This window comes from Pseudoalteromonas aliena SW19 (assembly GCF_014905615.1).
GTDB classification, from domain to species: domain Bacteria; phylum Pseudomonadota; class Gammaproteobacteria; order Enterobacterales; family Alteromonadaceae; genus Pseudoalteromonas; species Pseudoalteromonas aliena.
In genome coordinates this window covers 1-57671 of the sequence record NZ_AQGU01000026.1, presented here as the reverse complement: position 1 = coordinate 57671, position 57671 = coordinate 1, and the positions used below count along the sequence as shown (strand labels likewise).

General features: G+C 40.7%; 50 protein-coding genes and 1 other RNA gene (1 of these 51 running past the window's edge). 33 read left to right on the top strand and 18 right to left on the bottom strand.

Annotated elements, in window-relative coordinates:
• The 3 genes from lon to PALI_RS11530 form a co-directional block, all read left to right on the top strand.
• Window positions 1-766, top strand: the 3' portion of a protein-coding gene (gene lon / locus PALI_RS11540; protein ID WP_077537398.1) for an endopeptidase La. The gene continues 1592 nt to the left of window position 1, outside the view; only the last 766 of its 2358 coding nucleotides appear in the window; its start codon lies off the left edge, out of view; it ends in the stop codon at window positions 764-766.
• A 194-nt stretch (window positions 767-960) separates the two neighbouring features.
• Entirely contained in the window at window positions 961-1251 is a 291-nt protein-coding gene (locus PALI_RS11535; protein WP_157849304.1) for an HU family DNA-binding protein, read from the top strand.
• 171 nt (window positions 1252-1422) lie between these two features.
• Window positions 1423-3324 carry a SurA N-terminal domain-containing protein gene (locus PALI_RS11530; RefSeq protein ID WP_193155950.1) on the top strand — a complete coding sequence of 634 codons (1902 nt, stop codon included), beginning with the start codon at window positions 1423-1425 and terminating at the stop codon, window positions 3322-3324.
• A 360-nt stretch (window positions 3325-3684) separates the two neighbouring features.
• Here the strand turns inward: PALI_RS11530 and PALI_RS11525 are convergent, their stop codons facing one another.
• The 7 genes from PALI_RS11525 to pspF form a co-directional block, all read right to left on the bottom strand.
• On the bottom strand, window positions 3685-4146 hold the full coding sequence (locus tag PALI_RS11525; RefSeq protein ID WP_193156148.1) for a VOC family protein: 462 nt from the start codon (window positions 4144-4146) through the stop codon (window positions 3685-3687).
• Window positions 4147-4431: 285 nt separating this feature from the next.
• Window positions 4432-5193: an ATP-binding cassette domain-containing protein gene (locus PALI_RS11520; RefSeq protein ID WP_077537401.1), complete on the bottom strand. Its 762-nt coding sequence runs from the start codon at window positions 5191-5193 to the stop codon at window positions 4432-4434.
• The gene (locus PALI_RS11515; protein WP_077537402.1) at window positions 5193-6185 is read right to left on the bottom strand and encodes a peptide ABC transporter ATP-binding protein; all 993 of its coding nucleotides are present in this window, start codon (window positions 6183-6185) and stop codon (window positions 5193-5195) included. Before PALI_RS11515 ends, PALI_RS11520 begins: the two co-directional genes overlap by 1 nt.
• The gene (locus PALI_RS11510; protein WP_024612314.1) at window positions 6186-7079 is read right to left on the bottom strand and encodes an ABC transporter permease subunit; all 894 of its coding nucleotides are present in this window, start codon (window positions 7077-7079) and stop codon (window positions 6186-6188) included.
• Window positions 7066-8100 (bottom strand): ABC transporter permease, encoded by a 1035-nt coding sequence (locus PALI_RS11505; protein WP_193155949.1) that lies wholly within the window; start codon window positions 8098-8100, stop codon window positions 7066-7068. The genes PALI_RS11510 and PALI_RS11505 overlap by 14 nt, the downstream gene beginning before the upstream one ends.
• On the bottom strand, window positions 8100-9707 hold the full coding sequence (locus PALI_RS11500) for an ABC transporter substrate-binding protein (protein ID WP_193155948.1): 1608 nt from the start codon (window positions 9705-9707) through the stop codon (window positions 8100-8102). Before PALI_RS11500 ends, PALI_RS11505 begins: the two co-directional genes overlap by 1 nt.
• A 14-nt stretch (window positions 9708-9721) precedes the next feature.
• On the bottom strand, window positions 9722-10786 hold the full coding sequence (pspF, locus tag PALI_RS11495; protein WP_193155947.1) for a phage shock protein operon transcriptional activator: 1065 nt from the start codon (window positions 10784-10786) through the stop codon (window positions 9722-9724).
• A 186-nt stretch (window positions 10787-10972) separates the two neighbouring features.
• On the opposite strand from pspF, the gene pspA reads away from it, so the two are divergent.
• The 8 genes from pspA (at window position 10973) to PALI_RS11455 (ending at window position 17591) form a co-directional block, all read left to right on the top strand.
• Window positions 10973-11632 (top strand): phage shock protein PspA, encoded by a 660-nt coding sequence (gene pspA / locus PALI_RS11490; RefSeq protein WP_077537406.1) that lies wholly within the window; start codon window positions 10973-10975, stop codon window positions 11630-11632.
• A 74-nt stretch (window positions 11633-11706) separates the two neighbouring features.
• Complete coding sequence (gene pspB / locus PALI_RS11485; protein WP_011328706.1) at window positions 11707-11940, top strand: envelope stress response membrane protein PspB; 234 nt, start codon at window positions 11707-11709, stop codon at window positions 11938-11940.
• Complete coding sequence (gene pspC / locus PALI_RS11480; RefSeq protein WP_077537407.1) at window positions 11937-12338, top strand: envelope stress response membrane protein PspC; 402 nt, start codon at window positions 11937-11939, stop codon at window positions 12336-12338. The genes pspB and pspC overlap by 4 nt, the downstream gene beginning before the upstream one ends.
• A 63-nt stretch (window positions 12339-12401) precedes the next feature.
• Window positions 12402-13820 carry a YcjX family GTP-binding protein gene (locus PALI_RS11475; RefSeq protein WP_193155946.1) on the top strand — a complete coding sequence of 473 codons (1419 nt, stop codon included), beginning with the start codon at window positions 12402-12404 and terminating at the stop codon, window positions 13818-13820.
• Window positions 13817-14842: a TIGR01620 family protein gene (locus tag PALI_RS11470; RefSeq protein ID WP_193155945.1), complete on the top strand. Its 1026-nt coding sequence runs from the start codon at window positions 13817-13819 to the stop codon at window positions 14840-14842. The genes PALI_RS11475 and PALI_RS11470 overlap by 4 nt, the downstream gene beginning before the upstream one ends.
• A 149-nt stretch (window positions 14843-14991) precedes the next feature.
• Window positions 14992-16173, top strand: a complete 1182-nt coding sequence (gene megL, locus PALI_RS11465; protein ID WP_193155944.1) for a methionine gamma-lyase — start codon at window positions 14992-14994, stop codon at window positions 16171-16173.
• A 237-nt stretch (window positions 16174-16410) separates the two neighbouring features.
• Complete coding sequence (phhA, locus tag PALI_RS11460) at window positions 16411-17208, top strand: phenylalanine 4-monooxygenase (RefSeq protein WP_077537410.1); 798 nt, start codon at window positions 16411-16413, stop codon at window positions 17206-17208.
• A 38-nt stretch (window positions 17209-17246) separates the two neighbouring features.
• Complete coding sequence (locus tag PALI_RS11455; protein WP_182700777.1) at window positions 17247-17591, top strand: 4a-hydroxytetrahydrobiopterin dehydratase; 345 nt, start codon at window positions 17247-17249, stop codon at window positions 17589-17591.
• A 127-nt stretch (window positions 17592-17718) separates the two neighbouring features.
• Here the strand turns inward: PALI_RS11455 and PALI_RS11450 are convergent, their stop codons facing one another.
• The 4 genes from PALI_RS11450 to map all read right to left on the bottom strand — a co-directional run bounded on the left by PALI_RS11450 (window position 17719) and on the right by map (window position 23254).
• Entirely contained in the window at window positions 17719-18738 is a 1020-nt protein-coding gene (locus PALI_RS11450) for a tetratricopeptide repeat protein (RefSeq protein WP_193155943.1), read from the bottom strand.
• Between the two features lie 194 nt (window positions 18739-18932).
• Window positions 18933-19760 (bottom strand): 2,3,4,5-tetrahydropyridine-2,6-dicarboxylate N-succinyltransferase, encoded by an 828-nt coding sequence (gene dapD, locus PALI_RS11445; RefSeq protein WP_138584315.1) that lies wholly within the window; start codon window positions 19758-19760, stop codon window positions 18933-18935.
• Between the two features lie 9 nt (window positions 19761-19769).
• Window positions 19770-22388: a [protein-PII] uridylyltransferase gene (gene glnD, locus PALI_RS11440; protein WP_193155942.1), complete on the bottom strand. Its 2619-nt coding sequence runs from the start codon at window positions 22386-22388 to the stop codon at window positions 19770-19772.
• Window positions 22389-22468: 80 nt separating this feature from the next.
• Window positions 22469-23254, bottom strand: coding sequence for a type I methionyl aminopeptidase (map, locus tag PALI_RS11435; RefSeq protein WP_193155941.1), 786 nt, complete (start codon window positions 23252-23254; stop codon window positions 22469-22471).
• A gap of 271 nt (window positions 23255-23525) precedes the next feature.
• Between map and rpsB the strand changes: the two genes are divergently transcribed.
• The 13 genes from rpsB (at window position 23526) to lpxA (ending at window position 36616) form a co-directional block, all read left to right on the top strand.
• Window positions 23526-24254: a 30S ribosomal protein S2 gene (gene rpsB, locus PALI_RS11430; RefSeq protein WP_077537416.1), complete on the top strand. Its 729-nt coding sequence runs from the start codon at window positions 23526-23528 to the stop codon at window positions 24252-24254.
• Window positions 24255-24358: 104 nt separating this feature from the next.
• On the top strand, window positions 24359-25210 hold the full coding sequence (gene tsf, locus PALI_RS11425; protein WP_008168613.1) for a translation elongation factor Ts: 852 nt from the start codon (window positions 24359-24361) through the stop codon (window positions 25208-25210).
• A 157-nt stretch (window positions 25211-25367) separates the two neighbouring features.
• Window positions 25368-26117 carry a UMP kinase gene (gene pyrH / locus PALI_RS11420; protein WP_077537417.1) on the top strand — a complete coding sequence of 250 codons (750 nt, stop codon included), beginning with the start codon at window positions 25368-25370 and terminating at the stop codon, window positions 26115-26117.
• A gap of 49 nt (window positions 26118-26166) precedes the next feature.
• The gene (gene frr / locus PALI_RS11415) at window positions 26167-26688 is read left to right on the top strand and encodes a ribosome recycling factor (protein ID WP_404935935.1); all 522 of its coding nucleotides are present in this window, start codon (window positions 26167-26169) and stop codon (window positions 26686-26688) included.
• A 324-nt stretch (window positions 26689-27012) separates the two neighbouring features.
• On the top strand, window positions 27013-27792 hold the full coding sequence (locus tag PALI_RS11410) for an isoprenyl transferase (protein WP_077537419.1): 780 nt from the start codon (window positions 27013-27015) through the stop codon (window positions 27790-27792).
• Between the two features lie 18 nt (window positions 27793-27810).
• Window positions 27811-28677, top strand: a complete 867-nt coding sequence (locus PALI_RS11405) for a phosphatidate cytidylyltransferase (RefSeq protein ID WP_077537420.1) — start codon at window positions 27811-27813, stop codon at window positions 28675-28677.
• Entirely contained in the window at window positions 28674-29879 is a 1206-nt protein-coding gene (ispC, locus tag PALI_RS11400; RefSeq protein WP_193155939.1) for a 1-deoxy-D-xylulose-5-phosphate reductoisomerase, read from the top strand. Before PALI_RS11405 ends, ispC begins: the two co-directional genes overlap by 4 nt.
• 1 nt (window position 29880) lies before the next feature.
• Window positions 29881-31233 (top strand): sigma E protease regulator RseP, encoded by a 1353-nt coding sequence (gene rseP, locus PALI_RS11395; RefSeq protein ID WP_193155938.1) that lies wholly within the window; start codon window positions 29881-29883, stop codon window positions 31231-31233.
• A gap of 98 nt (window positions 31234-31331) precedes the next feature.
• Window positions 31332-33803, top strand: a complete 2472-nt coding sequence (gene bamA, locus PALI_RS11390; RefSeq protein WP_193155937.1) for an outer membrane protein assembly factor BamA — start codon at window positions 31332-31334, stop codon at window positions 33801-33803.
• An 11-nt stretch (window positions 33804-33814) separates the two neighbouring features.
• Window positions 33815-34333, top strand: coding sequence for an OmpH family outer membrane protein (locus PALI_RS11385; RefSeq protein ID WP_077537424.1), 519 nt, complete (start codon window positions 33815-33817; stop codon window positions 34331-34333).
• Window positions 34334-34340: 7 nt separating this feature from the next.
• Entirely contained in the window at window positions 34341-35363 is a 1023-nt protein-coding gene (gene lpxD, locus PALI_RS11380; protein ID WP_193155936.1) for a UDP-3-O-(3-hydroxymyristoyl)glucosamine N-acyltransferase, read from the top strand.
• Window positions 35364-35390: 27 nt separating this feature from the next.
• Window positions 35391-35843 carry a 3-hydroxyacyl-ACP dehydratase FabZ gene (fabZ, locus tag PALI_RS11375; RefSeq protein ID WP_077537426.1) on the top strand — a complete coding sequence of 151 codons (453 nt, stop codon included), beginning with the start codon at window positions 35391-35393 and terminating at the stop codon, window positions 35841-35843.
• A 2-nt stretch (window positions 35844-35845) separates the two neighbouring features.
• Window positions 35846-36616 carry an acyl-ACP--UDP-N-acetylglucosamine O-acyltransferase gene (gene lpxA / locus PALI_RS11370; protein WP_193155935.1) on the top strand — a complete coding sequence of 257 codons (771 nt, stop codon included), beginning with the start codon at window positions 35846-35848 and terminating at the stop codon, window positions 36614-36616.
• A gap of 75 nt (window positions 36617-36691) precedes the next feature.
• On the opposite strand, the gene cydC is transcribed toward lpxA, so the two are convergent.
• The 5 genes from cydC to PALI_RS11345 are packed head-to-tail and all read right to left on the bottom strand — an operon-like array spanning window position 36692 to window position 43109.
• Window positions 36692-38437, bottom strand: coding sequence for a thiol reductant ABC exporter subunit CydC (gene cydC / locus PALI_RS11365; protein WP_193155934.1), 1746 nt, complete (start codon window positions 38435-38437; stop codon window positions 36692-36694).
• Complete coding sequence (cydD, locus tag PALI_RS11360; RefSeq protein ID WP_193156147.1) at window positions 38430-40223, bottom strand: thiol reductant ABC exporter subunit CydD; 1794 nt, start codon at window positions 40221-40223, stop codon at window positions 38430-38432. The genes cydC and cydD overlap by 8 nt, the downstream gene beginning before the upstream one ends.
• Entirely contained in the window at window positions 40213-40377 is a 165-nt protein-coding gene (gene cydX, locus PALI_RS11355; protein WP_138584327.1) for a cytochrome bd-I oxidase subunit CydX, read from the bottom strand. The genes cydD and cydX overlap by 11 nt, the downstream gene beginning before the upstream one ends.
• Before the next feature lie 12 nt (window positions 40378-40389).
• Entirely contained in the window at window positions 40390-41529 is a 1140-nt protein-coding gene (gene cydB, locus PALI_RS11350; RefSeq protein ID WP_319025371.1) for a cytochrome d ubiquinol oxidase subunit II, read from the bottom strand.
• Window positions 41526-43109, bottom strand: coding sequence for a cytochrome ubiquinol oxidase subunit I (locus PALI_RS11345; RefSeq protein ID WP_193155933.1), 1584 nt, complete (start codon window positions 43107-43109; stop codon window positions 41526-41528). The genes cydB and PALI_RS11345 overlap by 4 nt, the downstream gene beginning before the upstream one ends.
• 301 nt (window positions 43110-43410) lie before the next feature.
• On the opposite strand from PALI_RS11345, the gene lpxB reads away from it, so the two are divergent.
• The 6 genes from lpxB (at window position 43411) to PALI_RS11315 (ending at window position 51353) form a co-directional block, all read left to right on the top strand.
• Window positions 43411-44568: a lipid-A-disaccharide synthase gene (lpxB, locus tag PALI_RS11340; protein WP_193155932.1), complete on the top strand. Its 1158-nt coding sequence runs from the start codon at window positions 43411-43413 to the stop codon at window positions 44566-44568.
• Window positions 44558-45160, top strand: coding sequence for a ribonuclease HII (gene rnhB / locus PALI_RS11335; protein WP_193155931.1), 603 nt, complete (start codon window positions 44558-44560; stop codon window positions 45158-45160). The genes lpxB and rnhB overlap by 11 nt, the downstream gene beginning before the upstream one ends.
• 2 nt (window positions 45161-45162) lie before the next feature.
• Window positions 45163-48654, top strand: coding sequence for a DNA polymerase III subunit alpha (gene dnaE / locus PALI_RS11330; protein WP_193155930.1), 3492 nt, complete (start codon window positions 45163-45165; stop codon window positions 48652-48654).
• A 16-nt stretch (window positions 48655-48670) separates the two neighbouring features.
• On the top strand, window positions 48671-49627 hold the full coding sequence (gene accA, locus PALI_RS11325) for an acetyl-CoA carboxylase carboxyl transferase subunit alpha (protein ID WP_077537435.1): 957 nt from the start codon (window positions 48671-48673) through the stop codon (window positions 49625-49627).
• An 82-nt stretch (window positions 49628-49709) separates the two neighbouring features.
• Window positions 49710-51014 (top strand): tRNA lysidine(34) synthetase TilS, encoded by a 1305-nt coding sequence (tilS, locus tag PALI_RS11320; RefSeq protein ID WP_193155929.1) that lies wholly within the window; start codon window positions 49710-49712, stop codon window positions 51012-51014.
• Window positions 51015-51353 (top strand): hypothetical protein, encoded by a 339-nt coding sequence (locus PALI_RS11315; protein ID WP_193155928.1) that lies wholly within the window; start codon window positions 51015-51017, stop codon window positions 51351-51353.
• Between the two features lie 234 nt (window positions 51354-51587).
• Here the strand turns inward: PALI_RS11315 and PALI_RS11310 are convergent, their stop codons facing one another.
• Window positions 51588-52484 (bottom strand): GGDEF domain-containing protein, encoded by an 897-nt coding sequence (locus PALI_RS11310; protein ID WP_077537438.1) that lies wholly within the window; start codon window positions 52482-52484, stop codon window positions 51588-51590.
• Window positions 52485-52617: 133 nt separating this feature from the next.
• Between PALI_RS11310 and PALI_RS11305 the strand changes: the two genes are divergently transcribed.
• Entirely contained in the window at window positions 52618-54591 is a 1974-nt protein-coding gene (locus PALI_RS11305) for a monovalent cation:proton antiporter-2 (CPA2) family protein (protein ID WP_193155927.1), read from the top strand.
• 275 nt (window positions 54592-54866) lie between these two features.
• Here PALI_RS11305 and PALI_RS11300 read toward each other — a convergent pair whose 3' ends face one another.
• Window positions 54867-56012, bottom strand: coding sequence for a patatin-like phospholipase family protein (locus tag PALI_RS11300; RefSeq protein WP_193155926.1), 1146 nt, complete (start codon window positions 56010-56012; stop codon window positions 54867-54869).
• 238 nt (window positions 56013-56250) lie between these two features.
• Between PALI_RS11300 and PALI_RS11295 the strand changes: the two genes are divergently transcribed.
• Together PALI_RS11295 and ffs are read left to right on the top strand one after the other, a co-directional pair.
• A complete protein-coding gene (locus PALI_RS11295) occupies window positions 56251-57144 on the top strand; it encodes a DUF3014 domain-containing protein (protein WP_193155925.1) in 894 nt (297 codons plus the stop codon).
• 138 nt (window positions 57145-57282) lie between these two features.
• An RNA gene (gene ffs / locus PALI_RS11290) (signal recognition particle sRNA small type) lies at window positions 57283-57379 on the top strand.
• Window positions 57380-57671: the final 292 nt, after the last annotated feature.

Here is a 57671-nt window from a genome sequence, read left to right as displayed (position 1 = left end):
TATTCGTTATTACACGCGTGAAGCGGGTGTGCGTAATCTTGAGCGTGAAATTTCGAAATTGTGTCGCAAAGCAGTTAAGAATATTTTAATTGAAAAAGACACTAAAACAGTGACTATCAATCAAGATAACCTAGAAGAGTTTTTAGGTGTACAGCGCTTTGATTACGGTAAAGCGGAGGACGGCGATCGTATTGGCCAAGTAACGGGCCTTGCATGGACTGAAGTGGGTGGTGACTTACTTACTATTGAATGTGCGGCAGTGCCTGGTAAAGGTAAACTGACCTATACCGGCTCCTTAGGCGATGTAATGCAAGAATCGATTCAAGCGGCTATGACGGTCGTGCGTAATCGTGCAGATACATTCCGTATTAATAGCGATTTTTACGAAAAACGTGATATTCACGTGCATGTACCTGAAGGTGCAACACCCAAAGACGGTCCGAGCGCAGGTGCTGCTATGGTGACTGGGTTAGTATCAAGTTTAACAGGCAATCCAGTGCGTGCAGATGTTGCAATGACAGGTGAAATTACGCTACGCGGTGAAGTATTACCTATTGGTGGCTTAAAAGAGAAATTATTGGCAGCTCACCGTGGTGGTATTAAAACCGTTATTATTCCAAAAATTAATGAACGTGATTTAAAAGAGATACCAGACAATGTGCTGGCAGGCTTAGATATTCACCCTGTTACTTGGATTGATGAAGTATTAAAACTAGCTTTAGTGCATCCGGTTGAGAGTTTTTCAGTCGAAACGGCAAAAAAGTAGTAAAAAACGCAAAAAAAGTGCTTTTTAGGGCTTTTCAAATCTAAACGGTATGATAAGTTAAGCACTGGTTTTCAAGCCTAGCCCTTATGGGGCCTAGGCTTAAGAAAAATATAATCATATGAGCATTAAAAGTTTGCTCTAAAATTTCAAAAAAGTGATGTTAGTTTAAAAAACCGTCGCTCTTGATAATAACAATGAAAGAGGATGATATTGTGAATAAATCTCAATTAATCGATCAAATCGCAGCTGATGCTGACATTTCTAAAGCGGCTGCAGGTCGTGCACTAGATTCATTCATCGAATCTGTTTCTGGCGCGTTAAAAGATGGCGATTCAGTTGCACTTGTTGGTTTTGGTACTTTCTCTGTACGTGAACGTGCTGCACGAGCTGGCCGTAACCCACAAACAGGTGAAACTATTCAAATTGCTGCTGCAAACATTCCTGCTTTTAAAGCCGGCAAAGCGCTTAAAGACGCAGTAAACTAATCATCATTTTAAACAGATTAGTTATGGCGAATGTACAAGTACTTAATAATCGCAAATGATGAGTTAAGTAACTTTACCGCCAGTTACTTCAAGTGAAAAAGCGTATCTGGTAAGATACGCTTTTTTTACATGTGACAAGGTAAAATACCTTGATCAAAAAGAGATAAACAAATGCTTGAGAAAATCAGAGAAGGTTCGCAAGGACCTGTAGCCAAAATAATTTTAGGCGCGGTGATTTTATCTTTTGCCTTAGCAGGGATAGGCAGTTACCTTGGTCAAACCACGGAACAACCCGTTGCTGAAGTAAATGGAGTTAAAATTAGCCAAACCGACTTTAATCGCGCGTATCAAAATGAGCGCAGCCGACTAGAGCAACAATTTGGTGAATACTTTGCACAAATATCTGCAGATCCAACTTACATGGCGAGAATTCGTCAAGGTGTCATTGACCGTTTAGTACAACAAGAACTGCAAACACAGCTAGCGGCAGAATTGGGTCTTCGCGTAAGCGATGCAAGTATTCGAAAAACAATTTTAGAGTTACCGTACTTTCAAGTAGGCGAGCAGTTTAATAACGACCGTTACTTACAAGTTATTCGTCAAATGAATTTTCAACCAGATGCATTTCGTGAATATCTACGTAAAGATATGACTCGTAGCCAGCTTGTATCAGCAGTCGCAGGTACTGACTTTGCACTAGACAGTGAGCTTAAAAGTGCAATTGCCCTACAACAGCAAACGCGTAGCATTGACTACTTAGTTGTAAACAAAGAAGCATTAGCGGCTGATATCGTAATAACTGATGAGCAAGTATCTGACTACTATGAGCTAAATGCATCGCAGTTTTTGTCGCCAGAGCTTATCTCGGTAAATTATATTGAGCTTAAAGCTGAAGATATCACTGTTGAGTCGGTTACTGAGGATGATGTAAAAGCATACTATGAACAAAATAGAGCACAGTATGTAGAGCCTGAAAAGCGCCGCGTTTCACACATCTTAATTGATAACAGCGAAGATGACGATACAGCAAAGGAAAAAGCGGATACGCTTTTAGCACAGTTAAAAGAAGGTGCAGATTTTGCTGAGCTTGCACAATCATCATCGGATGACATTGTCAGTGCAGAACTTGGCGGAGATCTTGAATGGATCGAACGCGACGTAATGGATCCTGCTTTTGAAGATGCTACATTCGCTCTTAAAAATAAAGGTGAGTTTTCAGATGTTGTTGTTTCAGAGTTTGGTTATCACATAATCAAGTTAACTGATATTCAGACACAACAGGTAAAAGCCTATGATGATGTTAAAGCTGATTTACGTGCAGAACTTGAACAAGCTGAAAAAGTTGACGCATTTTACGAAAAGCAAACAGAAATGGGTGCGCTTGCGTTTGAAATTTCAGACCGTTTAGATGATGCTGCTGAGGCAGCTGGTTTAGAGATTAAATCAACATCACTTTTAGCACTTAATGCATTACCAGAGCCATTAAATAATGCGTCGGTTATAACCGCGTTATCGTCAGTTGATTTACTTGAAGATAAAGTAAACTCTGAGGTTATAGAGCTTGGTAATGAGCATGCCATTGTTGTTCGTGTTAATGAACACAAACCTGCTACGACTAAACCATTAAGCGAAGTAAGTGAGCAAATTAAAACCCGCTTAGTTAACGAACAGTCATCAACACTGGCTAAAAGTAAAGCACGTAGCTTATTTGCAGAAGTGCAAGCAGGTAAGGGCTTAAATGATGTAGCGAGCGAGCAAAGTTTAACTGTTCGCCAAGAAGCGCAGTTAACACGTCAAAGCTACACGGTATCACCTGCGATTGTGACTCAAGCTTTTAAAATGGCTCACCCAGTAGATTCTGCAGTGGTAGACGTTGTTGATTTAAATAACGGTGATGCAGCGATTGTCGCGCTTAAGTCGGTAACTGATGCACAAGTTGCAGCTGATATTGATCCACAAGCCAAGCAAAGCATTACTATGGCGCAAGCAAATAAAAACTACATGGTATTTATTGAAGCGCTTAAAGCGAATGCTGAGCTTAACTTACCAACGGTTACACAATCTGTTGAGTAATTAACTTTAGCTCATAAAGAAAGGCGCTTTTAAAGCGCCTTTTTTATTGTCTTGAATAAAGTTGGTATTAATTACTTCTGGCAATAAACTCAATCCGATTGCCGCTAGGGCGTGTTGACCTTTGTGGATTGAAATTTGTTCAATCTAGGGGCGATTTAATCGCGGCGCGAGGTTTGTAACCTAGTGGGCTAAGTAAAAATCGAGCAACAAAGAGTTAATCGTCCCTAGAAAGAACCCAAAGGGCAGCGCATGTTTGGCATCTATGCTGCGTTATCGCCTATTTATGGGGAATAACCACACTGCATAGGCTCTGCCTTGCCTAAATACCAAACAGTCTGCTGCAAAATCAATCACGAAAGGTCAACACGCCCTAGGCTCTCTTATCATCATATGCTGCGTTGGGCTATTGCCTAAATTCTCTGGTGCAAATTCAATTTTAATATTATTTTGCGTTTTTAAATGATCGTGTAGCTGCGCTAACTTTTCAATACTCTCAACACTGAGTGCTAAGTGGTGTAACCCCACATTTTCTGCTCGATTAAACTCCACACGTTTTTCATCATTTTTAACTCGCCACAATGTAATAGTTATTTTATTGTTTGATAAAAAATAAGCGGGATAGGTTGAATCACTTCCTAGCGTTTTAAAACCAAGTACATCTGCAAAGAATGCTTTTGAAGCATCTAGGTTTGATACGGTTAAACCTAGATGATCGACGCCGCCAACCCAATTTTTAACGTCTTTTGGTGTATCAGCAATAACAGAAGCGGATAGCAGGAGTAGGGGAGAAAGACTAAGTAACCTGAACTCTGGATAATAAATCTATCTCAAGCAGCTATTTTTAGCGCTGACTGCGTTGAATTTACTTGCAATAGGCCCGCTATTGACGCGCAAATTCGCCTTGTTTTCACTGAAAATCTCTGGCTAGAGAAAATAAATTTAAATATCACCATTATTCAATGCGTTAGTTAATCCCTTAACCAGAGTTCAGGTTAAGTAATAACGTTTTTTTAAACATGATACCTCTTGTTAATTAAATGCAGTTAACAATAAGACCTATCTAAATACGGTTATCTCACAAAAAAGGTATAAATCTATAAGCTGCTTTTAGCAGCTCAGTAAACGCTGCGTTACTTTTGACTGCGGGTTTTGAAAAACGACTTCGGTGGCACCGTATTCGACTACTTCGCCTTTGTCGAGCACCACAACGTGGTCGCTAATATGGCGCACTAAACTCAAGTGATGGGTGATCATGATATATGTCAGTCCTGTATCACGTTGTAACTTTAGTAGTAAATTAACTATCTGCGCACGTATAGAAGGGTCTAATGATGATACTGCTTCGTCGAGTACAACAACCTTGGGATCCAAAATTAATGCACGAGCGAGTGCTACACGCTGTAATTGACCTACGCTAAACATATGCGGATAGTAATGTTGATGATCTCTTAATAATCCAACTTTAGACAGTGTGGTATTTATTTTTTCGATGCGCAGCGCCTTATCAAACTCAGTATTATATAAAAGGCAGTCATCAAGCATATCGCCAATGGTTAATCCTGGATTTAGTGACGCCCCTGAGTCTTGAAAAATCATTCGAATATGACGACATTGATCATCGCGAATGCCATTGTCCTCAATAATATTACCTTCTAGTAAAATTTGTCCGCTATCAGCATGATCAGCGCCGGCGAGTAACTTAGCTAGCGTACTTTTACCAGCGCCCGTTTCACCAATTACAGCAAGAGTTTCACCTTTACCTATACAAAACGAAATATTTTTGAGTACTTCAAATTTCTTTCGATTAAATAAGCCAGCCCGTACATTAAATGTTTTAGATAAAGCTTGTACTTTTAATACCGGTTGCATTATCTCATGTCCTTAATAAGTGGAAAGTGACACGCATAACTGTGGCCATTGTGCTTGGTAAGTGGGGGGGTAACAACACATGCTTTTTGTGCTTGTGGACAGCGTGGTCCTAGTCGACAACCTATAGGTAAATGCTGCAACGTAGGAATGCTTCCTTTGAGTGCATAAAAAGGCTCTTTATGAGAGAGGCCTTGCTCGTAATCCGGTAAGCTTTTTAATAAAGCTTGTGTATAAGGGTGGCGAGGCTGGCTAAAAATTTTGTGAGTAGGTCCCGCTTCGACCATTTGTCCGCAATATAAAACATGAATACCATGCGACCAATGTGCAATTTCTTCGAGCTCATGAGAAATCATTAAAATAGACATATTTTTTAATTGATTTAAGCTTTTTAATAACCTAAATACTTGTGCACGCGTGGTACTTTCAAGCGCCGTTGTTGGCTCATCTGCAATAAGCAGCTTTGGCGTTCTGGCTATGGCCATCGCAATCATTACTTTTTGGCACACGCCTTCTGAGAGCTCATGTGGGTAACTATCGAGTACGGCTTCATGATTTTTAATGCCAACTTTATGGATAAGTGCCTTTACCCTATCTTTTCGCTCGCGATTGCGCTTTAAGAAAAATCCTTTGCTTGCGACTTCCGGTAATGTTTCAGCTATTTGATCGAATATTTTTGCGGTTGGATCAAGACTGCGACTTGGATCTTGGTAAATCATCGCAATATCTTGGCTCACTGTTTTACGACGTTGTTCGGGTGTTAAGCGCATTAAATCAACACCCCGCCAGTGAATTCTATCTGCGGTGATGTCCCAGCGTTCGTTTAAAACACCGACAATGGCTTTTGCTATTAAGCTCTTGCCAGAGCCAGACTCACCTACAAGTGCGTGTACCTCACCTTCTTTTAAACTAAAGCTGACTCTGTCTACGGCTCTAATTACCGTTTCCGAGGTGCGTAGCTCAATAGTTAGGTTTCGAACATCTAGTAATTGCATTTAATCAGCCTTACGTTCTTTTAACACCTGTCGCAGTCCGTCGCCCACCAAATTGGTTGATAGTACCGCTAAAAATAATAATACGCCTGGTAACGCAACAGTCCAAGGCGCTAAATAAATCAGGCCAAGGTTTTCGGCTAAAATTGCACCCCACTCTGTGGTGGGAGGTTGAGCGCCTAATTTTAAAAAGCCCAGTGCTGAAATATCTAATATTGCGGTCGATAGCGCCATGGTAAAAATAACTACAATATGTTCGTAAATATTGGGAAATATACCGCGCGATATTATATGCCAGTTAGATGCACCATCAAGCTTAAAAGCAGTAATGTAATCTTTATTTAATTCATCAACAATGAGGCTTTTTATTGAATGAATAAATTGCGGTAGCAGAGCTAAAATAATAGCCCACACAGTGTTCATTAGACCAGGCCCAAGTACCGCAATAATAATAATCGCTAATAATAAAGAAGGAATAGACAGTGTTATATCAAGTAAATGATTTAAAAAACTTGATCGTAGCCCACGGCTAATGCCAGCAAAAGTGCCCACCAGAACACCGATAATAGTAGTAAGGAGCGCCGCTACAACCGACAGTCCGAACGTATAAGTTGCGCCATTCATTAAGCGCGAAAGTACATCTCTACCTAAATCATCGGTACCTAAAATAAAACGTACATCGCCCATTTCGCGCCATGACGGTGGAATAAGCAGTGCATCACTATGCTGTTGGTTTACGCCATAAGGCGCTAAAAATGGTGCGCTGGCGGCAAGCAAAGCAAAGGCTAAAAATATCCACAAACCAACTAATGCAGGGTGGTTATTTTTAAACTTTCGCCAAAATCGCGCCAGTGGCGATGTATTCGACTCTTCAGAAAATAAATTAAACTTTGCCATGGGCTTGGTTCCGTGAAATTGGGTCGAATAGGGTGTAAGTAAGTTCGGTAATAATAGTGGCTAAAATAACAAACAACGACACGGCCATTAACCCACCTTGAATCGCGGGAAAGTCGCGCTGATAAATACTATCGATTAACCAACGACCAACACCAGGCCATGAGAATATAACCTCTGTTATCATGGCAAGTGTGATAAGCGTACTAAACTGCAAACCAATTTGTTTAATGACCGGCAGCAATGCATTACGCAGTGCATGGTGCATTATAAGTTGTCTGCGATTAAGCCCTTTTGCTCTGGCTGTTTTTATAAAGTTTTGGTCCATTACCTTGAGCATTGATTCCCGTGTAAAACGTATCAAAACGGTGGTTGGATACATAGCGAGTACAATAGTTGGCAATGTTAAATGGCGCAGAGCATCTAAAAATGCCATTCCTCGATAAGGAAAGTTGCCTAATGCAATATCAATTAAAATAAAGCCAGTTACCGATGGGATTTCGTAAAGTAAGCCCATTCTCCCGGACATAGGAAACCAACCTAGTTTTAATGAAAATACCATAATGAGTAACAGAGCTAACCAAAAAACAGGCATTGAATACCCAACAATGGCGCTAGAGTTAATGAGCTTATCTGGCCAACGCTTATAATAAACAGAAGCTAAAATACCAACGGGTACGCCTACTATAACCGATACAATAAGTGCATAAATACTCAGCTCTAATGTAGCGGGTAATAAAGCAATAATATGCGTAAATACATTTTGCCCAGAGGCAAACGACACGCCCCAATCACCTTGTAAAATGCGTCCTAAAAAGGCGATATATTGCATAAAGTAATTACGGTTATACAAGTATTTATCTTCAAGTGCACTGTGCTGAGCAAAGTTATTACTCGGTATGCCACTTAAGTTACTGAGTGGATCTCCAGGAAATAAATAAGCAAGTGAGAAGGTAAAAACACTGAGCATAAATACCATAAAGACAAACAAGCCAAAGCGTCGAAAAATATAATCTAGAATCATTATTTTTTCCTTGCATTAGCTAATGAAATAGCACCAAACGGGCCCAATGTTATACCTTCTACATCGGCGCTACTTGCTTGAAAACGCAAGCCATGAGCAAGAGGTAATAGTGGGAGTTCATCTATAATCATGTTTTGTGCTTGTACGTAGTATTTTTTACGTAGATTGAGATCTGTGGTGTCGAGAGCTTGAGTAAGCAGCAAATCAAATTTAGGATTGCACCAATTAGCTGGGTTTTTACCGCTAAAAGTGGCGGAGCAACTTAGTAATGGACTAAAAAAATTATCCGGATCGGGTGTATCTGCGGCCCATCCGAGTAAAACACTGTCGTGGCGATGCTCGCCAATGCGTTGTATAAATGTATTCCATTCGTACTCTACAATACTCACATTAACACCAATTTTGCGTAAATCACTTTGCATAAGCTCAGCCATTTTACGTGCATTAGGGTTATAAATTCGACTTACTGGCATTGCCCAAATATTCATATCAAATCCATTTGGTAAGCCAGCTTCAATCAATAATTTTTTAGCAAGCTCGGGATCAAACGTAGGCATATTTTTTTGTGACTCGAACGCCCATGATGTTGGCGGTAAGATTGATTGTGCACGCGTGCCGTTACCGTAATACACCGCTTGCATTATTTTATCTATGTCTATGGCATGAGCCAGTGCTTGGCGTACCTTTATATTGTCAAATGGAGCACGTTCGGTATTAAAGGCCCAGTAACCCACATTTAAATAGGTTTCTTTTTCAATATTTATATCATCACGCTGGGCTAAAATACTCAGCTGGGCACTGCTTGGATGAGCCGTTACATCACATTCTTTAGTCAATATTTTTGCAATACGTGCAGCCCCATTTGGTGTTATATCGTAAACCAACTGCTCTAGTGCCACATCGTGTTTCCAGTACAGCGGGTTTCTATAAAAACGCACCAGATGATCGCGACGATATTCTTTATAAATATAAGGGCCGGTGCCAACAGGGTATTGATCGAATAAATTGGTTTGCTCATTTGCTTTTAACTTCATTGCATATTCTTGCGAGAGCACAACCGCAAAGTCGGTTGCTATATTGGCTAAAAAGCTACTTTCAGCATTAAATAGCTCAAATCGAACTTGATAGTCAGATACTCTAACAATGTTTTGAATAAGCTGGTCAAGGCCTACGCTCTGAAAATACGGATAATTAGCTTCGCCTACAAAATGGTAAGGATTATAAACATCAAACAGTCGACTAAACGTAAAAATAACGTCATCAGCATTAAAGTCACGAGTGGGAGTAAAGTAAGATGTGGTGTGAAATTTTACGCCCTTGCGTAACGTAAACATGATTGATTTACCATCTTTACTGATTTTCCAGTCGGTAGCTAACTCGCTTTGAAACTCTGCTGTAACAGGGTCAATACTAATTAAGCGGTCGTATAACTGGTTGGCAATTATATCAATAGTGGAACCCGTAGTGGTCACTTGCGGATTAAACGACACAGGATTGGCTTCAGCGCAATAAACTAAGCCTTGGTTTTTTTCTTCGATGACTTCTTCTTTACTATCTATGCAACCAACTAATGTAGCCGCTAGCAAAACAAGTAATAATTTATGCACCCGCATAACCTCTACTATTGTTGATCCAACAAGTTGTATTTTTTAAGATAACCACGTAATTGATGATACGTTAAACCAAGTACTTCTGCAGTTTTCTTTTGATTAAATTGGCTATGCTCGAGCGCTTTATTAATCATATTTATTTCAAAATCGTTTGAGCGCTCTTTGAGACTACACGGAAATTGAATATCAACGGCTATATCAGTGCTCGCTTGAGTAATAGGTGGAGCAATAACAATAGGATCTGCGTTGACGGCTTGAATCGCTAGTGGCGCTTTAACACGCGCTTTTGGCCTAAAAGGGCTGTCAAATGGGTCTAAAATAATCTGGTGAACGGGAATATGTTCACTGCCATGGCGATACAAACTACGCTCAACAACATTTTTAAGCTCACGAATATTACCAGGCCAATCATAGCTAAGGAGTGTGTCGGTCGCGCTGCGAGTAAAGCCGCTAAATAACGCCCATTCTAAATCGCGTGCCATATTCATCGCAAACTGTTCAGCAAGAAGCATAATATCGTCTTGGCGTTCGCGCAGCGGCGGTAGGGTAATTACGTCAAATGCGAGGCGATCGAGTAAATCACTTCTAAATTCACCTTGCTCGGCTAAATAAGGTAGGTCCTCGTTTGTCGCGCACACTAAGCGTGTATCTACTTTTACGGTTTGTTTGCCGCCAACACGTTCAAACTCACCATACTCAATAACACGTAGCAATTTTTCTTGTACCATAGCGGAAGTATTGGCTAGTTCATCTAAAAATAACGTCCCGCTATTTGCGCGTTCAAAACGACCCTCATGACGTTTACTTGCCCCCGTGAACGCACCGCTTTCATGGCCAAATAATTCACTTTCGAGTAGGTTTTCGTTAAGCGCTGCACAGTTGAGCTTTACGTAGTTTTGCTCCCAACGCTTAGATAAAAAATGTAAGCGTGCTGCTATTAGCTCCTTACCTGTGCCGCGTTCACCAATAATAAGCACCGGCTTATCTAAATTAGCTAGCTGCGATACCTGATCTAATACAGATAAAAAGCTATCTGATTGGCCGAGTAAATTATCCTGTTGGCGATATTGGCTCATATTTCCTAACTCTTGGTCATTTTTACTAACAGTTAGTGTATTTCATAATCGGGGAGAACTAAAGAAATTTGTATATATAGTTTAACTTAATGAAAATAAAGTGTATTTTATCTTTTAAAAAGTTGGCAAGTATATTGATACTAGTTATAGCAGACTAACTACGTTTTAATTACAGAGGTAAATGTTATGGGAATTTTTTCACGTTTTGCAGATATTGTTAACTCTAATATCAACGCCATTTTAGATAAAGCAGAAGACCCAGAAAAAATGGTTCGTCTGATTATTCAAGAAATGGAGGATACGCTTGTAGAAGTGCGTTCTACTTCAGCTAAAACACTAGCTGAGAAAAAAGAAATTGTACGTCGTGTAGACACTTTAAAAGCGCAAGTAACCGATTGGCAAGAGAAAGCAGAACTTGCGTTAAGTAAAGATCGCGACGATTTAGCGCGCTCAGCATTACTTGAAAAACAAAAGTCGGCTGATGCCGTTGCTACAGTAACAAGTGAACTTGAACATGTAGAGTCTCACATAGAGAAACTTCAACAAGAAGTAACGACACTACAAGAAAAGCTAGCAGATGCTAAATCTCGTCAAAAAGCCATTATACTTCGTCAACGTTCGGCTGAGTCGCGCCTTGAAGTGAAAAAAGCACTTGATAGCTCAAAAGTAGAAGATGCACTTAATCGCTTTGAACGTTACGAAACTAAAATTGATGGGCTAGAATCTCAAATTGAGTCTTACGATTTAGGTAAAAAGACGTTAGCGGACGAAATTGCTAATCTACAAAAAAATGAAAAAATAGATGATGAGCTCGCCGAACTTAAAAAGAAGCTAGCTGATAAATAATTGCATATAAAAATACATGGGGCCCATGTGCCCCACTGCTTAAAAACATCAAAACGGATTGTTAGGAGAGGGTTATGTTTGATCCAGAGATATTAGTTGCACCATTTATCTTGTTTATGATTTTTGTTGCACCGCTGTGGTTAATTTTACACTACCGTAGCAAAAAACAAGTCAGTCAAGGGTTGAGTGAGCACGAACATCGTCAGTTACTGGAACTTGCACAAAAGGCCGAAAAAATGGCTGACAGAGTAGAAACGTTAGAAGCACTACTTGATCAAGAGTCACCACAATGGAGACGTAAAGTATGAGTACCAAACGCGAATTATTAAGAGACCCACAGCGCGGTAAAATAGCGGGTGTATGTGCGGGATTAAGTGACTACTTTAATATGGAATTATGGTTAGTTCGCATTATATTTGTTAGTGCGGTACTGCTAACGGGTGGTCCATTATTTGTGGTAGCGTATATTGCTGCTTGGTTTATTTTGGATAAAAAAGAGCCAACTACAGCTAATAATACAAGCTCTGCTAAACATGGTGATCCACTAGAAGTAAAATTTAAAGTATGGCAAAAAGGCGAGCCACCGCGCCGTGCTTTGCAAGATTTAAAAGAGCGTTTAACGCGCGTAGATACTCGCCTTCAAGATATGGAGCGCCATGTTACTTCAAGCGAGTTTACGGTGAGCCGTGAAATTAACAAACTTTAAAGGATTTAATAGCACCTTATTTGCAGCGTGATAAATTACGGCAAATTAGGTGCAAGACACTTTATGAGCCAATCATTTGCAAAAAAGACCTTTAAAAGCATTAAAGGCAAAGCACAAAAAGCCCTTCATCGTAGTTTAGATCAGCACGTAAAGCTGGCCGTAACGGGCCTAAGTGGCAGCGGTAAAACAGCGTTTATTACCGCGCTTGTTAAACACTTAACAACCCAAGCGGACGATAAAAATTTACCTTTTTTTGATGTAATGCGTGAGCATCGCCACGTTGCCACTAAAGTTGTGCCACAAGAAGCGTTAAAAGTCCCTACATTTAATTATACCCGCGCGTTAAATTCATTATTACCCAGCGATGGCGATCCCTCATGGCCTGCATCAACCGAGCGTATTAATACACTACGCTTGGCAATAAAGTACCAAAGTAATGCGGGGCTGCGTGGGCACTTTTCGCCGCAATCAACGCTTTATTTAGATATTATTGACTACCCGGGTGAATGGCTCCTTGATTTACCTATGCTTGAGCAAAGCTATTCTCAATGGTGCGAGCAGCAATATCCGTTATTAACTCAGCCTTCGCGCGTAAACGCATCAAGTGATTTTTTAATGGCCGTTGAGCAACTTGACTTAAACGCACCTGTAGATGAAAACGCACTTGCTCATATTGCTCAGCTTTATCAAAGCATGTTGGTAGGGCTTAAAAAAGACACTAAACTTGCCATGCTACAACCTGGGCGAATGCTTATGCCAGGTGATTTACAAGGCGCGCCATTGTTATTGTTTTTTCCGGTATCGGGTGAGATAAATAGTGACGATGTTGTTGCAGGTTCTAATTTAGCGCATTTAATTAAACGCTTTAACGCCTATATTAAAGAAGTTGTAAAACCATTTTATAATGAGCATTTTAGGCACTTTGATCGACAAATTGTACTTGTAGATGTACTTAGTGCATTAAACGAAGGACATGAAACCCTGCAAGAACAAAGCAGTGTAATAAATCAATTACTCGCGCACTTTAATTATGGCGAATCAGGCTTTTTTAAACGTTTATTTAAACCAAACATAGACAAAATATTGTTTGCAGCTAATAAGTCGGACCATATAAGTGCAAAGTACCATAAAGACTTAGCACTGCTACTTGATTCGCTCGTGCATGAGCAAAGTAATCATTTAAAGTTTGATGGCGTACAAATAGAAACCATGGCAATGTCGTCAATTGCAGCCACGCAGCCACGCCAAATTACCGACAAAGGCCAAACGCTTGATTGCATTTATGGCAAATCGTTAAACGAGCCTGATTGGCTTACGTATTTACCACCGCAACCACCCACGCGAATGCTCAATAAACGTGAGTGGCCAGCACAAGGGTTTGAGTTTTTATCATTCTCGCCAATGCCGAGCCCTGATAAACAACTAAAACACATTCGATTAGATCATGTCATGCAGTACCTGCTAGGAGACAAATTAACATGAGTGAGTCAAACCAACAGTTTCAAGCAGGGCGTCGTATAGATACGCAAAGCACTGAGCAAAAGGAGCCCGTTTTAGCACCTGCAAAAATTATTCAGCGCGGGCAAAGTGATTACGAAGAACTTGAAGATGAAGCACTAGAGCCAGCAATAGATTTGGAACCTGTGTATAAAAAGTCAAAGTGGCAAACGCTTAAAGGTGTTTTTGCTATTAGTTTTATAGTACTGGTGCTTTTAGAGTTTGCGTACTCGTTAGTATTTGCTTTCGAGCAGTCAATTATTTTAGGGAGTATTTATTTAACTGCGGTTGTAAGTGGCGTGCTGCTAATAGGGCGCTTATTGTGGCGAGAGTATCGAATGCTGCGCAGTTTAAAGCGTAACCAACTACACCGAGTTGAAGCCGACAGGCTTTTAAACAGCGAGCAAGTAGGTGGTGCACTCCCTTGGCTTGAAAAGCTTAATAAGCATCAGCAACTCGATAATTTTGAAACTTTTAAAAACCAAGTAGCGATGCATCACAGCGACAAAGAAATAATGACGCTGTATGCCAATAGTCTATTAATAACTCAAGATACCAAAGCCAAAAAGCTTATAAATCGTTTTGCGACTGAATCTGCACTGCTAGTTGCTCTAAGCCCACTTGCGCTGGTGGATATGATGGCCGTGCTTTGGCGCGGGACTAAATTAATAGAACAAATTGGTAAAATTTATGGCATTGGTTTTGGCTACGCGAGCCGTATAAAGTTATACCGTATGCTAATAAGGCAGGTGATGTTTGTTGGCAGTGCTGAGCTTGTATCTGACCTTGCAGCTACGGCACTGAGCGCAGAGCTACTAGGTAAACTTTCGGGTCGGGCTGCGCAGGGCGTAAGCGCCGGTATTTTTACTGCGCGTATTGGTTACAAAGCAATGGAGCTTAGTCGCCCATTACCGCGGCTTGAAAATAAGCGCAGCTTGTTAAAAGGCACTGTGCAAAGCATCGGAAGTAAAATTATGGGCCGTAAAAAGGCTGAACCAACACATTAGATTAGCAGTGGCAATATTTGTGTACAAACGTGCGCTGCACGGTTTTTACACAAATAGCCATCTGAGCATCCGGCATGCTTGCTGTTTGTAAGCGCATACGTTTTGATTGTTGAATCGCAAAAACATAATAATCAAAAAATGAGCCTACAATGAGCAAGCATCATATAAACACCCAATGTATTCACGGACCACAAAAAGCAAACGATCCTCACGGCGCACTCACTTCTCCTTTGTATCAAACCTCTACTTTTCATTTTGAAAATGCCGCACAAGGTGCAGCGCGTTTTGCAGGCGACGAACCAGGCTATATTTATACGCGTCTAGGAAACCCTACAACCACAGAGCTTGAGCAGAAAGTTGCCCAACTAGAGGGGTGTGAAGCAGCTGCGGCAACTGCCACGGGTATGGGCGCTGTGTCCGCTTCAGTACTGAGCTTTTTATCGCAGGGAGATCACCTTGTTGCCTCAAGTGCTTTATATGGTTGTACCTTTGCGTTTTTCTCGCACATGTTGCCGCGCTGGGGAATTGAAGTCACCTTTGTTGATATGACCAACGAGGACGAACTACGCGCTGCCATCAAACCTAATTCAAAAATGATATTTGTAGAAACGCCAATCAACCCCACTATGGCGGTTATTGATTTGGCACTCATTGGCGCAGTTGCTAAAGAGCACAGTTTAATTAGTGTGGTCGACAACACCTTTTTAACGCCGTTACTGCAATCGCCTAAAAAATACGGTATCGACATTATAATGCATAGTGCGACCAAGTACTTAAACGGCCACGGAGACGTAGTCGCCGGTATTGTATGTGGATCGCTTGAGCACATAACACACATTAAAATGACGGTACTAAAAGACATTGGTGCAACCATAAGCCCGCACGATGCATGGCTAATTAATCGAGGTCTAAAAACACTCGCCATTAGAATAGAGCGCCATTGTCAAAGCGCACAAACAATAGCCGAATATCTAGACGCGCACCCACAAGTAAGCACCGTATATTACCCAGGGCTTAAATCGCACCCAGGTTATAAGTTTATTGGTAACCAAATGAAAGCCGCTGGTGGTGTTATTGCATTTGAAATAAAAGGCACGCTACAAGATGGCGCACAATTTATTGATAGTATGAAACTTTGTACACTTGCAGTAAGCCTCGGCGACGCTGAAACACTGATTCAGCATCCTGCATCTATGACTCACTCGCCTTATACGCCAGAGGAGCGAGCCGCTGCTGGAATAAGTGATGGGCTGATCAGACTCTCGGTTGGGCTTGAAGATGTTAACGACATTATTAGTGATTTAGACCAAGCTTTTACTAAAATTGGTTAGGCGTATTTAATTGTGTACATGTAAAGGTAAGCTGCAGGCCTTTATTTAAAGGTCTGTATTTTTAATGTGCCAAAGGTGTAATTTTAACTTTACGATTTAAGTGATCGCGACAAATACTGATGTTAGCCTATCTATTAAACTTTTCTTCACTTTTGCATAGTATGGGGTCATTCGATATTCAATAGGTTTGAGTATCACACTGACACCGATTTAGGGCTCACACCCAAGAAGGTACTTATGGCTAAAGCAAGTAAATACACATCTAAAACACCCGATGAAAATGGTGTTATACATTGGAGTGATGAAGAAAATAAAATTTGGTCTGAGCTTGTAGCACGCCAACTTGCATGTATTGAAGGAAAAGCCTGCAACGAGTATATGCAAGGGTTAAAAAAGATTAACCTGCCACACGATCGTATTCCGCAGTTAAGCGAACTAAACGACGTATTACTCGCCACTACCGGTTGGCAAGTTGCACCAGTACCTGCGCTTATCGACTTTGATGAGTTCTTTAGATTACTGGCAAACAAGCAGTTTCCGGTAGCTACATTTATTCGTAGCCGCGAAGAATTTGACTACCTACAAGAGCCAGATATTTTTCATGAAATATTTGGCCATTGCGCCATGCTAACTAACCCTGACTTTGCCGAGTTTACGCATAAGTACGGGCAATTAGGTTACGCAGCGCAGAAAAAAGACCGTGTATACCTTGCGCGTATATACTGGTTTACGGTTGAATTTGGTTTAATGCAAACCGAAGACGGCCTGCGTATTTACGGCGGCGGTATTTTATCAAGCCCAGGTGAAACTCAGTACGTATACTCGAATACTCCAGAAATCAGCCCAATGAATGTGCTTGATGTACTGCGTACTCCGTACCGTATTGATATTATGCAACCACAGTACTACACCATAAATTCGATTCATGATCTGTTTGATATATCGCAAATGGATATTATGACTTTGGTTGAGCAAGCTAAAGAGCTTGGTTTGCACGACCCAAAATTTCCACCAAAAGAAAAATTAGCCAGTTAAACATTAATGCTCAAAAAGCTAAAAAGTAAGGATTTAGAATGTCTTCATTAAGTGCACAAAAATGCGAAGCCTGTCATGTAGATGCGCCAAAGGTATCTGACGAAGAGTTAGCGCAATTAATTACTAATATCCCAGACTGGGTACCAGAAGTACGCAACGGCATTATGCAGCTTGAGCGTGTTTATAAATTTAAAAACTTTAAACAGGCTATCGCGTTTACTAACAAAGTAGGCGACATGGCAGAAGACGAAGGCCATCACCCAGGTTTATTAACCGAGTGGGGCAAAGTAACCGTTACGTGGTGGAGCCATTCAATTAAAGGCCTACACAAAAACGACTTTATTTGCGCAGCTAAAACAGACGACGTATTTAACGCGCTGTAATAAAAAATATTAATTGAGTAAACCAACAAAGGTACTTTTTAAGTGCCTTTTTACTTTAAGTATATAATCAAATATTGTTGTCTAATTTTGTGCTGAACTTTATTACTTGAACAGGGCTTAACGCAGTTTAAATTTCCCAGTTACATGTTTTAACTAAATTAAACCAAGTGCTGGAAAAGCGTTTTGGGGTTGGAGTAGTGGGCAGATCTAGGCTCATCTCTAGTTTTTTTGCTAAATGATTGTGCACGAGCATTTTTATTTTATCGCTTTCTAACTGTTTATACGCAACCTGTAGTTGCTCTTTTTCGTTACGGCTCATGTATCCGCCTGTTAGCTTTTTGTAACCTGCTTCTAACCATAAGAGCAGTGCTTTTTTTGCTTCATTTGGAAATGCATGGGTGAGTGTTGATGTGGGTTCGTGTAATCTTTCAAAGTTAACTACATTCTCTTGAATTAAAAATACCATAAGCAAATTAAGTCCCGCAGAAACCTGTCCAGCCCGCTTGTTGATTTTTTGGTAATTAATAAATGCTTTGCGCAGCCATGATTCCGCGTCAGCGGTGTTACCTTCGTAAAGGGCTAAATACCCTAAATTACTTTCTATAAGGGCAGCCACATTTGATAAATTTAGATCTAAGGCAATTTTGTGGTTATCAATATATAAATTACGCGCTTTTATATAGTCACCTTTTGAACTGGCCACAATAGCTATACTGTTGATAAGTGTTAGGCGTTGACGGTCATTTTTGGCGTATTTATAGCTGCATTCAAACGCGAGTTCTGCATCATTGAAGTATCCAGCGTGGCGTAGCCATATTCCTAAAGCACTCATAATAGAGGTCATGTTTTGTTGAAAGTAAGCCGTTTTATGATGTTTAAAAATAGCTTCTAAAGATTTGTGAAGCTGATCATAGTGACTAGTATAAACGGCTGTCCGTGCGTAAATTTGGTGCCAACGAATAAACAGCTCAGGGGGAGCATTATCTAAATTATCAAGGCTTTCAAGAATAGTGATAGAGCGGGATGGACTAACAACTAGATAATCTTCAGCTAAGTCTAACTTATTTTTGAAGCCACTAAAGTCTTCTGCAAATACTTGCTGAACGTTTAGTAATAAACAAAAGAAAACACTGGATAGCCGTAACAACTTAACCTCTGCTCGGTAATGACATAGCTTTACATAAGCTTAACAAACCAAAGCGTATAAATACACTTGATAGCTAAAAAGTTATACATAGATGCAAAAAGCCCCAAGTTTAAAACTCAGGGCTTTTTTTAATTTGCTAATTTAGCACCGTTTATTCGTTAAACAGGTGCTTTAGATAAGCTAAAAATTATTATTTACTCATCAATTGAGCGTAGTAGGGCGTTGATGCCTACTTTTTCGCGTGTTTGCTGATCTACTTTTTTCACGATAATTGCAGCGTAAAGACTATGCGTACCATCTTTTGATGGTAGTGCGCCAGGGACAACTACGGCGCCAGCTGGTACGCGGCCGTAGTGAATTTCACCCGTTTCACGGTCGTAAATACGGGTGCTTTGGCTGATGTAAACGCCCATTGAAATTACTGCGCCTTCTTCAACAATTACGCCTTCAACAATTTCAGAACGTGCGCCAATAAAACAGTTGTCTTCAATGATAGTTGGGTTAGCTTGTAGAGGCTCTAAAACGCCACCTATGCCTACGCCACCAGATAAATGTACGTTCTTACCAATTTGTGCACACGAGCCTACAGTCGCCCATGTATCAACCATGGTGCCGTCGTCAACGTAGGCACCAATGTTTACATACGATGGCATAAGTACGACGTTTTTACCTACAAAGCTGCCTTTACGTGCTACCGCATTGGGTACTACGCGCATACCGCCTTGCTGAAACTGCTCCGGTGTATAGTCGCTAAATTTAAGCGGTACTTTGTCGTAAAACTGGTTTACGCCGTCGTTCATTGGTTGGTTGTCGCGAATACGAAACGACAGTAACACGGCTTTTTTAAGCCACTGGTGTACAACCCATTCCCCCGATATTTTTTCAGCAACGCGTGCTGCGCCGCTATCAAGTAAATCGAGTGCATCAATAATAGCTTGTTTTACATCGCTAGATACGGTGCTTGGGCTAATGCTATCGCGGTTGTCCCATGCGTTTTCGATCATCGTTTTTAAATCTGACATGTGTGTCCTCTATTCTGTTTCGGCGTTGAATTTTTTACGTAATGCCTGATGAATTTTTGCTTGCTCTTCATCGGTCAGCGCTTGGTATTCGTTATTAGATACAACAAAGAAATCTTCAGCACGTTCACCTACTGTTGTTATACGAGCAGCGTGAATATGTAATAAATGCGCTTGGAAAACTTCGGCTATTTTGGTTAACAAACCTTGTATATCGACCGCTTGAATTTCTATTAAACTGCGGTCTTTACGTGCATGTGGGCGCAGAATGATTTTAGGTTTTATATTAAAGTCTTTAAAGCGTTGTGAACGGTTCTTTTTAAAACGTATTTTTTTACGTGGATCGTTAAGTGCTTGTTCAAGCCCTCGTTTAATTGATTGCGCACGGCCGCTGGCGATAGGTTGACCATTTACTTCTAGTATTACAAAGCTAAACAGTACATAGCCATCTTTAGTGGTTAGAACTTGTGCGTGTTGTATTTGCGCTTTTTTAGAGCCAATCACACTGACTAAACGAGCAAATAATACGCTAGAATAAGGGCTGTATACAAACACTTGCGTCCCGCCATGCATTGCCTTATTTGACACAATAACACTCGGTTGGCTTAAATCAGTACTACTTAACAAGTGCTCACTTTGCCACGATATTTGTTGTTCACTAAAAGCGGTATAATAATTCGCTTTAAAACGGCTCCAAATTAAATCAATCTTTTCTTCTTGATAACCTAAGTTAAGAAGGCGCTGTTTAGCTTGGTGTTTTTTATCGCGAATTTGGTCGCGTTGGTCCATTGGGTTTTCAAGCCCTAAACGTAACGCCCGTTGTGTATGTAGGTAAAGCTCACGCAGCAGGGTGTTTTTCCAATCATTCCATAAGTTGTCGTTGGTTGCACGTATATCTGCAACGGTTAAACAATATAAATAGTCGAGTTGACGCTCTGTTTTTATCCGCGTAGCAAAATCTTTAATAACACCTGGATCGTTAATATCTTTACGTTGCGCGGTAACCGACATAAGTAAATGATTACTTACAAGCCATGCAATTAACTTTGCATCAGCCGATGAAAAGCCATGTAGTTTAGCAAATGCAATAGCATCAACGGCACCAAGTTCTGAGTGATCGCCACCACGCCCTTTTGCTATATCATGAAAAATACCCGCTAAATAAAGCAGCTCTGGCTTGTCCATTCGAGTGACTATTTCACTGCAAATAGGAAACTCGCTAATACCGGTTTTATCAAAGTATTGGTAAATATTTTTGATTAGCTTATGGGTATGTTCATCTACTGTATATGCATGAAATAAATCAAATTGCATTTGTCCAAATATATTACGCCACTGGGGTAAGTAGGCGGCAAGCATGCCATGCTTGTGCATGAGCGTAAATGCGCGGCCCATACCGTTAGGATGCTTAACGAGACGTAAAAAGGCTTCACGACAGGCCGCGTAGTCTTGTAAGTCTCCCAATAAACGACGGCGAACTTGGCGAATAGTTCGGATAGTGCTTGGGTAAATATGAGTAATTTCTGGGTTGTCAGCTATGTGCTCGAATAAAACAAACAGCTGATCGCGCCTAAAGAATACGGATGGATCTTTTACTCTTATTTGATGGCCTATTTGTTCAAAGTTTCTGTCGAGCTCTACTGCTTGGTTTTCACTATTTTGAGGGCTGATACTTTGCTCAAAGTATGAAAGCAACATTTGATTTAATTCACGTACACGACTCATTATTCTAAATAAGCGTTTCATCATACGCTCAACTGATGCTTTACCATCGCTACCAAAACCCAGTATTTCAGCGGCTTGCGGCTGATGATCGAATAATAAGCGATTCTCAGAACGTTCAGCGGCTAAATGCAGCGCAAAACGAATATTCCACAGATTTTCTCTGCACTCTGAGAGCTCTTGAAACTCTTCGTGAGTAAGGTAGCCATGATTTATAAGCTCTTGCAGGGTCTCGGCTCTAAAGTGTTTTTTGGCAACCCAAATAATAGTTTGTAAATCGCGAAGGCCGCCAGGGTTTTCTTTGATATTTGGTTCAAGGTTATAGGCCGTGCCGTGGCATTTTCTATGGCGTAAATTTTGTTCTTGCACTTTGGCAACAAAAAAGTCACTAGAGCCCCAAACTGGCGTTTCAAGTACAAATGTTTTGAGTTTTTCAAACTCAATATGATTACCAAAAATAAGGCGGCTTTCGAGCAAGCTGGTAGCAAAGGTGACGTCTTCACGCTTTTGTTCAATAGCTTGCTCTATAGTACGCACGCTATGCCCTATCTCTAAATTGAGGTCCCACAGCATGGTGACAAACTGGCCAATTTTCTCGCAAACATTTTCGCTTGGTTGTTGAGTAACAAGCAATAAAAAATCGATGTCTGAGTAAGGGTGCAGCTCGCCGCGCCCATAGCCACCAACAGCAATTAGTGCAAGGTCAGGTTCGTGTGCTAAATCATAAACATGGAATAGTTTAATGAGTAGGCGGTCAATAAACTCAGCCCGAGCATTAATTAAATTCCCAACGGGTTGTTTCGAAAATTCGTTATGTAACCATTTATAAAAATAGCTAGAACAATCGCGATAATCACTCAGTTGCTCAGCATCGCTAAGCAACTTCTTTACTTTGTTGGGTAATGCCACGTGGGCTGGCTCCTGTTATTGGACGCATTAACTTTTAGAATTAAAATTCGTTAAATCTAAAAAGTCACATGCCCTTATTATTAGTGTTCTATGATCCTGTCGATTGTATCATCTGATCGTAGCGTTAAAATTTCAACACCATTTTCAGTCACTAATAAAGTATGTTCCCACTGCGCTGACAAACTACGGTCGCGTGTTACTACAGTCCAATCATCTTTAAGAAGCTTACATTGACGTTTACCTGCATTCACCATAGGTTCAATAGTTAAACACATACCTGCTTTTAAGGCTTCACCAGTACCGGCTTTGCCGTAATGCATTATTTGTGGTTCTTCATGAAATCCTGCACCAATACCGTGGCCACAATATTCACGGACAATTGAGTAATTAAAGCCCTCTGCATATTTTTGAATTGCTTCGCCAATATCACCTAAACGCACACCTGGTTTTACCATTTTAATTGCCAGATATAAGCTTTCTTGGGTTACTTCTGCAAGACGTTTGCCTTGAATGTTGGGTGTACCAACGTGAAACATTTTAGATGTGTCGCCGTGGTAGCCATCTTTAATGACTGTTACGTCAATATTTACGCTATCGCCATCTTTTAATGCTTTGTCATTTGGAATTCCGTGACAAATAACATGATTAACTGACGTACAAACTGATTTTGGAAAGCCATGATAATTTAATGGAGCAGGGATTGCTTGTTGCACATTAACAATATAATCATGACAAATTGTATTTAGCTCATCGGTGGTAATTCCTGGCACTACATGTGGGCCGATCATTTCGAGTACATCGGCTGCTAAGCGCCCAGCTACACGCATTTTCTCTATTTCTTCAGGGGTCTTGATAATAGCGCTCATTGAGGCTCCAAAGTTGAGTTTTTAACATTTATCGCTGCATAATTTTTGCACGCGATGTTGAGTATTTGTTTTTAATATGGTATAAAGCGCGCCGTCTTTTTACAAATAAATTCTTAAATGATTTTTTGTATTTAAGGCAAACACAATTTGATTTTAACACACACACGTATCGTCACATACACTTGGGTGCATTTGAAGTTTAATTACTTCGGTGTTGGTGCTATGGGATATGTGGAGGCCTAACCCTAAACAACTATAGAGGATCTATAAAATGGCAAACGTTTCAATGCGCGATATGCTTCAAGCTGGTGTTCACTTTGGTCACCAAGCACGTTACTGGAATCCTAAGATGAAGCCTTTCATCTTCGGCACACGTAACCGTGTACATATCATCAACCTTGAGCAAACTGTACCAATGTTCAACAACGCACTTAAGTTTTTAACTGGTGCTGCAGCAAACAAAGGTAAAGTTCTTTTCGTTGGTACTAAGCGCGCAGCAAGCGAAGCAGTTAAAGAAGCAGCTATCGCGAGCGACCAGTATTACGTAAATCACCGTTGGTTAGGTGGTATGTTGACTAACTGGAAAACAGTTCGTCAATCAATCAAGCGTCTTAAAGACCTTGAAATCCAAAGCCAAGACGGAACTTTCGAGAAATTAACTAAGAAAGAAACGTTAATGCTTAACCGCGAAATGGACAAGCTTGAAAAAAGCCTTGGTGGTATCAAAAACATGGGCGGTCTTCCAGACGCGCTTTTCGTTATCGATGCTGATCACGAGCACATTGCTATCCGTGAAGCTAACAACCTAGGTATTCCAGTTGTTGCAATCGTTGATACTAACTCTAACCCAGACGGTGTTGATTTCATCGTACCTGGTAACGATGATGCTATCCGTGCAGTAAGCCTTTACACAAGTGCTGTTGCTACTGCTATCACTGAAGGCCGCGAGAATAACATCGTTGCTCAAGCTGAGAAAGACGACTTCGTAGAAGCTGAGTAATTAGCTGTCATCAAGTCTTCATCTTTTTAAGGTGAAGACTTGCTATTCTTGTAGAGCGGGTAACCCGCTTATCTAAACCAGAATTCAGATTTGAGGATTTACTAATGGCTGTAACTACTGCCCTAGTTAAAGAATTACGCGAGCGCACAGGCGCTGGCATGATGGATTGTAAAAAAGCGTTGACTGAAACTGATGGCGACATCGAGTTAGCGATTGAAAATATGCGTAAAAGTGGCGCTGCTAAAGCTGCTAAAAAAGCAGGTAACATTGCTGCTGAAGGTACTATCATCATCAAGCAAAACGCGGGTGTTGCAGTACTAGTAGAAGTTAACTGTCAAACTGATTTCGTTGCAAAAGACGTAAGCTTCTTAGCATTTGCTAATAAAGTTGCTGACGCTGCAATTGCTGACACTATCTCTATCGAAGACTTACAAGCTAAGTTTGAAGAAGACCGTGTTGAGCTAGTGACTAAAATTGGCGAAAACATCAATGTACGTCGTCTACAATACGTAACGGGTGAAAACCTAGTTGAGTACCGTCATGGCGATCGTATCGGTGTTGTTGTTGCAGGTGTTGCTGATGAAGAAACACTTAAGCACGTTGCAATGCACGTTGCTGCATCTAGCCCTGAATACTTAACACCTTCAGATGTTCCAGCTGATGTTGTTGAAAAAGAAAAGCAAGTACAAATCGAAATCGCGATGAACGAAGGCAAGCCTGCTGAAATCGCTGAGAAGATGGTTGTTGGTCGTATGAAGAAATTCACTGGTGAGGTTTCTCTTACTGGTCAAGCTTTCATCATGGAACCTAAAAAATCTGTTGGCGATATTCTTAAAGAGAAAAACGCAACAGTTACTAGCTTCGTACGTGTAGAAGTTGGTGAAGGTATCGAGAAGAAAGAAGAAGATTTTGCTGCTGAAGTTGCTGCTCAAATTGCTGCTGCTAAAGCTAAGTAAGATTACTATTTGTGATGCAAAAGGAAATTAGATGCAATTAAAGTACTATTTGGTTTTGCTTCACAGCTAGAAATTCTTTAAAATAACCGCGCTTTTATGTTTAACATAAGCGCGGTTATTTTTTATCCATAATTCAATAAAAGTTGGCCCCAATACTATGACTATCAATCGCAAACCTATTTTTAGACGTGTTCTTCTTAAATTAAGTGGTGAAGCTTTAATGGGAGACGAAGGCTTCGGCATCGACCCTAAAGTTTTAGACCGTATGGCACAAGAGATTAAAGAGCTAGTAGAACTCGACGTAGAAGTGGGTTTAGTGATAGGCGGTGGTAACTTTTTACGTGGTGGTTCACTGGCCGAAGCCGGTATGAATCGTGTTGTTGGCGACCATATGGGTATGCTTGCAACCGTAATGAATGGTCTTGCCATGCGTGATGCATTGCATCGTGCGTTTGTTAACTGCCGTTTAATGTCGGCTATTCCACTTAATGGTGTGTGTGATGCATATAATTGGGCAGAAGCAATTAGCTTGTTAAAAACGGGCCGTGTTGTTATTTTTGCAGCAGGTACGGGTAATCCGTTTTTCACTACCGATTCTGCGGCGTGTTTACGTGGTATAGAAATTGAAGCAGATACCGTTATTAAAGCAACCAAAGTAGATGGTGTTTACAGTGATGATCCTGTTAAAAACCCTGAAGCGACGCTTTATCGCCACTTAAGCTACAATGAAATTATTGAAAAAGAATTAAAAGTTATGGATTTAGCGGCATTTACTTTGGCCCGCGATCATAATATGCCGTTGAGCGTATTTAACATGAATAAATCAGGCGCGTTAAAACGCGTAATTATGGGTGAAGAAGAAGGAACCCTTATTTCTTCACAAGCCTCAGATGAAATAATCAAATAATTAGGATTAAACCGTGATTAACGATATTCAAAAAGACGCGCAAGCGCGCATGCAAAAAAGTGTAACAGCACTAGGTAGCCAATTATCTAAAATCCGTACTGGCCGTGCTCACCCTGCAATTTTAGACGGCATTATGGTGTCGTACTACGGTGCACCAACACCTTTAAATCAAGTTGCTAATGTAACAATTGAAGACTCTCGCACACTGGCTATTGGTGTATTTGACAAGTCTTTAGCGCAAGCTGTTGAAAAAGCAATTATGGCATCAGATTTAGGCTTAAATCCTATGTCTGCAGGTACTGTTATTCGTGTGCCACTTCCTCCACTGACCGAGGAACGTCGTAAAGATTTAATTAAAATTGTACGTGGCGAAGTAGAAGGTGGCCGTGTTGCTGTTCGTAATATTCGTCGTGATGCAAACGGTGATTTTAAAGCTTTATTAAAAGATAAAGAAATATCGGAAGATGAAGCACGCCAAGCTGAAGACGCAATTCAAAAACTTACAGACAAGTTTATCAAAGAGATGGACGCACTGTTAGCAGCAAAAGAAACTGAATTGATGGAAATCTAAGTAAGGTCCTGTTTATCTTTCGAGGTTGAATTTGCAGCAGTGTGTTTGGTTTTTAAGCAAGGCAGAGCCTATGTAGTGTGGTTATTCCCCATAATTAGGCGATAACGACGCATAAAATCCAAACACGCGCTGCCCAAAGGGTTCTGCCTAGGGGGGATTAACTCTTTGTTACTCGATTTTTACTTAGTCCACTAGGTTACAAATCTCGCGCCGCGATTAAGTCGCCCCTAAATTGAACAAATTACAATCCTGAAAGGTCGACAGGACCTATTAAAATTATTAGTTTTGAAACGCCGTCTGGGGTATACTAGGCGGCGTTTTTTTATGGAATACTCGATATTTATGGCTCTAGACGCTGATACAATTTCACAGCAATGTTTACCTAAACACGTTGCCATCATCATGGATGGAAATGGACGTTGGGCACAAGCTAGAAACAGACCTCGTGTATATGGGCATAAAAAAGGTGTGGACGCTGTGCGTCAATCAGTTCAGTTTTGTACTAAATTAGGGATACAATCGTTAACCTTATTTGCTTTTAGTAGTGAAAACTGGCGCCGCCCTGAAGACGAAGTGAATACTTTGATGGAGCTCTTTTTGTTTGTTTTAACAAAAGAAGTGAAAAAGCTTCATAAAAATAATGTAAAACTAATCATTATTGGAGACTTATCACGATTCTCGGAGAGCTTGCGTAGTAAAGTATATTCTGCACAAGAGCTGACTGAGAACAATACGGGGCTGTGTTTAAATGTAGCTGCTAACTATGGTGGTCGTTGGGATATGGCTAACGCTGCGAAACAACTTGCTTTGCAAGTGGCAAAAGGCGAGCTCAATGCAAACGATATTACCGAAGAGCGTTTAGCGCAGCATATGAGCATGGCAGATCAGGCTGAACCTGATTTACTCATTCGTACAGGTGGCGATGTTCGTATTAGTAACTTTTTACTATGGCAAGCAGCTTACGCCGAACTTTACTTTACCGACACACTTTGGCCTGATTTTAATGAAGCAGCATTTGCTGAAGCCATTGCATGTTACGTTGCCAGAGAGCGACGTTTTGGTTGTACGGGCGAACAAATAAAACAATTACTCGCTCAAAACTAAAAGAATAAGGGTCACATTTTGTTAAAACAACGAATTTTAACCTCACTCGTGCTAGCACCTTTAGCACTGGCTTTGGTTTTTTATACACCGCTTACGTTATTTAGTTATTTTGCTGGTGCAATCGTGTTATTGGGGGCATGGGAATGGTCTGCTTTTATGGGCTTATGCGGTAAGCTTAAAAGAGGCGCGTTTGTTATTTTAGTTGGGGTGTTACTCGCACTGCTTAATTTACATTGGCCAATAGATGCATTATGGCAAAATGGTAAACTTGTTGGTGATGCAAATTATGTATTTACACTGGCATTTGCTTGGTGGATTGTTGCGAGCTATTTAGTATGGCGTTACCCATCGATGGCTAAAGCGTGGAATGAAGGCTTAGTGATGCGCGGTATTGCAGGCTTATTAACGCTTGTCCCATTATGGCTTGCACTTAATACATTACGAAGCGCGCAATATACAGAGTCGACTCATTTTGGCTCTATGCTTATTTTAGTTGTGTTAGGAATTGTATGGAGTGCTGATGTAGGTGCATACTTTACAGGGAAGAGTTTCGGTAAGCATAAACTAATGCCTAAAGTAAGCCCAAACAAAACAATTGAAGGGTTAGCAGGCGGTGTTGTTGCATCAATTATATTTGTATTAATATTTTGCCATTTTACTGATGTTGATTTAGTTGTTTGGCCTGTGTATGCGATTATGACAGCATTTATAGCTTTATTTTCTGCAGTTGGTGATTTGCTTGAAAGTATGTTTAAACGCGAAGCGGGCCTTAAAGACAGCGGTAGCTGTTTACCAGGGCATGGTGGTATTTTAGACCGAATTGATAGCTTAACGGCTGCGGCTCCAATGTTTGTGATGTGCTACGCGTGGACACTGAGTTTATGAGCCACAGGCAATTACTGGTTATTTTAGGCGCCACGGGTTCAATTGGTTTAAGTACACTTGATGTCGTATCGCGAAATAAAGAGTTATATGATGTGTTTGCCTTAACTGCAGGGCAAAACGCAAAAAAAATGGCTGAGTTGTGTATTGAACATCAGCCTATGTATGCAATTATGGCAACGCAGCAAGCCGCTGAGCAGTTATCTTTATACTTAGCTAATACTCAGTGTCAAACTTTGGTAATGCACTCAGTTCAAGCAATGAGCGATTTATGTGCTCATCCTGATGTTGATATTGTTTTGTCGGCAATTGTTGGTGCTGCGGGCTTAATGCCTACATTGAGTGCCGTTGAGGCGGGTAAAAAAGTGTTGCTTGCTAATAAAGAATCATTAGTTATGTCTGGTCAGTTGTTTATCGATAAAGTAAAACAACACAAAGCCACTCTGCTGCCAATCGATAGTGAACATAATGCTATTTTTCAATGTCTTCCTTCTTCATTACAAAATGCCAAAGGCGATCAACATTTACAACAGCACGGTGTAAGTAAAATTTTGCTTACCGGCTCTGGTGGCCCATTTTTAACTCGCGATATCAATACCCTTAAAAATGTCACTGTGAATGAAGCGGTAGCGCATCCTAATTGGTCTATGGGTCAAAAAATATCAGTAGATTCAGCCACTATGATGAACAAAGGCTTAGAGTTTATTGAAGCCAAATGGTTATTTAATTGTGATGCTAGCGATATTGATGTGGTTATCCACCCGCAAAGCATTATCCATTCAATGGTGCAATATCACGATGGTTCTATTTTAGCGCAAATGGGTAACCCAGATATGCGTACACCAATAGCGCATGCGCTAGCATACCCTGAGCGAATTGATGCAGGCGTTAAGCCGTTAGACTTTTCTGATATTTGTGATTTTACGTTTACTAAACCTGATTTTACTCGTTACCCGAATTTACAGTTGGCGATTGATGCGTGTAGTTCAGGCCAAGGGGCAACTACAACCGTCAATGCAGCAAATGAGATTGCTGTAGATGCATTTTTAAACGGTAAAATTGGTTTTACCGATATATATACAATAAATGAACAGACGCTCGACGCTGCGACGTATACCAATGTGCAAAGCCTAGATGAAATTCTAGAATGCGATAAATTAGCGCGCATTAGCGCTTTAGAATTTATAACAAAAGTGGCGCATTAATATGTTTGATTTTTTTTGGAATCTCGGCTCATTTATTCTCGCTCTCGGTATTTTAGTTACAGTGCATGAGTATGGTCATTTTTGGGTGGCGCGTAAGGCGGGTGTTAAAGTACTGCGTTTTTCTATTGGTTTTGGAAAGCCTTTATTGAAATGGCGCGATAAATACGATACAGAATATGTAATTGCCGCTATTCCATTAGGTGGTTATGTAAAGATGCTAGATGAGCGCGTTGATGAAGTACCGCAGAGTCAACGGCATTTATCTTTTAATGCAAAATCGGTTCAGGCGCGTATCGCTATCGTTGCCGCAGGCCCCATGGCTAACTTCTTGTTTGCTATTTTTGCACTAGCCGTCATGTATATGGTGGGTGTGCAATCCGTTAAGCCTGTCGTTGGCAGTGTTACCCAAGGCAGTCGCGCAGAACAAGCGGGTATAATGCCAAGCCAACAAATCATTAAAATTGGTGATAATGATATAGCAACATGGCAAGACGCTACATTTGCATTGATGTCTAGCTTAGGTGGACAAAGTGTTGAGGTAACAGTTCGAGATGAAAACCTTCAACCAAGAGTTAAAACGCTTAATTTAGATGGTTGGAAATTAGATCAGCAAGATGTGCCACCACTAAGTTCACTTGGCATAGTGCCCTTTAGGCCACAAGCCACACTAACGATAGCGGCAGTGACTAAAAGTTCAGCGGCAGAACATGCAAATTTGCAGGTTAACGATACAATATTGGCTGTGGATGGCGAAACAATAAGCAATTGGCAGCAATTAGTTAATCTTATTACGCAATCGGCTAACAAATCTTTACAATTTAGTGTAAAAAGACAAGATGCTATAAAAGCAATAATCGTAACCCCTCAAGCTCGTATTGATGATAATGGCATTGAGCAAGGTTTTTTAGGTGTAGCGCCTGTTGTTCAGCAATGGCCTGATGGATATGTAGAGACTAGACAGTACGGTCCGCTCGATAGTATTGTTCGCGGCACACAAGAAACATGGCGTTTGATTACCCTCAGCTTTGATATGATAGGTAATTTAATTACAGGCCAAGTTTCGGTTAAAAATTTAAGTGGTCCAGTGGGTATTGCAGTTGGCGCAGGAACTAGCGTAAGCTATGGTTTAGTTGCCTTTTTGAGCTTTTTGGCACTGATAAGCGTTAACTTGGGGGTATTCAATTTATTACCCCTGCCAGTGCTTGATGGTGGACACTTAATGTATTACATAATTGAACTTTTACGTAAAAAGCCAGTCTCTGAAAAGACACAAGAGTTTGGTTTTAAAGTGGGTGCTTTATTGCTCATTTTTCTAACATGTTTCGCTTTGTTCAATGATGTATCGCGTTTGTAGTTGCAACGTAACCAATTACTAATTAGAACTCGATTGTAAAATATCTCTAAGTAGAGGTGTTAAGCGGTAATACAGTTGTATAGGATAAAGATAATAAAATGGCTATAAAAAAACATTTGGCAATGACAAGTTTATTAGGGGCAAGTTTTGCAGCCCTAGGCCAAAACTCCTTTATTGTTGAAGATCTAAAAGTTGAAGGTTTACAGCGTGTAGCACTGGGTGCTGCGTTAACGCATATTCCTATCAATGTGGGCGATAATGTAGATGACTATACGATTTCAAAAACAATAAAGTCACTTTACCGCTCAGGACACTTTGATAATATAAAAGCGCTTCGTGATGGTAATAACGTTGTTTTTAAAGTAACTGAGCGTCCAACTATTAGCTTTATTGAATTTGAAGGCAATAAAGATATAAAAGACGAGCAGCTCAATGAGTCGCTAGGTCAGCAAGATATTCGTGTAGGTGAACCTCTAGATCAGACTGTTATAGATAACATTGAAAAAGGCTTAGTTGAGTTTTTTCACAGTATCGGTAAATACAACGCTAAAGTTGATATCAGCGTGACTAAATTACCACGTAACCGCGTTAAACTTAAATTAGAGTTTGATGAGGGTGATGCGGCATCTATTCGCCAAATTAACCTAGTGGGTAATGAACTTTTTTCAAATGAAGACCTGCTCAAACTTGCTGAGTCTCAGCAAGACTTGCCTTGGTGGCAGTTCATGGGCAGCGATCGATACCAAAAGCAAACAGTTGAAGGCGATTTAGAAAAAATTCGCAGCTTTTACTTAGACCGTGGGTATCTTCGTTTTAATATTGACTCAACGCAAGTATCAGTGAGCCCAGAACGTGAGTCTGTTTACGTTACAGCTAATTTAACTGAAGGTGTTAAATATACAGTCAAAGGTTTTGACTTTATAGGTGACTTACTTGGCCGTGAAGATTTAATTAAAAGTGTAATTCCACTGAGAGCTGGAGAGTTATATAATGGCTCTGTCGTTACGTCTTCTGAAGAGTTTATTAAGAGTTATTTAGCACGATTTGGTTATGCTAATGCTGAAGTACGTACAATTCCAGATATTGACGACGAAAAGCAAGAAGTACAGCTAACACTGTCTGTTAATCCAGGTAAACGAGTGTATGTTCGCCGTATAATTGTAGGCGGTAATCAAAACACGTCAGATGAAGTGTTGCGCCGTGAAATGACTCAGCTGGAAGGTGCTTGGTTATCTAATCAAAACCTAGAGCGTTCAAAATTACAAATTCAGCGTTTAGCCTATATGGAAAAAGTTGACTTTAATGTTGTGCCAGTACCAGGTGTTGATGACCAAGTTGACGTTGATTTTACTGTTAAAGAACAGTCGGCAGGTAGCTTTAACGCAGGTCTTGCTTATGGCTCTTACCAAGGGCTGCAATTTAATATTGGTGTGACAGAATCTAATTTTTTAGGTACTGGTAACCAAATTGGTTTTAATATAAATACCTCTAAGGGCTCTGAACGCGTAAGTCTATCTTACACAGACCCATACTTTACGCCTGATGGTGTATCGCAAGGTAGTAGTATTTTTTATAGCAACTACGATGCAAGTGCATTTAGCCTTATTAATTACAAATCAAGAAGCTATGGGATTGGCACAAATATAGGTTTCCCTATAGATGCGATTAATCGTGTCAACTTTGGGGTGCGTTGGATACAAGAAGAACTGTCGGATATTGCTGAATACGAGCAAACACGAGTACTGCGTGAAACTTTCATAGATAAAGACAACCCAGATAAGGGCTTTGACTTTACTAAATATGAGTTAAGTGTAGGCTGGTCTCGCATCACAGTAAACCGTGGGTTATTTCCTACAGCGGGCTCGCGTCAAACTTTGAACCTAACAGCAACAACGCCTAACTCAGATCTCCAATACTTCAAATTGAACTATGACTCGCGTTTTTACTGGCCAATTTCAAACGATCACCGTTGGGTGTTTTCAACACGTGCGGCACTTGCTTACGGTAATGGCTATGGTTCAACAAATGGCTATGATCAAACTCTGCCATTCCAAGAGTATTTCCGTATTACTGAGATGGAATTACGAGGCTTTGACCGCAATACAATCTTACCACGTGCAGTATCTCGTAGACCACTATTGATTCCAGGTACGCCGGATCCGGATGGTGTTACAACTGGCAGTATAGGCGGCGCATCTGAGTTTGATGTATTAGAAGCGCAAGGTCGAATAGGTGGTAATGCTAAAGCAGTGGCTGGTATGGAGTTAATTGTCCCTACACCATTCTTAGATGAAGAGAATACTAGCTCAGTTCGTACGAGTTTCTTTGTTGACGCTGCAAACGTATGGGATACTGAATTTAACGTCGATCGTTTTCAAAACTTAGGAGTTGATCAGCGTGCTAAGCTAGATGATTATTCAGATCCGATGCGTTTTAGGATTTCAACCGGTTTATCACTACAGTGGATCTCCCCGATGGGTCCAATGCTGATTAGTTTTGCGTATCCATTGCAAAAAGAAGAAGATGACGATACAAAAACAATTAGTTTTAATATTAGTAATACTTTCTAAAGGAGTTTTTTATGACTAAATTATTTAAATCTACAGCAGTAGCTGTTTTAGCAACGTTAATGATGGGTACTTCTGCAAGTGCACTAGCACATAAAGTAGGCATAGTAGATATGCAAGAAATCTACAAGCAGCTTCCTCAAATGGCTAAAATTGAACAATCATTACAATCAGAGTTCGCAGAGCGTCGTCAAGAGCTTGAAAAATTACAAGGCGATATTCGTTTTGAAGCTGAGAAGTTTAAGCGCGAAAGCACAACGATGAGCCAAGCTCAAAAAGATACACTGCGCGATAAAATTCAAGGCATGCAAAAAAACCTTGCCGAAAAAGGTCGTCCTTTAGAGCAAGAAATAAAAACACGTCAAAACCAAGAACTGGCGAAAGTTCAAGGTTTAATTATTACAACGATTGAAGAAATTGCTAAAGATGGCGACTTTGATGAAGTTAAAGTAAAAGATACAACTATTTACTTTAATCCTAAAAAAGTAACTGATTTATCTGATAAAGTCGTAGCAGCTGTTAGCAAGAAATAATCACTCTATGCAAAATTATACGCTTTCGCAAATCGCGAAACTTCTAAGCGCCGAACTTCAGGGTGATGGCGCTTTAGAAATAAAAAAAATAGCGACACTTGCAAATGCCCGTACTGGGCATATTGCATTTTTAGCGAACTCAAAATACCGCCCACAACTGCAAACTACTCAAGCCAGTGCTGTGATTGTAAGTGAAGCCGATGCGCCATATTTTAATGGTAATAAAATCATTGTTGCGAATCCTTATGTTAGCTATGCAAAACTAGCGCAACTAATTGATACAACGCCACGCTCAGCATCTACGGGTATTCATGTTAGTGCTGTTATTCATCCAACGGCTGTAATAAGTCCAAGTGCTGCTATTGGTGCTAATGCCGTGGTTGAAGCTGGTGCCGTTATTGGCGATAACGCACAGATTGGTCCGAACAGTTTTATTGGCGAACGTGTTAAAATAGGTTCAGGTACTAAGCTTTGGCCTAGTGTGACTATTTATCATGACGTTGAAATTGGTTCGGATTGTTTGTTTCAAGCAAATAGTGTTGTGGGTAGTGATGGATTTGGTTATGCAAACGAGCGAGGGCAGTGGATCAAAATACCTCAGCTTGGATCGGTTATTATAGGCAACAAGGTTGAAGTTGGTGCAAGCACCACAATTGACCGGGGGGCACTCGATGACACCATAATTCATAGCAATGTTATTATCGATAACCAATGTCAAATAGCACACAACGTTGAAGTTAATTCAGGCACAGCAATCGCTGGCTGCACCGTACTTGCAGGAAGTGTAACCATTGGTAAGAATTGCCAGATTGGTGGCATGGTTGCAATTAATGGTCACATGTCTGTATGTGATGGTGTTATAATTACCGGCATGAGTATGGTGACAAAATCAATCACCGAACCAGGTATTTACTCATCTGGTATGCCCCATACAACTAACAAAGAATGGCGAAAGTCTATTGCTCATTTGCGAAATCTTTCAGACATGAAATCTCGTCTTAAAGCGCTAGAAGCACTGACTAAGTCATAAACGTTGAACACTAATAAGGATGCTATTTTGGCAAACGAATTAAATAGCCTTGATATTCAAGAAATTTTAGCTTTATTACCGCACCGTTATCCGATGCTACTAATTGACCGTGTTATTGATTTTACACCAGGTAAATCTTTGCATGCTATTAAAAATGTTTCTATAAACGAACCTATTTTCACTGGGCACTTTCCAAATCAGCCTATTTTTCCAGGTGTGTTAATTTTAGAAGCAATGGCACAAGCAACAGGGTTACTTGGTTTTAAAACAGTTGAAAACCGTAGCGAAAATGAGCTTTACTTATTTGCTGCTGTAGACAATGCCCGTTTTAAGCAGCCGGTGATCCCAGGCGACACTATGCATCTTCATGTTGAATTTTTAAAAGAGCGCCGTAATATTTGGAAATTCGCAGCTCAAGCAAAAGTCGATGGCAAATTAGTATGTAGTGCCGAAATTATGTGTGCTAGAAGAGAGTTTTAATTGTGATCCATTCTACAGCAATAATCGAACCTGGCGCGAAACTAGGCAACAATGTCTCAGTTGGCCCATATAGTTATATTGGCAATGATGTTGTTATCGGTGATAACTGTATTATTGAGTCTCACGTTGTTGTGAAAGGGCCATCGACGATTGGCTCTGGCAATCATATTTTTCAATTTGCGTCTGTAGGCGAAGCCTGCCAAGACAAAAAATACAACAACGAGCCAACCACATTGATCATGGGTGATAACAACGTTATTCGTGAATGTGCCACAATTCACCGTGGAACAATTCAAGACCAAGGCGTTACTAAAATTGGTAGTAATAACTTATTTATGGCTTATACACACGTTGCACATGACGCGGTAATTGGCGATAACGTAATTTTTGCTAACAACGCAAGCGTTGCCGGCCACGTACATGTAGGTGATTGGGTTATCCTTGGTGGTAATTCGGGTGTTCATCAATTTTGTAAAATTGGTGCACATGCTTTTATTGGTATGTATTCAGGTGTTAATAAAGATGTACCACCATTTGTTACTACCATTGGTATGCCAGCAGGCCCTGCAGCTATCAATAAAGAAGGCATGAAACGTCGTGGTTTCGAAAGTGATGAAATTATGGCGGTACGCCGTGCTTATAAAGCGTTTTATCGTAAGAGCTTAGGTGCAGACGAAGCGATTGAGTCTCTCACGGAAGATGCTGCAAAGTATCCAGCAGTGCAGTTGATGATCGATTTTGTAAAAAACTCAGAGCGCGGCATTGTAAGATAATTAGCGCGTTTGCTTTAAGCATTAAAAAAACCACCCTAGATGATAAATCGAAGGTGGTTTTTTATTGTCCAGCGTTTAAAACCGAGTAGTTAGCGCAACATAGTCGGGATAAGTGCCACTGAGCTCCTTATGAGAGCCTTGCGCAACCACTTTACCATCTTCTAACCATACGACATTATCCATTTGAGCAAGAAGAGCGGGATCGTGCGTAATTGTCAGCACGCTCGCGTTATTCATAGCATGCATTATTGCTTGCATTACCCCTTGCTTAGATTGATTATCAAGCCCCTCTGTTGGTTCATCAAGAACTAAAATAGCGGGGCTTTTAAGTAATGCTTGCGCAATGGCTATACGCCTAGATTGACCTTGCGATACGTTACGCCCGCCAGTGCCTAATCGTGTTTTTAAGCCTTCTTTTAGCTCATTAAACCATGGGCTCAATTGGGCTAACGAGAGCGCTTCAATCATTTGCTCTTTAGTTGCATTTGGCGCAGCATAACGTAAGTTTTCACTTAATGTGCCATCAAAAATATGATGCTGCTGAGCGAGTATATTTATAACACTTGCGCGTATATCGCTATTTAATGAATGTAAATTAACAACACTATTTTGATTATTTAGAGTGATGCTACCTTGTTGCAAAGGCCATAAACCAGTAAGTAAATTTACAAGCGTCGTTTTACCGCTGCCGCTTCTACCGACAATCGCTACTTTTTGCTGAGGCATCAGCTCAAAACTAACATCAGTTAGTGCCGTTTGTTCACCATATTGGTAGCTGATATTGTTAAGTGCCAATGTGTTATTTTGCGCACTAAAGCTTTCATCTGCCTCTATAATTGTACTTTCAATTTGCGAACTAGCGGCTTTATCTTCAAGCGTAAATAATCGCTCTGCTGCTTTTAATACACTTGGAAGCTCAATAAACGCATTGGGTAGCAGTAATACGCTTTCAAAGCTTGCCAGTACAAATAAACTCAACATAGCAAGTTCTACATTTACCATAATATTGGCGTAAACCAATGGCACTATGGTTACTATGCTAGCAAGCATGGCTAATTGAACAACCAACAAGCTCAACCCATCTGAGTTTGCTAGTGCTTTGTGACGAATAAATAATTGCTGATTGTACTGCTCGCTTAATTCGTCGCACTTATTAAGCTGCTGCGAACGGGCTTGATAAATACTTAGTTCTCTAAGCCCTGTGAGTGTATCTGAAAGCTCAGATCGAAGCTGTGCACTCAGTTGTGTTTCTTTATGGCTGTTTTTAGTGAGCTTTGCGCTGAGCAGGGCAGGTATAACCACACCAATAAGCACAATACCAGTAAAGCAAATAAGGGCGACGTTGCCATTATAGGCCGACATAAACAGCATGATGATTGGCACACTTAAAAGCGCGACCAGCATCGGAAGTAAAACGTTTAAATAAAACTTGTCGAGCGCGTCTACATCGTTTTGTAATCGGTTAACTAAATCGGCGCTGCGGCTCATTGCTAAATCAACATTGTTAAGCTTACTTAACGTTGCAAATACATTGGTACGTATTTCACTGAGTAATAAAAACGTGGCGTTATGAGTAACCAAACGTTCGCCATAGCGCGATGCAGTTCGTACAATGGCTAAAAACCGAATGGTGCCCGCTGGGGTAAAGTAATTCATTTGTACGCCCGCAATACCAGCAGCGGCCATTGATGCTAAAAACCAGCCAGAAATAGCCAATAAACCGACGTTAGCTAATACCGTAATCGTCGCTAAAAATGTACCCAGTAGCATAGCTTTGTAATGAGGAGCACAAAGCTTTAATAAGCGAATAAAATTAGTCATGTGCCACCCCTTGTTTAGCGATTTTTAATAAATCAGCAAATGCTCCATTTTGCGCTGCAAGTGTTTCAAAGTGATCTTGCTCAGCTATCTTTCCATCGTGCATAACAATGATATTACTGGCATGTTTTACGGTATTTAACCGATGAGCAATAACTAACACTAAATTATTTTTAGCGTATTCACTAATAGCATTTTGAATAAGTTGCTCTGTTTGGCTATCAAGGTGCGCTGTAGGCTCATCAAGCACTAAGACTGGTGCTTGTTTTATAAATGCGCGAGCCAGTGCGATACGTTGTTTTTGACCGCCAGAAAGCCCTTCGCCTTGCTCACCTATCAGTGTGTTAAAACCATCGGGTAGGGTATTTATAAATTCAAGCGCACCCGCTTGCTTTGTTGCATGCTCAAGCTCTTGTTGTGTGGCATTTGGTTTTGCCAATTTAATATTGGCAGCAATGGTGTCGTAAAATAGCGTCGCTTTTTGTGGTATCCATGCAATATTATTTTGTAGGTAAGTAATATCGGTTGTACTTAAACTCTGCTCATTAATAGATAGGTGGTTAATCACCTCAGGGTGAAACCCTAACAAACAATCAAACAACGTACTTTTACCTGAGCCACTACTGCCCACAACTGCAATTAAGCCTTTATTTGGCAGTGTTAAATTTATATTTTTAATCCCTTCGTTACTGTCGGGGTATATAAAATTAAGGTTGGTAATATTTATTGAGTTAATTGTATCTAAAGTTAAGTTGTTTTCAGGCTTGGTTATAGTTACTGATGTATTTTCGTCACTTGGTAGTGGGGCATTTAAAATCGCAACCATGTCGGCCGCCGCACTAATACCTTGTAAGCGTGCATGATAATGACTCCCCAGTTGGCGCAATGGCAAATAAAATTCAGGCGCTAAAAGTAGCACCACAAAGCCAGTAGCAAAATCAAGAGTGCCAAAAAACAATCTAAAACCAATAATTACAGCAACCAGTGCCACGCTAATGGAGGCTAAAAACTCAAGTGCAAACGATGATAAAAACGCGATTTTTAAAACATCGAGTGTCGCGTGTCTAAAATCATCTGAAATTTTAGCGATTTGTTTAAGTTCGATACGTGTTGCATTAAATAGTTTTAGTTGTGTTAAACCTTGAACGCGGTCAAAAAAGTAATTGCCCAGCACAGCAAGTTGCTTCCAGCGTTTTTGGTTTAAAGCTTCGGCTTTAGAGCCTACCAAAATCATGAAAAAAGGAATGAGCGGGGCGGTTAATAAAAAGATCAGCCCAGCTTTATAATCTGTCGGAAAAATAACAACCAATATTGCCAGCGGAATAAGTGCGCTGTAAGCAACACCGGGTAAGTATTTAGCATAATAGTCGTGGAGTGCTTCTACGCCATTATGTAGGGTATTTAATGTAGCACCTTGGCCGTGTTGTTCTATATAGCTTGGCCCAAGTAAACTGAGCTTATTTAGAAGTGTTTGGCGCATAGCCGACTTTATTTTAAGTGCAGCAAATGCACTCAAACGTTCACTTAGCGCCAAAAACACTGCGCGTAGTAAAATAATACCTGCTAAGGGCCATAATAAATGAGTAACTTGGGCTAAGCTATTACCTTCAAACATAACGTTGTGAATAGTTTGCGCAAGTAAATAAGCACCTGCAATCATTAGTAATGCGTTAAAAGTACCCAATGCAATGCTTAACTTTAACCACACTGCAGCGGGTTTACTTCGACGCTTTAAAAAAGCGCGCAGTGATTGCTGCTGCGCGCGATCTGGTTGGGGATTAGTCGTCATCTTTTGTGTTGTTAACATCATTTAATAAATCATGCATGTCTTGTTCATCATCAGCAATGCTGTTTTTGTTTTGCTGAAACTCGTACCACATTACATTTATAACACCTAAGGTACAGGCCAAAAGTACACCTAAAATCCAAGCGAAATACCACATAGTTTAGTCTCCTTAATAGCTACCGTGAGTGTTGTTTTCAATTTCTTCAACCGTTACTCTGCGCCACATTTTTACGTAACACCAAGTGGTATAGGTTAAAATAAGTGGCACAAAAATACACACCGCAACAAACATTACATTGAGCGTTTTATGACTCGATACCGCATCCCAAATTGTTAAGCTAATATTTGGATTATTGCTTGATGGCATAATAAAGGGGAACAGTGATACACCCGCCGTCATAATTACGCCAATTAACATTAAGCTTGTTGAAATAAGCCCAAGTGCAGGTTTGTTCAATTTAGAAAACACAAGTGCACTTAATGCCATTGCAAACGCTAAAATAGGGAAGGTCATTGTCCACGGACGAATGCTATAATTACTTAACCAAGCACCTTGCGCTGTTGTGACTACTTTAGCTAAAGGATCTGCATGACTCTGTGTATCAGCCATAGATACAATTTGGTAACCGGTTAAATTAGCAACCCAAAAACCAGCTGCAGCAAATAATACAATAAATACAATCAGCGAATAACGACCATACTGACCCGAACGCTCTGCGACTGCACTTGCTGTACGAAGTTGTAACCACATTCCCGCATGCGCAACTAACATGGTAATACTTACTAAACCTGCCAGTAATCCAAATGGGTTAAGTAAGCCAAAAAATGAGCCTTGGTAGCTAACACGCATTAGGTTATCAATATTAAATGGTACGCCTAAAAATAAATTACCAAACGCAATACCAAATACTAAAGCTGGAATCGCGCTGCCTGCAAGCAAGCCCCAATCCCAGTTGTTGCGCCAGCGTTTTGAGTCTACTTTACTGCGGTAATCAAATCCAAGTGGTCTAAAAAATAAGGCAAAAAGTACCAGCATCATGGCAAAGTAAAAGCCCGAAAATGCGGCAGCATAAACCATAGGCCACGCTGCAAATAACGCGCCGCCTGCAGTTATAAACCATACTTGATTACCATCCCAATGCGGGCCAATAGTGTTTATTACTGTGCGGCGCTCTGAATCTGTTTTACCAACGAGGCGAAGCAACATAGCAACGCCCATATCCATACCATCGGTAATAGCAAAACCAATAAGCAGCACACCAATGATCAACCACCAAAGCATTTTTAACGTTTCATAATCAAAAATCATGATTGCTCTCCTTCAGTTTTCTCAGCTTTGTTTGGTAATTCAAAATGATACTTACCAGTATGTAGCGAGCTTGGTCCTTGCTTAACAAACCGGATCATCAGCCAGCCTTCCACAATGGCTAAACCAGTGTAGAAAACAATAAACCCAGTTAAGCTAATTAAAATATCGTTTACTGTCAGTGACGATGTCGCTAAAAAGGTCGGCAGTATTTCAGATATAGCCCAAGGTTGACGGCCATACTCAGCAACTATCCAGCCAAATTCAATCGCTATCCAAGGTAGTGGAATACTCAATACTGCAGCCCATAACAACCAGCGCTTTTGCTCAATAACGCGATGTGCGTTGTAGTAAAATGCTAAAATAAATACCGCGAGCATGGCTACGCCACAGGCAACCATAATCCTAAATGACCAGAACATAGGGCCTACTTTAGGGAATGAGTCTTTAACGGCTTTTTGAATGTGCTTTTCTGTGGCGTCTACAACATCAGGTGTGTAGCGCTTAAGCAACAAACCATAGCCCAAGTCGTCTTTTAGGGTATCAAATTTGGCTATGTTTTCTGGTGTATCTTCGCCGTTTCTGAGTTTTGTAAGGTATTCATAAGCAATCATGCCGTTGCGAATACGCACTTCGTGTTGTTTTTCTAAGTCGTTAATTCCCGTTACTTGCTCATCGAGTGAGCGCGTAGCAATTAAACCAAGCGCATAAGGTATTTTAACTGCGGCATGGGTAACTTGCTCTTCTGAGTCAGGAAAACCAAACGCAGTAAATGCAGCGGGGGCTTCTTCTGTGTGCCATTCTGCTTCAATTGTGGCAAGTTTAACTTTTTGAACTTCGCCGACTTCGTAGCCTGATTCATCACCGAGTAAAATTACACATAAAATAGACGCTAAACCAAAGCCAGATGCAACCGAGAAAGAACGTTTAGCAAACGCTAAATCACGACCTTTTAATATGTACCAACTACTTATGCCCAGTACAAACATCGAGGCAGCTACGTAACCTGCCGATACGGTATGAATAAACTTAACTTGCGCTACAGGATTAAACACAAGCTCTGCAAAACTGGTCATTTCCATACGCATAGTTTGATAGTTAAACTCAGCGCCCACAGGATTTTGCATCCAACCGTTAGCGATTAAAATCCATAGTGCCGACATATTTGTTCCCAACGCCATTAAAAAGGTTGCCCCTAAATGTTGGCGCTTAGAAAGCCTGTCCCAGCCTAAAAAGAACATCCCCACAAAGGTTGATTCTAAAAAGAATGCCATTAAGCCTTCAATAGCCAGCGGGGCACCAAAAACATCACCTACGTAATGGGAGTAATAAGACCAGTTAGTACCAAACTCAAATTCCATGGTAAGGCCTGTGGCCACACCTATTGCAAAGTTAATACCAAACAATTTTCCCCAAAACTTAGTCATATCACGGTAAATCTCGCGACCGGTCATAACATAAACCGATTCCATGATAACTAAAATCCAGGTCATACCTATAGTGAGAGGTACAAATAAAAAATGAAAGAGAGCGGTAACAGCAAACTGTAATCGCGATAGATCCACAAAGGTTTCATCTATCATTATTAGCTCCTTAAAAGTGACGGATTAACAGGGCAATATAATAATTGGCAAAGTTAGGTTTGTTGAGTTTTCAGTAGTTACTGAAAGTTTGTAATATTATTTACGTTTGTGCAATTTTTGTCAACACGTATATTAGCAAAACTTAATATATATTTCATATGCTACATGAGTATTAAAAATAAATAATTCAATAAATTAAATTTGCTTATAAAAAACCAGTTATTTAAAGCGTTTAATCAAACACTAAAACACGGTAAACTAACAAGCATGAACGCTTGGTTTACTTGTGAAATAAAATCAAATGAATAAAGATAAAAAACAACTACGTATTGGTATTGTGGCAGGGGAACTGTCGGGCGATATTTTAGGCGAAGGCTTAATAAAAGCGCTTAAGCAACACTTCCCTAATGCTATTTTTGAAGGAATAGCGGGGCCTAAAATGCAAGCGCAGGGCTGTAAAACCTTGTTCGATATGGAAGAGCTTTCGGTAATGGGGCTTGTTGAAGTGTTAGGGCGTTTGCCGCGTTTACTTAAAATTCGTAAACAACTCGTGCAGCACTTTGTTGATAACCCACCTGATGTATATATTGGCATCGATGCTCCCGATTTTAATTTACGAGTAGAAAAGCCGCTTAAAGATGCGGGCATTAAAACGGTGCAATACGTCAGTCCATCGGTATGGGCATGGCGCGAAAAGCGTATTCATACCATAAGTGCAGCGACTAACTTAGTCCTTGCACTATTACCATTTGAAAAAGAATTTTACGATAAACATCAAGTACCGTGTACATTTGTGGGCCATACTTTGGCTGACGATATAGCACTTGAGCACGACGACAGCAAAGCTCGTGAAGAATTAGGTTTAAGCCTTGATGACAAAGTACTGGCATTGCTGCCTGGTAGTCGAGGCTCTGAAGTTGGTTTACTAAGTGAAACTTACATTAAAACGGCTGCAGAACTGCAAGCGCAAAACCCCAATCTTAAAATTGTGGTGCCACTAGTAAACGAAAAACGCAAAGCGCAATTTATCGCTATTTTAAATGCCACAGCACCAAGCCTAAATGTTAACCTGCTTGATGGGCAATCAAAGTTAGCGATGCAAGCTGCCGATGCTATTTTATTAGCGTCGGGTACTGCAACACTAGAAGGTATGCTATATAAAAAACCTATGGTAGTGGGCTATAAAATAAAGCCGTTGAGTTATTGGATTTTTAAAACCTTATTTACCTTTAATATTAAGTACTTTTCGCTGCCTAATTTATTAGCCGACGAAGAGCTAGTGCCTGAGTTTTTACAAAGTGAGTGTAACGTGACTAACTTAACAAACGCGCTTACTCCTATGCTTAACACTAATAACAGAGCGCTAAAAGCACGCTTTTTAGCTATTCACGAAAAAATTAGATTAAATGCCAGCGAACAAGCAGCCAACGCTGTGGCGGAGTTAATAAATGCAAATTGATAGACCCAACGTAGCCTTAATTGCCGGTGTTGACGAAGTAGGGCGCGGCCCACTTGTTGGCGATGTGGTCACTGCCGCCGTTATTTTAGATCCCACTAAACCTATTGCTGGCTTAGCGGATTCTAAAAAATTAACAGATAAAAAACGCCAAGCACTTGCTATTGAAATTAAAGAAAAAGCATTGTGTTACGCCTATGGTCGCTGCAATCCGACAGAGATTGATGAATTAAATATTCTGCACGCAACGATGCTTGCCATGACCCGCGCAGTAGAGGCGTTAAGCACACAACCTGAATTTGTATTTATAGATGGAAACCGCTTACCAAAACTCACTATGCCAGCGCAAGCCGTTGTTAAAGGCGATAGCTTAGTAGCAGAAATTTCAGCCGCATCTATTTTAGCTAAAGTAGCGCGCGATGACGAAATGATTGAACTTGATAAACGCCACCCTGAATATGGCTTTGCAGGGCACAAAGGGTATCCAACTAAAGCGCATTTTGCGGCGCTTGAGCAGTATGGCGCCATTGCGGAGCATCGCAAAAGTTTTAAACCTGTGCAGCGCGTTTTGGCGCAAGCCAATGGTGAGGGCTAAGCATGGCTGCTCCTGATTTTGTTCATTTAAGGGTTCATTCAGACTTTTCGATGGTTGACGGCCTCGCTAAAACAAAGCCGATAGTCGCTAAAGCGCAAGAGCTGCAAATGCCGGCTATTGCGATTACCGATCAAATGAACTTTTGTGGCTTAGTGCGTTTTTATGGCGCAACGCATAACGCCGGTATTAAACCTATTGTGGGTGCTGATTTTTGGGTTCGTAGTCCTGAATTTCCTGACGAGCCAAGCCGCTTAACCATATTAGCCAAAGACAACGACGGCTATAAAAACATTACCTTATTAATATCTAAAGCGTATCAGCGTGGGCATGTGTTTCATCGCCCTGTGATTGACCGAGAATGGCTGGTGAAACACAAAACGGGCTTAATTATTCTCTCAGGCGCTAAAGACGGTGATTTAGGTAAAGCGTTATTAAAAAATAATCCAAGTGTTATTGAATCAGTAGTTAGTTTTTACAAGCAGCATTTTAGCGATAACTACTACCTTGAGCTTGTTCGCACCAATCGCCCTTTAGAAGAAGACTACTTGCACATGGCGGTAGAGCTTTCAGTTAAAGAGCAGTTACCTGTTGTAGCCACCAACGAAGTGGTATTTTTAAAGCCTGAAAACTTTGAAGCGCATGAAATTCGCGTTGCTATTTTTGACGGTTACACACTTGATGATAAACGCAGGCCGAAACGATTCTCTGAAGAACAATACCTAAAAACACCAGAGCAAATGGCTGAGCTGTTTAGCGATATTCCAGAAGCGCTACAAAACACCGTAGAAATAGCTAAACGTTGTAATGTAACGGTTCAATTAGGAACTTACTTTTTACCTGATTACCCAACTGGCTCACTTAAAATTGATGAATTTTTAGTTAAAGTGTCAGAAGATGGTCTTGAAGAGCGACTGCAGTTTTTATTCCCCGATGAAGAAGAGCGAAAAGTAAAACGCGTTGAATACGATGAGCGACTTGATATAGAGCTTGGCGTAATCAACCAAATGGGATTCCCAGGTTACTTCTTAATCGTAATGGAGTTTATTCAGTGGAGTAAAGATAACAATATACCAGTTGGACCTGGTCGTGGTTCAGGTGCGGGTTCGTTAGTTGCATACGCACTTAAAATTACTGACTTGGATCCGCTTGAGTTCGATTTACTTTTTGAGCGATTTTTGAATCCTGAACGTGTATCAATGCCCGATTTCGACGTCGATTTCTGTATGGATAGACGAGACGAAGTAATTGATCACGTGTCGGCTTTGTATGGGCGAAACGCCGTATCGCAAATTATTACCTTTGGTACTATGGCTGCAAAAGCGGTAATACGCGATGTAGGGCGAGTGCTTGGGCATCCTTATGGATTCGTTGATCGTATTTCAAAAATGATTCCAGGCGATCCCGGGATGACACTTGCTAAAGCGTTTGATATAGAGCCACGCTTGCAAGAAGCCTACGATGGCGACAATGAAGTAAAAGATTTAATCGACATGTGTCGCATCCTTGAAGGGTGTACACGTAACGCCGGTAAACATGCGGGTGGCGTAGTGATATCGCCAACCACTATTACCGACTTTGCCGCGCTTTATTGCGATGACGAAGGTAAGTTTCCGGTCACGCAGTTTGATAAAAACGACGTAGAAACCGCAGGCTTAGTTAAGTTCGATTTCTTGGGCTTGCGTACACTGACTATATTGCAGTGGGCGGTCGATATGACCAATGTGCGCATGGAGCGCCAAGGTAAAGATCTCGTTGATATAAATACCATTCCACTGGATGATAAAAAAAGTATCGAGTTACTACTTCGCGCCGAAACGACCGCTGTATTCCAGCTAGAATCGCGCGGTATGAAAGACTTAGTACGCCGTCTAAAGCCCGATTGCTTTGAAGATATGATTGCGCTTGTGGCCTTGTTCCGCCCAGGTCCGCTGCAATCAGGCATGGTAGATAACTTTATCGACCGAAAGTTGGGCCGAGAAGAAATCTCATACCCAGATGCGCAATATCAACACGAAAGCTTAAAACCAATACTTGATCCAACGTACGGTATTATCTTGTATCAAGAACAAGTAATGCAAATTGCGCAAGTATTAGCAGGTTACACGCTCGGTGGTGCCGACATGTTGCGTCGTGCGATGGGTAAGAAAAAACCCGAGGAAATGGCAAAACAGCGTTCAACGTTTGAAGATGGCGCACGAAATAACGGCATTGACGGCGAGCTCGCGATAAAAATCTTCGACTTGGTGGAAAAGTTCGCCGGTTATGGTTTTAACAAATCTCACTCAGCGGCGTACGCACTGGTATCGTATCAAACGTTGTGGATGAAAACGCATCATCCAGCAGAGTTTATGGCTGCGGTAATGTCGGCCGATATGGATAACACCGACAAAATAGTTATTTTGGTGGATGAATGTGAAAACATGAAGCTCACCTTATTGCCACCCGACGTAAACGCTGGCGAATTTAAATTTACAGTAAATCTGCAAGGTGAAATTGTTTACGGCATTGGCGCGATAAAAGGCGTGGGTGAAGCACCGGTTGAAGCTATTTTAGAAGCGCGTGCAAAAGGGGGCCCATTTAAGGATTTATTTGATTTTTGTGCCCGCGTTGACTTAAAACGCTTAAATAAACGTGTTACTGAAAAATTAATTTACTCAGGCGCACTGGATAATTTAGGGCCAGAAAAAACCCAACCTGGGCGTGCTACGTTATTAGCTAGTTTAAAAAGTGCGATGCGTGCGGCCGACCAACACAACAAAGCTGAGTTATTAGGGCAAAGTGATTTGTTTGGTTTATTAGCTACCGAACCTGATGAAGTTGAACAAGCCTTTATTAAAGCCACAGGCCTCACCGATAACGAATGGTTAGATGGCGAAAAAGAAACCCTAGGCCTTTATTTAACAGGGCATCCGATAAATCAGTACCGCCGTGAACTTAAGCATTACACCAGCGGAAAAATAGTTGATTTACAGCCAACTAATCGCGACGTGTTCGCAACGGCCGCTGGTTTAGTGATTGCTTCTAGGGTATTAATTAATAAAAAAGGAAATCGCTGGGCCTTAGTAACTTTAGATGACAAGAGTGCACGCATTGATGTACGCTTGTATTCAGACGAGTTTGAAAAGTACCAAGATATGCTGCAAGTTAATAATATCTTGGTAATATCTGGACAGGTCAGCTTTGATAACTTCTCTGGTGGTATTACAATGACTGCTAGAGAAATAAACACCATAGCTCAAGCGCGTGAAAAACGTATTAAAGCGATTAAAATGACGCTGAACATGGTGCAAGTCGAGGCTGGTTTCTTCGATAAATTACAAAAAGTACTCGAACCATACAAAATGGGAACGTGTCCGATCAAAGTTTATTACCAACGTCCAGATGCGTTGGCGCAATTAACTCTTGGTATCGAATGGTGTGTTACGCCAAGTGACGACTTAATTCATAAGTTATCGCTAATGGCGGCGCAAGATGTAGAACTAGAATTTAACTAATTAGGTAGTTTAGAGCATGAGCCTCAATTATCTTGATTTTGAGCTTCCGATTGCAGAATTAGAAGCAAAAATTGAAGAATTACAAAATATAAGCCGCGCTGGCGAATTAGACCTTGAGTTAGAAGAGGAAGTCAGCAAATTAAAAGAAAAAAGTGCCAAACAAAAACAGGAGATATTTTCTAATTTAGGTGCTTGGCAAGTATCACAGTTAGCACGTCATCCGTTGCGTCCTTACACTCGAGATTATATCGAGCGCATTTTCACGGAATTTGATGAGTTTTCTGGCGATCGTACTTTTGCTAACGATCCTGCTATTTTAGGTGGTATAGCGCGTTTAGATGGCGAACCAGTCATGGTTATCGGCCAACAAAAAGGCCGTGATACGGCTGAAAAAATTAAACGCAATTTTGGTATGCCAAAGCCAGAAGGTTACCGTAAAGCATTACGTTTAATGGAAATGGCTGAGCGTTTCAAAATGCCAATCATGACCTTTATCGACACGCCAGGTGCATACCCAGGTGTTGGCGCTGAAGAACGTGGGCAATCTGAAGCAATCGCGCGTAACTTAAAAGTAATGGCGACACTTAAAGTGCCGACAATATGTACGGTGATTGGTGAAGGCGGTTCAGGTGGTGCATTAGCGATTGGTGTTGGCGACAGAGTTAATATGTTGCAGTACAGCACTTACTCAGTAATTTCGCCTGAAGGTTGTGCGTCTATTCTTTGGAAAAGCGCTGATAAAGCACCGCTTGCAGCAGAAGCAATGGGTGTAACCGCAGAGCGCGTTAAAGAATTAGACTTAATCAACAACTTAGTTGATGAGCCTCTAGGTGGTGCGCACCGCAATTACGATGCTATGGCACGTAATTTAAAAGTTCGCCTTAAACGTGACTTAGCAGACTTACAAGCACTTACGCTTGAGGAAATGCTTGATCAACGTTATAAACGTTTAATGTCGTTTGGCTATTGTTAAGCACATTTAATGTTAAAAAAAGCCGCTTATGCGGCTTTTTTGCTTTAAAATACCCAGAGTTTTTATATTAAAGTGCGCCCATATGCATACATCAGCAATTTATCAGCAATTAAAAAAATCATTAAATAACTATATTGAGCAAGGCAATACTGATTTTACTGTGGCGCTCTCTGGTGGGGTTGATTCTGTGGTGTTGCTGTATTTAATGCGAGCTTTAAAAGCAGATAACCCTGCAATTAATATCTCGGCTATATATGTTAACCATGGCTTGAGTCAGTATGCTGATAATTGGCAAGGCTTTTGTAAAAACGTATGCATTGATCTTGAGGTGCCTTTTGAAGCTGCGAAAGTTGTTATTAAGCCGCAGTCGCGCACCAGCCTTGAAGCCCAAGCACGCGACGCCCGTTACAAAGCACTTGATGAGCAAAGCTCAAAAGGGAGCATTATTTTACTGGGCCAACATTTAAACGACCAAATAGAAACGTTTTTACTGCGCTTAAAGCGAGGTTCTGGTTTAAAAGGGCTTGGTGCTATGCATAAAGCGCGTTTGCTGCAAAGTGGGCGAGTGTGCTTTAGGCCATTGTTAAATGTAACGCGCAGCGATATAGAAGCGTTTGCAGCGCAGTTTAATATTAAGCATATCACTGATGACTCAAACACAGATGAACGTTTTGATCGTAATTTTTTACGCTCAAAAATAGTGCCTGTGTTAGCTGAGCGCTTTAATGGATTTGAGCAATGCACTGCACGAAGCATTGAGCTACTACAGCAACAACAAACTCTACTTGATGAATATACCGAGCTTGATTTAAATAAGTGTGTTAACGAGCATCAAGCACTGTGCATTAGCAAAATAAGCGAATACAGCCCAGCGCGCATTGCAAATATAGTACGTACATGGCTTGCACTATTTACACAAGTGATGCCATCGCAAAAGCAACTTGAGCAAATTATAGATCAAGCAATAAATGCAAAAAACGACGCGCAAATACGTATTGATTTGCTAGATGGTCAAATACGTCGTCATCAAGGGGATTTGTATTTTGTAACACCAAGTGAAGTATTAACAGATGTCGAGCTTAATCATTCAGAGCTAACACTTGCAGACGGGCGCTTATTAATTAAAAGCATCGGTTGCGGACTAAGACCTCCATACTCTAATGAGCAAGTAATAGTGCGCTTTAATTGCAATAGCGCGCGTATAAAACCACTTAAAAAGCCTGGTAGTAATACAGTTAAACATTGGTTTAAGGATGCAAAAATAGCGCCGTGGCTTCGCGCCAGTGTGCCGCTTATTTTTTATAATGATGAATTAGTGCAAGTGGTTGGCTATTTTATAAGTGCTAACCATATTGATGAAAGTGGTATTTTTTGGGAGTGTAAATAAATGAGTAAACAGCCGCATGTTGGTTTATCGTTGATAACTAAAGCGCCAATGGGTATGTTAATTACAGCTATAATTGCAGTTATAGCCAATGTTTTACTTGAGTTGAATGTTATTACCTTAGGTTATGCAATTGCTGGTGGTGCTCTCTCAGCAATGCTCTTATTAGCTTATTGGTTAGGCAAAGGTGGGTTGTTTTTTGTTTTAGGCGTAAGCCTGCCATTGCTGCTGGTTTTATTTACACCGCTTGCTGGAATTACTGCACTGCTTAATTTAGTGAGTGGTTTCTTTTTTGGTTTTTGCGCGGCGTTGGTTGCTTATAAATTATACCAAAGACATTAAATTAATAATCTATTATAGCGACAAAAAAATAGCGCAATAACAAGGCAAAAATTTTTGAATCTAGTTGTTCTATATAAAAAAATTTTAACGACGTTATAGTGCAATTTAATTCGTTAAATTGATCAAAGAATTATGCAGTTTGGTATTAGTCACATTTTTGGCTAAACACGCACCAATAAAAAGCCTAGCGGGGGAAGCTAGGCTTTTTATTGGAAATTGGTTTAGATGCTGCGACTAATAGGCTTTTGCGCAGTTTCTGCCAGACGCTTTTGCTTTGTATAAACCTTTATCGGCACGAGCAAATATCTCATTTTCGCAATCTTTGCTGCTTGCTAATGTAAAGCCAATACTGGTTGTTACTTTATATTGCAACATCATACTTGAGTGCCTAACTAGGCGCATAATACGCTCAGCGATTACTTTATTGGTAGTAAACTCTGGATCTTCAATTAATATTGCAAATTCATCGCCGCCAAATCGAAATACAGAGTCGGTGCCGCGAATACTGCTGCATAAAATCTTAGAAAATTCAATGAGCGTGTCATCGCCAATTTTATGACCAAAGTTATCGTTTACTTGTTTAAAGTTATCTAAATCAAGCAACATAAGGCTGAATGGGCGTTGATAACGTCGGCAATTTTCAAGCTTTTGTAATAAAATGTCATTAAATTGACTACGATTATTTAACCCTGTTAATGCATCTTTTGTCGCGAGTTTTAACACTCGGCTATACATCATTGCATTACGAAGTGGGTAAACAAGGGCGGCGTGCAAAGCCCGTAGTTTTCTTTCAATTACAGCATTAAGCGGATACTGGCTAAAATATATTAGCTGTCCTAAATGCTCTTTGCCAATGCTTAAATCATAAAAATATGGCGTGCTTGTAGTGCTGCTATCTGATGTTTGTGTAGTACCAAGCGTTGATTGAAACTGTAGCCCTGAAAAGTTCAGCAACTTTTTTGCAAACTTTGCATACATAGCCAAAATATCTTCAATGATTAAACTAGTTTGTAATTCAGTAACAAGCTCATGCGTTGCCGTAGGCTCATCTAAACGTGTAGGTTCGGCTGAAAACGGCAAAAAATCACCGCGACCAGTTACACGTTGTGTCAAAATATGGACATTTTCCATTCTATTCTCCCCCGAGGGTGTTGCTTTGCACTTAACAAGCTATTTCTATGCCATATTTTAAAACTGGCTGAAAAACAGATGCTTGCTATATTTAAAGTAAGTTCCACTGTTTAATTAGCGCGAGAGGCCTTACTTGCAGAGTATTAATGTTCAAATTTTTGGCTTATTGGTCGCAGCGGTTCTTTTGGTGTGGTTTTTTAAGCGTATTGGTTTGCCGCCTATTTTGGCGTACTTAGCAACTGGCGTTTTAGCGGGTAGTCATGGTATTGGTTGGATGGCGCAAACGCACGAAATCGACTTTGTGGCCGAGCTTGGTATTGTATTTTTGTTATTTAGTTTAGGGCTCGAATTTTCTATTTCACGTTTAATGGCAATGCGAAATATTGTGTTTGGTTTAGGCTCCTTACAAGTTGTAGTAACCAGTTTTGTGTTTATTATTACGCTGTATAGCTTAAGTTTTAGCTTGCTCACCAGCTTTACCATCGGCGTTATTATGGCGCTTTCTTCTACGGCGGTAGTGGTTAAGTTATTAAAAGAAACAGGGGAGCTTAATCAGCGCCGAGGGCAACTTGCCATCGGCGTGTTGTTATTTCAGGATATCGCGGTTGTTCCTCTGCTTATTATTCTTCCTTTACTTGCCACAAGCGATTCGCAAAGTATTAGTTGGGCGCTCGCTTTTGCTCTTTCTAAGGGCGCATTTGTGTGTTTATTGTTATGGGCAATAGGCAAATGGGTGCTTCCCAAAGTATTTAATGAAATAGCGCTAGTGCGTACTGATGAGTTATTTGTACTTACCACATTATTGGTTGCTTTATTTGCAGCACTTTTAACGTACATGTTTGGCTTATCGATGGCTTTGGGCGCTTTTTTAGCTGGCATGATGCTAGGGGAGAGTCATTATAGGCATCAACTAGAGGCTGATATAAGGCCTTTTCGCGATATTTTAATGGGGTTATTTTTTGTAACTGTAGGTATGCAGCTCGATATCCTTTATGTGCTCAGCAATAGCTTGTTTATTATTGGAGCGTTGCTTGGCTTATTAATTTTAAAAATTGCCGTTGTTGCAATCAGTGCTCAGCTTATGGGAGAGCGAAAGCAAGATGCATTGGCATGTGCAATTATGCTTTGGCAAATGGGTGAGTTTGGCTTTGTGCTTATTGCTTTGGGCAGTCAGCAGCAACTATTAACTAGCGAACAAGCCTCATTTTTAATTGCACTGGGTGTACTTTCAATGGCATTTACACCATTTTTGATTGATAAAACTCCATTTATACTAAAACGTTTAGGTGTACTTGATAGAGCAATCATGGCTTGGGAAAGCGAGCCTAAAAGCAGCACACTTTATAGTAATCATGTCGTTATTTGTGGTTTTTCGAGAGTAGGGCAAACAATTGCACGGTTTTTAAAGCCTGAGGCAATCGAGTACGTTGCTATTGAGAGTAATCCAATACTTGTTCAAGAAGGCAAAGCCGCAGGTGAGCCCGTGATATATGGGCATGTTAAACAAAAAGATATTTTAAAATGTGCCGGTGTAGAACGTGCGCGTCTCGTTATTATTACCTTTACCGAGTTTGAGCAAACACAAGTAGTAATAGATGCCATTAAACAAATAGCGCCCGAAGTTAAAATACTTATACGCACACGAGATGATAGCCAGCTCGAAAAATTAAAAGAATTGGGGGTAACCGAAGTTGTGCCCGAAACGTTAGAAGCAAGCTTAATGCTTGTGTCGCATGTATTATCTATGTCGGGCGTGCCTATGAGTCGAATTGTTAGGCGCGTAAGCAAAGAACGCCGTAACCGCTATCAGTTTTTACAACGTTTTTTTACAGGTGAACATATTGATGGCGATGAAAATAGCAGCGACAGATTAGAATATTTACACGTTATAGCCTTGCCCGATAAAGCATACGCCGTAAATAAAAGTATTAGTGAGCTTAACTTAGCAAAACGAAAAGTGTCGATAAAAGCGTTGCGCAGGCAAGATCGTGAAATTGATGCCCCATCAGATCAAACTTTGTTATTGGCAAACGATATTTTAGTTTTGCAAGGTAAGCCACGTCGTGTTGAGCGGGTAGAGCACTACCTGCTCGACGGAATCGAATAGTTGCTTAGGTTGGGGCGTGTTGACCTTTCGTGATTGATTTTGCAGCAGTACGTTTGGTATTTAGGCAAGACAGAGCCTGTGATGTGTGGTCATTCCACATAAATAGGCGATAACGCAGCATAAATACCAAACATGCGCTGCCCGAAGGATTCTACCTAGGGGCAATTAACTCTTTGTTGCTCGGTTTTTACTTAGCCCACTAGGTTACAAACCTCGCGCCGCGATTAAATCGCCCCTAGATTGAACAAATTTCAATCCACAAAGGTCAACACGCCCTAGTCTAATTCTAAAAATTGGCGTATTTCAGGCAATTTTGCCATGCCATCTTCATAGCCTATTTTCATTAAGTGCTGGGTGTAGCGCTTTTCGAATAATAAGTAACTGGTTAAACTCGATTGCGAATGCTTTTTCACACCGATTATTCTAAGCAGCACTTTAATAGCCCACGGCATATCGTTGTAATACTGCGCTGCAATAGCATTGAAGTTTTGCGAAGGGTTAACTACAAACGCCTCAATTTGTTTAAGTTCTTGATGTTTATCGCGTGCGGGTAATAGCCCTAAGGTGCGGTTTACTCGGCCTAAACGCTCTAAATCCGACTGCATTGTGTCGGTAAATACACTGTCGAGTAAATGCCCTGCAACCGCAGAAAGGCCAGGGTAATGTGCTGAATAACCAGGAGGATGCTGCTCCTTTGGCTCATCTACCCCAATTATAAATATTTTTTCAGCGCCTAAATGAATAGACGGACTAAGCGGAGATAGTTGATGAATAGAGCCATCGCCAAAATAGTGGTTATAAATATTTACGCTTGGAAATACCATTGGAATAGCACTTGATGCCATTAAATGCTCAACGTTAATACGTGTTGCACGTCCTTCTCGTTTAGCGCGTTGCCAAGGTGCTTGCGTATTTGACTGAAAAAATGCCACCGAGTCACCGGTTGTGTAACTGGAGGCTGTGATCGATAACGCATCTAAATAGTTTCGATGTAAGTTACGCTCAATTCGATTTAAGTCTAATATCTCGTTTAATAAGCCACGAAGAGGACGATTATTTAACAAACTCGCAGGTGGGTGGTTAATATGCTCTGATTGAAAACTCGTTAAAATATTACGAGCAATATGACCAAAAACACTTAAAAAGTCGCTTTTGTACACCATAGACGTTGAAAAGTTTTTCCAAACAGATTCAAGTTTCCTCACTGCTAAATGTGCACAAGAAGCGTAACATGCTAATGCAGCAGAGTTAATTGCCCCTGCTGAGGTGCCATTTATAACTCTAAACGGTAATGGCGCGGTGCGTGGCATGCTATGAGCAAGCGCTTTTAGTACGCCAACTTGATAAGCTGCACGAGCGCCGCCACCTGTTAGTAACAAGGCTATTTTGGGTTTTTTTGGATCAACTTGCTTGATTTTCATATTGGTGGTTAAACTGTTCTACGTCTTTACTTTATTTATTAACTGTAAGTCTTTAAGCTAGAAGAATCAAAGGATAACTACTTTTATACTAATTACATTAAATACCAAGGGCTTTAGCGTGTATTTTTCATTCGCTAAACGATTTTGTATTAAATGCCATTAGTATTGTTGGTAGAATGAATTTAATCCACTTAGCGCACTCTAAGTGACACCGCATTTTTATTTTTATGGAGTTCGTATGTCAGATAAACCAGAAGCGTCAGATGTTCAAAAACGTCCACCGAATAACAACCTTCTTTTCGCCGTTATTATTTTAATAGTCGTAGCATGCGCGGCTGCTTTTATATTGCTTAAACCAAACGATGAGCAAGTAACGCGCACCAAAGTCGAGCCGTCAGTTAAAGAACAGCTAATACTGGAACTTAAACCAGAAAATGCTCAAGACGTTGAACAGGGCACACTTTCTGTAAAATCAGATAAACCAGCTGAACTTGAAGTGCCTGCGCAGTCTGTAGCTGAACCTGAGACTGAAACTAAACCAATTGTAAAGCCACTCCCAGCACTTAATGAAAGCGACACGGTTGTTGTAACTAAAATTGACGAGTACTTTAGCGACCCAGTAATGAGTTTAATGGTAACCGACGATGTAATTCGCCGTGGTGTCGTGTTTATAGATAACATTGCCCAAGGCAAAATCGCCAAAAAACATGCACCTGTTATTAAACCAGAAGAGAGTTTTAGCGTAACTGAAGGGGATATTTTAACGATTGATCCTAATAGCTATGAGCGTTATACACCGTATGTAAAAGTATTCACCAGCATGAGTGCAGCTCAAGCCGTGCGTTTGTACGAAGAATATAAACCACTTATTAACAGTGCATACACTGAAATAGGTTACGGCGATGATGAGTTTAATCAAACCCTAACCGACGCAATTGATTTACTACTCGATACGCCAGAGCCCCAGGGCGACTTACCATTACTTCGTAACTCGGTAACATATCAGTATGCATTTTCAGAATGGGAGCAATTACCTGCTGCTCAAAAACAACTTTTACGCATGGGTCCTGAGAACATGAAAAAAGTAAAAGCAGCACTGCGTAATATTAAAGCTCAGTTAGAGAGCAATTAATACGCACAAAAATAGCTAAATGCACCGCGATTGTATATGAAGTATGCAATCGCACTTTCTTTTTAGATTATCCCTTGAATAACAGAGCAAAAGTAGAGATAATCCCCCCGCGCCAACCAAGGCCCTCAATGGTAGTCTTATTGGTCCTCTCGCAACACTAGCAGGCGAACCTGGTCAGGCCCGGAAGGGAGCAGCCACAGTTTGTGACGTGTGTGCCGAGATGTGGCTGGTAAGACTGCCACCCAAATTCCTCATTTGGGTGATATAGCTAAAATCTTATTTAATATTCTTCATAAATATATTCTTTTTAAATTAACGTCCTTAATACTAATTGCATCAAATAAGTGATTTATTTTAGTGCCACTTGCAAAGGGTGATTAGGATGGGTCAACATAATTAATTGAGCTATTTTGAGGTAAGAAAACCTCGTTGATAACAAAGCAAAAATTTCGTTATTTAGTTGTTGAACTAAGCCGCTACGCGGAGATCCTATTCTGACCATTTGAGCCACACTTACCTTGGGGTTA

Excerpts from the sequence above, each read along its gene's own strand:
- PALI_RS11535 (WP_157849304.1), top strand. The coding sequence starts at position 961 with ATGAAAGAGGATGATATTGTGAATAAATCTCAATTAATCGATCAAATC.
- PALI_RS11530 (WP_193155950.1), top strand. The coding sequence starts at position 1,423 with ATGCTTGAGAAAATCAGAGAAGGTTCGCAAGGACCTGTAGCCAAAATA.
- PALI_RS11520 (WP_077537401.1), bottom strand. The coding sequence starts at position 5,193 with ATGCAACCGGTATTAAAAGTACAAGCTTTATCTAAAACATTTAATGTA.
- PALI_RS11515 (WP_077537402.1), bottom strand. The coding sequence starts at position 6,185 with ATGCAATTACTAGATGTTCGAAACCTAACTATTGAGCTACGCACCTCG.
- PALI_RS11510 (WP_024612314.1), bottom strand. The coding sequence starts at position 7,079 with ATGGCAAAGTTTAATTTATTTTCTGAAGAGTCGAATACATCGCCACTG.
- PALI_RS11505 (WP_193155949.1), bottom strand. The coding sequence starts at position 8,100 with ATGATTCTAGATTATATTTTTCGACGCTTTGGCTTGTTTGTCTTTATG.
- pspF (WP_193155947.1), bottom strand. The coding sequence starts at position 10,786 with ATGAGCCAATATCGCCAACAGGATAATTTACTCGGCCAATCAGATAGC.
- pspA (WP_077537406.1), top strand. The coding sequence starts at position 10,973 with ATGGGAATTTTTTCACGTTTTGCAGATATTGTTAACTCTAATATCAAC.
- pspB (WP_011328706.1), top strand. The coding sequence starts at position 11,707 with ATGTTTGATCCAGAGATATTAGTTGCACCATTTATCTTGTTTATGATT.
- pspC (WP_077537407.1), top strand. The coding sequence starts at position 11,937 with ATGAGTACCAAACGCGAATTATTAAGAGACCCACAGCGCGGTAAAATA.
- PALI_RS11475 (WP_193155946.1), top strand. The coding sequence starts at position 12,402 with ATGAGCCAATCATTTGCAAAAAAGACCTTTAAAAGCATTAAAGGCAAA.
- PALI_RS11470 (WP_193155945.1), top strand. The coding sequence starts at position 13,817 with ATGAGTGAGTCAAACCAACAGTTTCAAGCAGGGCGTCGTATAGATACG.
- megL (WP_193155944.1), top strand. The coding sequence starts at position 14,992 with ATGAGCAAGCATCATATAAACACCCAATGTATTCACGGACCACAAAAA.
- phhA (WP_077537410.1), top strand. The coding sequence starts at position 16,411 with ATGGCTAAAGCAAGTAAATACACATCTAAAACACCCGATGAAAATGGT.
- PALI_RS11455 (WP_182700777.1), top strand. The coding sequence starts at position 17,247 with ATGTCTTCATTAAGTGCACAAAAATGCGAAGCCTGTCATGTAGATGCG.
- dapD (WP_138584315.1), bottom strand. The coding sequence starts at position 19,760 with ATGTCAGATTTAAAAACGATGATCGAAAACGCATGGGACAACCGCGAT.
- map (WP_193155941.1), bottom strand. The coding sequence starts at position 23,254 with ATGAGCGCTATTATCAAGACCCCTGAAGAAATAGAGAAAATGCGTGTA.
- rpsB (WP_077537416.1), top strand. The coding sequence starts at position 23,526 with ATGGCAAACGTTTCAATGCGCGATATGCTTCAAGCTGGTGTTCACTTT.
- tsf (WP_008168613.1), top strand. The coding sequence starts at position 24,359 with ATGGCTGTAACTACTGCCCTAGTTAAAGAATTACGCGAGCGCACAGGC.
- pyrH (WP_077537417.1), top strand. The coding sequence starts at position 25,368 with ATGACTATCAATCGCAAACCTATTTTTAGACGTGTTCTTCTTAAATTA.
- frr (WP_404935935.1), top strand. The coding sequence starts at position 26,167 with ATGCAAAAAAGTGTAACAGCACTAGGTAGCCAATTATCTAAAATCCGT.
- PALI_RS11410 (WP_077537419.1), top strand. The coding sequence starts at position 27,013 with ATGGAATACTCGATATTTATGGCTCTAGACGCTGATACAATTTCACAG.
- ispC (WP_193155939.1), top strand. The coding sequence starts at position 28,674 with ATGAGCCACAGGCAATTACTGGTTATTTTAGGCGCCACGGGTTCAATT.
- rseP (WP_193155938.1), top strand. The coding sequence starts at position 29,881 with ATGTTTGATTTTTTTTGGAATCTCGGCTCATTTATTCTCGCTCTCGGT.
- bamA (WP_193155937.1), top strand. The coding sequence starts at position 31,332 with ATGGCTATAAAAAAACATTTGGCAATGACAAGTTTATTAGGGGCAAGT.
- PALI_RS11385 (WP_077537424.1), top strand. The coding sequence starts at position 33,815 with ATGACTAAATTATTTAAATCTACAGCAGTAGCTGTTTTAGCAACGTTA.
- lpxD (WP_193155936.1), top strand. The coding sequence starts at position 34,341 with ATGCAAAATTATACGCTTTCGCAAATCGCGAAACTTCTAAGCGCCGAA.
- cydC (WP_193155934.1), bottom strand. The coding sequence starts at position 38,437 with ATGACTAATTTTATTCGCTTATTAAAGCTTTGTGCTCCTCATTACAAA.
- cydD (WP_193156147.1), bottom strand. The coding sequence starts at position 40,223 with ATGACGACTAATCCCCAACCAGATCGCGCGCAGCAGCAATCACTGCGC.
- cydX (WP_138584327.1), bottom strand. The coding sequence starts at position 40,377 with ATGTGGTATTTCGCTTGGATTTTAGGTGTACTTTTGGCCTGTACCTTA.
- cydB (WP_319025371.1), bottom strand. The coding sequence starts at position 41,529 with ATGATTTTTGATTATGAAACGTTAAAAATGCTTTGGTGGTTGATCATT.
- PALI_RS11345 (WP_193155933.1), bottom strand. The coding sequence starts at position 43,109 with ATGATAGATGAAACCTTTGTGGATCTATCGCGATTACAGTTTGCTGTT.
- lpxB (WP_193155932.1), top strand. The coding sequence starts at position 43,411 with ATGAATAAAGATAAAAAACAACTACGTATTGGTATTGTGGCAGGGGAA.
- rnhB (WP_193155931.1), top strand. The coding sequence starts at position 44,558 with ATGCAAATTGATAGACCCAACGTAGCCTTAATTGCCGGTGTTGACGAA.
- dnaE (WP_193155930.1), top strand. The coding sequence starts at position 45,163 with ATGGCTGCTCCTGATTTTGTTCATTTAAGGGTTCATTCAGACTTTTCG.
- accA (WP_077537435.1), top strand. The coding sequence starts at position 48,671 with ATGAGCCTCAATTATCTTGATTTTGAGCTTCCGATTGCAGAATTAGAA.
- tilS (WP_193155929.1), top strand. The coding sequence starts at position 49,710 with ATGCATACATCAGCAATTTATCAGCAATTAAAAAAATCATTAAATAAC.
- PALI_RS11315 (WP_193155928.1), top strand. The coding sequence starts at position 51,015 with ATGAGTAAACAGCCGCATGTTGGTTTATCGTTGATAACTAAAGCGCCA.
- PALI_RS11310 (WP_077537438.1), bottom strand. The coding sequence starts at position 52,484 with ATGGAAAATGTCCATATTTTGACACAACGTGTAACTGGTCGCGGTGAT.
- PALI_RS11300 (WP_193155926.1), bottom strand. The coding sequence starts at position 56,012 with ATGAAAATCAAGCAAGTTGATCCAAAAAAACCCAAAATAGCCTTGTTA.
- PALI_RS11295 (WP_193155925.1), top strand. The coding sequence starts at position 56,251 with ATGTCAGATAAACCAGAAGCGTCAGATGTTCAAAAACGTCCACCGAAT.